Here is a 56164-nt window from a genome sequence, read left to right as displayed (position 1 = left end):
GATTTCGGCGAGGATATCGCCCTTGCGCACCGTGTCCCCGAGGCGCGCGCGGTAGACCACCAGCCCCTCCGCAGGCGCGCGCAGCTGCTGCATCGCCCGGAGCGGTGTCGCCTCGCAGAGCAGGCGCGGCAGGCTGCCCGCTTCGCCCTTGATGAGCCCCCGACGCATCAGGAAGCGGGTGAGGGCGCGCATGTCCCGATCGCTGTCCTCGTGGGTGACGTGATTGTTGGAACGCAGCTCCACCGTCGCCGAAAGGCAGCCCTGCGGGATTGGGACATCGGGGAAGGCCTTCTGCAGCTTGACCCAGGCATAGCCGCAGGCCTCATCAAAGGGCTCGCCGCCGGACTCGTCACTCAGGAGCACCGCACGGGCATCGAGCTCCGCCGCCAGGTCTTCCGCATCCGGCCAATTGGCGAGACCGGTGTAGAGGTGCAGCAAGGCCTCGTTGTCGGCATGGACGTCGAGAACGATGTCGGCATCACAGGCTTCATGGATCAGGAGCTGCTGCATCGTGCCGAAAGCACCGTCGGGTTCAAGCTTCGCAGTCTTCTTCCGCATCGCGTGCCGGATCGTGTCGACATTGGCCACTGGGTCGTCGCCGAGCTTTCCTTCGACCTTCTCTTTGACGAGAGCGCAAAGGTCCGGGAAGCCGCGATTGAAGTTCCTGTCGGTCTCTTGCTCCACGCGCCCGACAAGATAGCCGCCCTTCACCTGGGACAGCCCGATCGGGTTGCACACCGGGATGAGGACGATCTCCCCGAGGATCTCGCCGCGGCCAGCATGGTCCGCCAGCGTCTCGCGCAGCTTCCGCAGGACCAGCATGCCGGGGAGTTCGTCGGCGTGGAGTCCGGCCTGCAAATACGCTTTGGGCCGTGCGCCGGGGGTCCCGAAGCGAAAGATCTCGATCGGCGCGTAAGTCCTGCTCCCAGCTGGCGGAAGCTTGACCAGCTCCCTCGTGACACAGTCCGAAAGCTGTTCCCTTTCAACAATCTCAATCATTTACTCGCTCCGGGCGCTGTTTTTGAGCAGACGTTTCGGCAATGATACGCAGCGGGTGCACAAAATCTGACACAAACGCAATTGACCTCGTCAGTTAGATAGAGAAGCATTTTCTCGCGCAGCAAGGCGCGTGTTTGGATGCCCCTGCGTCGCTTCTTTGCGCCTGAGAACACCGGCACGAGATAGGGACCGTCCCATGAAGATTCTTCGAACCCGCGTTTATGTCGGCCCGAACATCTATGACCACGAGCCATTGATCCGGCTGGCGGTCGATTTCAGCGCACATCGCGACCTCACCCTGCGGGCCTACGGCAGGGACGTAGCGGAGAGGCTGCTGGAGGTGCTTCCGGGTCTTGAGACGCGGCCCCATACCGACGGCCGGATGCTGGGCGATGTGCTGCGGGAAGGGGACTGCCACCTCGGAGAGGTCCTCGCCTGGATAGCGCTCGGCCTTCAGCGCCAAGCTGGCGCCCGGTGCGAACTGGCTCGGTTTGAGCCGAAGGGAGATGGCCAGACGGGCGATGTCCTGTTCGGGTACCTCTCCCGCTCGACGGGGCTCGAAGCCGGGGACCTTGCGCGACTGATCCTCCTTGAGCTGATTGACCCCATACCGGGCAAGCCGTTCCCGATCCGCGAGGAGATTGCCGACTATGTCTCCTTCGCCAGCCGCCGGGTGCTTGGTCCCTCGGCGCAGGCACTGGTCGAGGCTGCGGACCGGCGCGATATACCCTGGCTGCGGCTCAACGAAGCGAGCCTGATCCAGCTCGGCCAGGGCAAGTACCAGAAGCGTATCGAGGCTGCGCTGACCAGCGAGACGAGTTGCATCGCTGTCGACATCGCCAAGGACAAGGAGGCCTGCACCCAGCTCTTGAGCGATCTCGGCCTTCCGGTGCCGGAGCAGATCTACGCCCGCGATGCCGAAAGTGCCGCGCGGGCCGCCGAAACGATCGGCTTTCCGGTCGTCGTGAAGCCGTCGGACGGCAATCACGGCCGAGGCGTTTCGGTGAATCTCAAGAATGCGGACGATGTGCGCGAGGCGTTCCCGATTGCCGCGTCGAACGGCAGCGGCGTGCTCGTGGAATCGATGATCCAGGGCGACGACCACCGCATCCTCGTCGTCGATGGCAAGCTCGTCGCCGCAGCCCGCCGCATGCCAGCGCATGTGACGGGCGATGGCCACTCGACAATCCGTGAACTGATCGAAATCGAGAACCGCGACCCCCGCCGCGGGGTCGGGCATGAAAACATGCTGACCCGGCTCGAGCTGGGCGACCGGGAGCTCGAAGTGCTCGCGGAGAAGGGATACCGTCCTGACTCGGTGCCTGCCGAAGGCGAGGTGGTCTTGCTGCGGAAAACGGCCAATCTCTCTACCGGCGGCACGGCGATCGACTGCACCGATACCATCCACCCGGACAACCAGCGCATGGCCGAACGCGCCATCAAGGCCGTGGGCCTCGACATCGGCGGCGTCGATTTCCTGACCACGGACATCACCCGCAGCTATCGCGAGACCGGCGGCGCGATCTGCGAGATCAATGCAGGGCCAGGCATCAGGATGCACATAGCGCCTTCCGAAGGCGAGCCGCGGGATGTCGGTGGCGCGGTCATGGACATGCTGTTCCCGGCGGGCACGCCGAGCCGGATCCCGATCGCTGCGCTGACGGGCACTAACGGCAAGACCACGACGGCCCGCATGTTGGCGCATATCCTGAAGATGGCAGGCTTCACGGTTGGCCAGACCAGCACCGACGCGGTGATGATCGATGGCAATGTGTCGGTGAAGGGTGACATGACCGGGCCGACCTCGGCCCGCATGGTTCTGCGGGACCCCGACGTGGATGTCGCGGTGATGGAAACCGCCCGCGGCGGCATCGTCCGGGCCGGACTGGGCTATCGCTACTGCGATGTGGGGGCCGTGCTGAATATCAGTTCCGACCATCTCGGCCTAGGCGAGGTGGAAACCCTGGACGAGCTGGCGCGGGTCAAGCGCCTCGTCGTCGAGGTTGCCCGCGACACCGCCGTTCTGAATGCGGATAATATCTACACGCTCAAGATGGCGGCGCACACCAAGGCGGAAAACCTCTGCTACATTACCCGCAACCCTGACAACAAGATCGTCCGTGAACACATCAAGAAGGGCAAGCGTGCCCTCGTTCTCGAACAGGGCGTCAACGGCGAGCAGATCATGCTCTATGACCGCGAGGGCCAGACACCGTTGATGTGGACACACCTGATCCCGGCGACCCTTGAAGGCAAGGCGCGGCACAATGTCGAGAACGCGATGTTTGCCGCCGCCATGGCGTATTCGATGGGCCTCAGCCTCGACCAGATCCGCAGCGGGCTGCGGACCTTCAACAATTCGTTCTACCAGTCACCGGGCCGGATGAACGTCTTTGACGAGCACGGCTTCCGCGTCATCCTCGATTACGGCCATAACGAAGCGGCCATCCAGTCGATGGTGAACCTGGTCAACCAGCTCGATACCAAGGGCAAGCGGATCGTCTGCGCGACCTGTCCGGGCGACAGGCGGGACGAGGACATCCGCGCCATCGCCCGCGCCATCGCGAACCAGTTCGACCTCTATCTCTGCCACACCGATGACGATCTCCGCGGCCGTGCCGAGGGCGAGGTGCAGCAGATCATGGTCGACGAGCTGAAGAAGCAGGGCGTCGATCCCACCAGGATCGAGGTCATGAAGAGCGAGGCTGAATCGGTGGACGAGGCGCTCCGGCGCGCAGGACCCGACGATCTCGTCCTCATGTTCTGCGCAGGCGTCACCCGGGCATGGAAGCAGATCGTCCGGTTCGAGCCGGAACACCGCCCGCCGGCGGATCCTGCCGAGGCTGAGCAAAAAAACCTCGAGGCGGAAATTGATGTTCCAGAGGGATATACCATAGTTTCGGATGACCGCGGCGTCTGGCTGGCACCGCGCTCCTGACATGAGGTTCCCGCTCCATGGCTTCCAAACGCACCTCGAGGCGAGGTCGTCCCAACCTTGATTTGAAATTCGCCATCATCGGCGGACGTCTCGAGGATGATAACCGGAGGGTCTACCGCGAGATGCGGCGGCTTTGCGGTGGCCGCATCCTGATCTTCCCGACCGCTTCGTCGGAACCGATGGAAGTGGGTGAGGAGACCCTCGCTGCCTTCGAGATGCACGGCTTCAAGGCCGAAGTGGCTCACGTCACCGAGGACAACGCCCCGATGACAGCGCACGACGCGGGCCTGATCGAAAAGGTGCGCGAGTTCGGAAGCGTCTATTTCACGGGCGGTGACCAGTCGAAGCTTCTCAACGCGCTCAAGCCCGGCGGTGTCGAGACGCCGCTCCTGCAGGCGATCCGGGATGCGCACAGGAATGGCGGGCTCCTCGCCGGCTCGAGCGCAGGTGCGGCGATGATGTCCGATCCGATGATCGTCGGCGGAACGTCCTATGAAGCGATGTTTTACGGGCTTACCGACGACCCTGACGAGCCCGGTCTGCTGCTCGGGGATGGCCTCGGCTTTTTTGGTCATGGCCTCGTCGATCAGCACGCGATCAAGCGCGGTCGCCTGGCACGGATGATCGTCGCGATGAGCCATGCAGGGGTCAAGCGGTCGTTCGGTGTCGACGAGAACACGGCGATGATCATCGACGGCAAGGAAGGCCAGGTTGTCGGCGAGTATGGCGTCTTTTTCGTTGATACGCGCGACGCGACGCTCGAACCCGAGGCCAGCCGTTACGAGAATGTCAGGCTGAGCTATGTCGATGACGGCGACAGTTTTTCCCTGCCGGGGTTCGTGGTCCAGCCATCCGAGAGCAAGCGGCACGTTCGCAAGCGGGAGATCGCTTACCGCGCGCCTGCCAGGTCCCAGCGAAATGCTTTCGGCGCCTACGCCATCTATGACCTGATCGCCCGTCTCGTCCTTGGTGACCAGAAGACCTATTCCTCCGACGCCCTCTCGGTGGTCGATCCGCGAACGAACACCATGGCGATCACCACTGTGACCCGCCGCAAGGGCGTCTCGCGCTGCCTGATCTCCACGCCGGGGGACGGCCTGCGCATCACCGCGCTGAACCTGCGCGTTTCGCTGAACCTTGAAAGGGTCACCCGCGAGCTCGTCGAAAGACGCGAGAAGCGCGGCGTCCGGACTTTCGGTATGGACCTCAACGAACGTTCGAGCATCGTGCTTCTCGGTTCGTCGCCCATCTACGCCGAACCCCGCGAGCAGCAGGAATTCATCAGCCTGATCGGCCAGGGTCCCGTCGGGATCTTCGCCGCGGCCTCGTCAGAGGCGCGGCGCACGGCGCGGGAGCATGTCGATTTCTTCCGCGACCACGGTGTTGAGGCTGTCGATCTCGGCGTGACCATCGACAATGTCGACTACGCCGAAAAAGACCCGGACCTCCTCCACCGCATCGAGGACATGAAGGCGATCTTCCTTTGTGGCGGGAACCAGATCCGGCTTGTCGAAACCCTGCTGCACCGGGGCGAGGAGAGTGCCGTCCTTCGCGCCATCGCGAAGGCCTACGCCCACGGAGCGACCATCGTCGCCGCCAGCGGTGCCGTCTCCGCGCTCTCACGCCTGATGATTGCAGGCGGCTCGTCTTATGAAGCGATGCGCTACGGTGTGGCTTCGGACCTCGGCCACCAGGGCCTCGTGATCCATGAAGGCATTGGCCTGCTGGCGGCGGGCGTTGCCGACCAGAACCTGATCTCGGGCCGCAGGCTCGGTCGCCTGATCATTGCGTGTGCTGAAGAGAACGAGGATTTCGGCATTGGCGTCTGCGATGAAAGCGCTGTCATCGCCACCAAGTCCGGCCTCGAGCTGACCGCTGCAGGCCGTCACGGCTTCGTCCTCGTGGACACGCGGGACAGCGATACCCGCAATGGCCAGGATGGCTTCGTCGCGCGACATGTCCGTATCAGGATGTTCGGCCCCGGTGACAGGGTCAACCTGAACACAGGGCATATCGACAGGCTTTCGTCAGATCGGGCTGCAGCCGAATCGTTCGACCGGATGATCGCCGACCTGCTGCGTGAAGGCGTCGATCTCGAGCGCATGGAGGAACACGCAGCGGTGCCCACGGCACGCCATGCAATCCGTGTCCGGCTGAAGCGAGACGATCCGGTGACGGCGACCCTTGACCTCGAATGCTCGCGCGAGGAGTTCGACGACTGACCTCAGGCCTTCTCTGATCGGCTGTCGTGCTTTCCGACGACCTTGGCATAAAAGGCCTGGATCTCACCGAGGTCTTTCTCGTAGTCGCCGGTCGTGTGGAAAACCCCGCCGATGCCGCCGACCTTGCGCTGATAATCGAGGAAGCCGAGCGCGATCGGAACGCCCGCGCCATGGGCAATGTTATAGAAGCCGGTCTTCCATACACGGACATTCGCGCGGGTGCCCTCGGGAGGGATCGCCACGGCGAGAATGTCCGCATCGCGATAGATCTCGACCATCTGGGTGACGACGTTGTTCGCCTTCGATCGGTCGATCGGAATGCCGCCCATGGCCTTCATCAGCCAGCCGAAGGGCGGCTTGAAGAGGCTGTCCTTGCCCATCCAGCGCAGCTTGATGCGGAACTTGAACGCAACCGCCAGCATGTAGGGCAGGTCCCAGTTCGATGTGTGTGGCGCCGCGATGACGACGAACCTGTCCTCTTCCGGCGCCGTGCCTTCCACCTTCCACCCGGCCAACCCGAAGAGCCACAGGGCAACTGCGCGCCGTGCTTCGTAGAGCGGGCCCTTGGGTGGCCTTATCCCGGTCGGTTCTGACATGGCCGCGCTTTAGGCGAGCCAGCAAAGGCTGGGAAGCGCCGCGCCACCGCGACCCTCCGTAGCAGTCTCAGCCGCGCCGCCTTTGCCATGCGTCGTGACCGAGAACACCGCCGAGGAGACCGACAAGGAACACCGCCGCTGGTCCTGGCGCGAGCGGGATCACGGCAAGCGCCGGCCCTGGGCACAGTCCGGCCAAGCCCCAGCCGATGCCGAACAGCACCGATCCGATCACGAGGCTTGGCGTCAATTCTTTCGTTCCCGGAAGCTCGAACCTGTCGGCATCCAGCGGTGCTGGCCTGCGCAGGACCAACCGGAAGCCGATCAGGGTCACCGCCAGCGCGCCGCCCATCACGAAGGCGAGGCTGGGGTCCCACTGGCCGAAGAGGTCGAGGAAGTTCTGGACCTTCGCCGGGTTCGTCATGCCTGAAATGATGAGCCCGCCACCGAACAGGCTGCCGATAAGGAATGCAGCGAGGAGCTTGCGCATCAGAAGCCTCCTGCCACGTGGCGGAGAATGCCGACGGTGACGAACCCAGCCGCCATGAACGACACCACGGCGACAAGCGATCGCGGAGAGAGTCGAGCGAGTCCGCAGACGCCATGCCCGCTGGTGCAGCCGGAACCGAGCCGTGTGCCAAAGCCGACAAGCAGTCCGGCAAGGATGAGGAGCTGTGTGCCCGCGACAAAACTGACCGGGGGCGCCTTGCCTATCGCCGCGAGCACCAGGCCGGGCGCGAGCAATCCCGCCAGGAAGGCGATGCGCCAGCCTCGGTCGGTACCTGCGGGTGTTATTGCGCCGGCGAGAATTCCGCTGATCCCGGCGATCCTGCCAAGCGACAGCATCAGCAAGGTGGCCGCGAGGCCGATCATGCCGCCGCCAATCAGGGCGGAAAGGGGTGTGAAAGACGTTTCGGGTGCCATCGAGAACTCCGTCGGATCGTCGCATTGGGTCTACAGGCCGAACGGCTGCCAGTAGTTGACAATTACATATACCGGATAATATGAGGGCGCAAGATATCCAGGGAAAAAGCCTCATGTCCGACGACGCACCCAAAATACCTGTCGCCCGGCTCGATGAGCCTGCTCCTCTGTTCGAGGCCCGTTCCACCAAGGGAACCGTTCGCTTGTCCGATTTTGCAGGGCGCTGGGTTCTTCTGTTCGCCCACCCGGCTGATTTCACGCCGGTTTGCACGTCCGAATTTGTCGCTTTGGCCCGAGCATCGGAGCGCTTCGAGGCACTCGATTGCGCGCTGATCGGTCTCTCGGCCGACAGCGTCTATTCCCATATTGCCTGGTTCGACCGGATCGAGGCCGATTTCGGTATCCGTCCTCAGTTTCCGCTTCTGGAAGACCCATCGCTGGCAATTGCGACAAGCTACGGCATGATCCATCCCGGCGCGAGTTCGACGGCGACGGTGCGCTCGGTCTTCGTGATCGACCCTCAGGGTATCCTGAAAGCCATGGTGCACTATCCGATGGAAGTCGGCCGCTCCGTAGACGAACTCTTGCGCCTCGTTTCGGCGCTACGGGATACCGCCGGGAACGACGGCGTCGCCCCGGCGGACTGGCGCGAGGGGGAGCCGCTTCTCGCCTCCGCTCCGGGCACGGATGAAGAATCCGTTGCGGCTGGCCCTGCCTGGTACGCGGGAGGTGTTCGATGAGCACGGATGTCCTCGTTCATCCCGAAGAGATGGAGAGGCGCGCGGAGGGCGCGGCGTTTCTCCTTCGCGCGCTGGCCCACCCCCAGCGCCTGCGGCTCGTCTGTGAGCTGATGGCAGGCGAACGCGGTGTCGGAGAGCTCGAAGAGCTGACCGGTATCCGCCAGCCCGCCCTTTCCAAGGAGCTCGGCAAGCTCCGCGAAGCAGGCGTGATCGAAGGCCGCCGGGAGTCGAAAGCAGTCTTCTACCGGCTCGTCGAGCCCCGCGCGGCCAACATCGTCGCCGTCCTCTGCGGCCAGTACCCGATGAGCGCTGCCGCGGCTCCTGCAGGGAAACCCCGCGGCGGCGGAAGTGTATTCGCCCGTATTATTCCGTCTTCAGACCAATAGAAGGAGTCCATCATGTCTGAACAGGGCATTCCCCCGCTGCCCAAGGCCGTCGAGAATCACCGCTACGACGCCCCTGTCGTGAGAGCGTTCTTCGACGAGCCCACCAACACCGTTTCATATGTCGTCTATGATGATGAGGCGAAGGTCGGCGTGGTCATCGACAGCCTTCTCGACTTCGATCACAAGTCGGGCCGGACCGCGACGCATAGCGCTGACCGCCTCATCGCTTTCATCGAGGAGAAGGGCCTGACCATCGATCTCATCCTAGAGACGCACGTTCATGCCGATCACCTTTCGGCGGCGCCTTATCTCAAGGAGAAGCTCGGCGGCAGGCTCGCGATCGGCGCCCGGATCACGACCGTGCAGGATGTCTTCGGAAAGATCTTCAACAAAGGCAGTGCTTTCCAGCGTGACGGTTCGCAGTTCGACATCCTTTTCGAGGATGGTGATACGTTCGCGTTCGGACGGTTCGAAGGTATCGCGGTTCACACCCCTGGCCACACGCCAGCCTGCATGAGCTACCTGATCGGCGATGCGCTCTTCGTCGGCGACACCCTGTTCATGCCTGACTACGGCACGGCGCGCTGCGATTTCCCCGGCGGCGACGCGGCGACACTTTATCGGTCCATTCACCGCCTTTTCCAGTTCCCGGACGAAACCCGGATGTTCCTGTGCCACGACTACAAGTCGCCGGTTCGGGACCATTTCGCGTGGGAGACGACAGTCGGGACCCAGCGGAAGGAGAACGTCCATATCCACGAGGGCGTCTCCGAGGAGGCGTTCGTCAAGATGCGGACGGAGCGCGACGCGACGCTCGACATGCCCACACTGATCATTCCTTCGGTTCAGGTGAACATGAATGCCGGCAACCTTCCAGAGCCGGAGGATAACGGCGTGCAATACCTCAAGATCCCGCTGAACGTCTTGTGAAGGGGCTTTTGGCATGACCATCAGGCAGTCACGGCGGCGCGAGTGGCTGCCGATCCTTTCCTGGGCCAGGACCTATCGCGGCGAGACGTTCGTGAGCGATGCTCTCGCGGCATTGATCGTGACAATCATGCTGATCCCGCAGTCATTGGCCTACGCGATGCTGGCGGGGCTTCCGCCTGAGGTCGGTCTTTATGCCTCGATCCTGCCGCTCGTCGCCTACGCCGTATTCGGAACATCGCGCACGCTCGCTGTCGGCCCCGTGGCCGTCGTTTCGCTGCTGACCGCTGCAGCGGTCGGTCAAGTGGCGGAGCAGGGGACGGCCGAGTATCTCTCCGCGGCAGTGTTGCTCGCGGTTCTCTCGGGGGGCATTCTCCTCCTGATGGGCCTCTTCCGGCTGGGCTTCCTCGCCAACTTCCTCAGCCATCCCGTCATTTCGGGCTTCATCACCGCGTCAGGACTCATCATCGCGGCAAGCCAGCTCAAGCACATTTTCGGAATTGATGCGCATGGGGAGAATCTCTTCCTCCTTGTCTCCTCGCTTGTCCGTCATATCGGTGACCTCAACGTCCCGACGCTCATCATAGGCGCTTGCGCCACCCTTTTCCTCTTCTGGGTCCGGAAGGGACTCGCGCCCCTCCTGACCGCCATAGGCTTGCCCGCAAAGCCGGCGAGTATGATCGCGAAGGCCGGTCCGGTCCTCGCCATCGCCGTGACCGTCGCGGTAACCTCGCTCCTGCGTCTCGATCAGCAGGGCGTCGCGATTGTCGGTGAGGTGGATGGCAGCCTGCCACCGCTCAGCATACCGAGCTTCGACCTCGGGCTAATAGAGGCGCTGTTCGTCCCGGCCCTCCTGATCTCGATCATTGGCTTCGTGGAGTCGATCTCCGTCGCCCAGACGCTCGCGGCGAAACGCCGCCAGCGCATTGACCCCGACCAGGAGCTGATCGCCCTCGGCGCCTCCAACCTCGCCGCAGGGTTCTCGAGCGGCTTTCCGGTGACTGGCGGCTTCGCCCGGTCCGCCGTCAATTTCGACGCCGGGGCCGAGACCCCCGCGGCGGGTGCATTCACCGCCATCGGCATTGCCATCGCTGCGCTGTTCCTGACGCCGCTCCTCACCTACCTGCCCAAGGCCACGCTGGCCGCGACGATCATCGTCGCCGTGCTTTCGCTCGTGAATTTCAGGTCCGTGGTCGAGACCGTGCGCTATTCGAAGTCTGACGGCCTGGCGATGATCGCCACAATTCTCGTGACGCTCGGTTTCGGTGTCGAGGCAGGCGTCGTGACGGGTGTTGCCCTGTCGCTACTCCTTTTCCTCCTGAAAACCTCACGGCCACACATGGCTGTCGTCGGGCTGGTTCCGGGAACGGAGCATTTCCGCAACATCGACCGACATCAGGTCCTCACGGGTGATAAAGTGATCACACTCAGGGTCGACGAGAGTCTCTATTTTGCCAATGCCCGTGGCCTCGAGGATACAGTGTATGATCTCGTTGCAGCCAATCCGAAAGCGGAGCACTTCGTCCTCATGTGCCCGGCTGTGAACACGATCGACGCCAGTGCGCTCGAGAGTCTCGAGGCGATCAATGCCCGCCTGAAGGACGCGGGCGTGACCTTCCACCTGTCCGAAGTGAAGGGTCCTGTGATGGACCGTCTCAAGCGGTCACATTTCCTCGATGACCTCACTGGCAAGGTGTTCCTCAGTCAATATGACGCTTTGCGTGCGCTGGACCCGGAGATTATCTCACAGTCAGCAGTCGACGCACTCTGCGACCGCGTGGAGCAACAAAGAGAGAAAGAGGTCACGACGCATGTTCGCTAGTTTCGATCCCGTGATCCTTGCCAGGATCCAGTTCGCGTTCACCGTTGCGTTTCACTTCATCTTCCCGGCCTTTTCGATCGGTCTTGCGAGCTACCTTGCGGTCCTCAACGGGCTGTACCTGAAGACCCGCAACGAGAAGTATCTCCGGCTCTTCAAGTTCTGGATCAAGATTTTCGCCATCGCCTTCGCCATGGGCGTCGTCTCCGGCATCACCATGAGCTACCAGTTCGGCACGAACTGGTCCGTGTTCAGCGATATCGCCGGACCGGTCATCGGTCCGCTGATGGCTTACGAGGTTCTCACTGCCTTCTTCCTCGAAGCAGGCTTCCTCGGCATCATGCTCTTCGGCCGCGAGCGTGTAGGCGACAGGCTGCATATGGTCGCCTGTCTCGCCGTGGCTTTCGGCACGGCCCTGTCAGCCACATGGATTCTGTCCGTGAACAGCTGGATGCATACGCCAGCGGGCTACACGGTCAATGAAGCCGGCCAGTTCATCCCGACCAACTGGCTCGAAGTGATCTTCAACCCCAGCTTTCCGTTCCGCCTCGCGCATACGCTGACGGCGGCCTACCTGACGACCGCTTTTATCGTTGGCGGCGTCGGTGCGTGGCACCTGTTGAAGGGGCGCGGCGACAATCCTGGCGTCAGGACGATGTTCTCCATGGCCATGTGGATGGCCGCGATCGTCGCGCCGCTGCAGATCGTGCTCGGTGACATGCACGGCCTTAACACGCTGGAGCACCAGCCGGCCAAAGTCATGGCGATGGAGGGGCACTATGAGAGCCATCCCGACGGCGCGCCACTCTATCTCTTCGGCATCCCCGATGACGAGGAGCAGGAGCTCAAATACGCTGTCGGCATCCCGAAGCTGAGCTCCCTGATCCTCAAGCACGACCCGAACGCGCCTCTCGCTGGTCTCGATACCATTCCCGATGAAGAGCAGCCGCCGGTGGGGATCGTCTTCTGGTCGTTCCGCATCATGGTCGGCCTCGGCTTTGCCATGCTCGGCGTCGGCCTCTTCTCGCTCTGGGCGCGCTACCGGAAGACGCTGTATACGAACAAATGGCTGCACCGGGCGGCCCTCGTGATGAGCCCGGCAGGCCTTGTCGCCGTGATCGCGGGATGGATCACGACGGAGGTCGGCCGTCAGCCCTACACCGTCTATGGCGCCCTTCGCACGGTCGACAGCGTCAGCCCGCTTGATGCGCCTGCCGTCGGCGCGTCGCTCCTTGCGTTCATCATTGTCTATTTCTTCGTCTTCGGCGCAGGCGTCTTCTACATTCTCCGCCTCATGAAACACGCCCCGGAGGAAGGGGAGAAGGGGCTCCGCAAGTCCGGGGAACCGCCGATCAGGACCGCGGGCATCACGCCCGCGGACCAGCTCCGTCCCGATACCTTCCTGAAGCCTGCGGAGTAAGTCATGGAAGTCTCGATCTGGCTCGCCAATTCCTGGGCCATCCTCCTCGCCGTCGCGGTCTTCATCTACGTCGTCCTCGACGGCTTCGACCTCGGCATCGGGATCCTCTATCCCTTCTTCCCGGAGAAGCGTGACCGTGATCTCCTGATGAACTCCGTCGCCCCGGTCTGGGACGGCAACGAGACATGGCTGGTCCTGGGCGGGGGCGGGCTCTTTGCAGCCTTCCCGATGGCCTACGGCATCATCATGTCGGCGCTCTACGCTCCGATCATCGCGATGCTCCTTGCCCTGATCTTCCGCGGCGTGGCCTTCGAATACCGTTGGCGGACCAAGCGCTGGATGAAGTACTGGGACCGTGCCTTCATCGGCGGCTCCACCGTGGCCGCGTTCTCGCAGGGTGTTGCTCTCGGGGCGCTTCTTCAGGGTATCGAGGTCGACGGCCGCGTCTATGGCGGCGGCTGGTGGGACTGGCTGTCGCCGTTCTCCGTCCTGTGCGGCCTCGCCGTGGTGACCGGCTACGGGCTTCTGGGTGCAACCTGGCTGGTGATGAAGCTTGAGGGCGACATCCAGGAGCGCGCCCGGCGCCTTGCATGGGGTTTTGGCCTCGGGACCCTGGCCTTCATCGTGATCGTTTCGATGTTTACCCCCTATCTCGAGACAGCCTATTACGAGCGCTGGTTCACGATGCCGGGCCTTCTGTTCGCCGCGCCTGTTCCCCTGGCGGTGGCAGCCATCGCATTCGCGATGTTCCGATCGCTGAACGTTCACAGGCACGAGTATCGGCCGTTCCTGCTGGCCCTCGCTCTCTTCGCGCTCTGTTTCGTCGGGCTGGGTATTTCGATGTATCCCTACATCATCCCGACAGAGGTCACGATCATCGAGGCGGCGACGCCGTTCTACAGCCAGATCTTCATGTTCGTCGGCGCCTGCATCCTGATCCCTATCATCCTGGCCTATACGGGCTACGCCTACTGGGTGTTCCGTGGGAAGATGGATCCGAACGAGGGCTACCACTGATGGCCCGGTTCTGGTCTTCGCTCCCCCAGCTATTGCGCCAGTTGCTGTGGTTTGTCGGCCTGTGGGCGGCGGGGGTCGCGACAGTCGCGGTCGTCGCCTACGGAATAAGGGCGATGATCCTGTGAAGGGGCTTGTTTTCAAACGCGCGGCACAGGGTGGCCGGAAGGCTTTCTGGGCGTGGATCGCCTATCAGAGTATCAAGGGTACGCTGACGCTTTCTCTGGTGTGGGTTCCGTTGCTGATCGCATGGTGGAAAGCATGACCTCTGGTGAGCGCCATTTGTCATCCGAGGCGCAGCGCTGGGACGGCGAGACCGGTGAGAAATGGGTCCGCAATGCCGACCTTCTGGACGGCATGCTTGCGCCGTTCAGCGATGCCTTGCTTGAAGCCATCGGGGCCTCGTCCTTCGAATGTCCGCTCGATATCGGCTCCGGTGCTGGTTCCTTGACACTTAAGCTCGCCCGAAGATCGCCCGGTACGACCGGCCTTGATGTTTCTTCTCCGTTGATCACGCTGGCCCGGCGGCGTGCTGAGGATGCGCGTTCCCCGGCGCGCTTCGTTCTGGCCGATGCTGCGGAATATGCGCCGGACACAAAACACGACCTGCTGGTGTCTCGTTTCGGCGTGATGTTCTTCGAGGACAGTGTGACAGCCTTCTCCCAGCTACGCCGGGCAGCGTTGTCCGGCGCGCCCATGCATTTCGTTTGCTGGCGGGAGCCTAAACGCAATCCGTGGGCATCGCTCCCAGCAAGGATTGCAAGGGAGGATCTGGGTCTCGAACTTCGGACGCCTGACCCTGAGGCTCCCGGTCCCTTTGCCTTCGCGATGGAAGACCGTCTGCGCGGAATTCTTTCCGACGCGGGCTGGAGGTCAGTCGCCATTGAGCCGCTCGTCAAGATGATTGCCATTCCTGGCAACAATGCCCGCGAGGCAGCTGGCTTTTTGGTGGAATTGGGACCGCTTGCGCGTCCACTGGAAGAGGCAGGCGTTCCGCGCGAAGCCTTGATCGACAAGCTTTGCGAGGCCCTACCAGAAGGCCAGAATGGCAAAATCAGTCTTCTGGGCGAAGCCTGGTTCGTGTCGGCCAAAGCATAGCCGCCATGCTGGGTAGGTCCCAGTGGATTGGTTGACAGTTGTAGGAAGCGAAGAGTATAAGGGGGCAAACGAAAGAGGCCTGGAGGTTTTCCGTGGATTTACGTTTCGTCGCCCCTGATCTCAGTGTCTCCCCGCAAATCACGCCGAGCGATGTCGGCGTTGCCGCTTCACAAGGCTTCAAATCGATCATCATCAACCGCCCCGATGGCGAGGGCAACGACCAGCCGACATCCGCTCAGCTCATGGAAGCCGCAAAGCGCCACGGTATCGAGGCTCGTTTCATTCCGGTCGAAAGCGGCAAGGTCACCGATGCCGACGTCGCGGCCTTCAAGGCGGCGATGCTCGAACTGCCTGCGCCGGTCCTCGCATTCTGCCGCACAGGGACAAGGTCGGTGACGCTGTGGGCCCTGAGCCAAGCTGGTCACCTATCGGTCGACGCAATCCTGAAAACTGCGTCCGATGCTGGTTACGACCTCGAAGGCCTGCGGCCGCGGCTCGAGGCGAAGGCCAAGGGCGCGGACGAGGGGCTTGCCCCGGCCAAAGCGCGGGATGTGGTGATCATCGGCGGCGGGGCGGCAGGTATCGCGACGGCCTCAAGTCTTCTGAAGCGACGCCCCGGTCTCGGCATCGTCATCGTAGAACCGCGCAACCACCACTACTACCAGCCCGGATGGACGCTGGTCGGGGGCGGTGTCTTCAAACGCGAGGAGACCGAACGCTCGATGGCTTCGGTCATACCGAAAGGCGTCGAGTGGGTGCGGACGGCCTGCGCAGGTTTCGCTCCAGAACGAAGCGAAGTCATCCTCGAGGATGGCACGCGTCTTCACTACAAGACCCTGGTCGTTGCGCCGGGGCTCAAGCTCGATTGGGACGCGATCGATGGCCTTCAGGAAACGCTCGGGCGAAACGGGGTCACGTCGAATTACAAGTTCGATCTCGCTCCTTACACATGGGAACTGGCGTCAACCATGCGTGGGGGCAGGGCGCTTTTCACCCAGCCCCCGATGCCGATCAAGTGCGCTGGCGCCCCCCAGAAAGCGATGTATCTTTCATGTGATGAGTGGAAGCGGCGCGGTGTCCTGAGCGACATGGAAGTCTATTTCCACAACGCGGGCGGAGTCCTGTTCGGTGTTGCCGACTACGTTCCAGCACTCATGAAATATGTCGATCAGTATGGGATCAATCTCAAGTTCAACGAGAACCTCATTGCAGTCGATGGTGCCTCCCGCAAAGCGACTTTCCGCGTGGCGGATGGCGATGAGACACGGGAGGAGGTTCGCGATTTCGACATGTTGCACGTCTGTCCGCCTCAAACGGGGCATGACTTCATGAAGAAAAGTCCTCTAACAAACGAAGCCGGCTGGGTCAAAGTCGATGATCAGACCCTTCAGCATAAGGACTACGGCAACGTTTTCGGTCTGGGCGACGGCTGTTCGACACCGAACGCGAAGACGGCCGCGGCTGTCCGCAAACAAGCACCTGTTGTTGCTCATAATGTGCTTGAGGTCCTCGACGGTAGAGCGCCGAACGCCGTGTATGACGGATACGGATCGTGTCCGCTGACTGTGGAGCGGGGGAAGGTCGTCCTCGCGGAGTTCCTCTATGGCGGCAAAGTGGCTCCCAGCTTCCCGGCATGGATGATCGATGGCAAGAAGCCGACCCGGGCAGCTTGGCTTCTCAAGGAGAAACTGCTGCCCGCCATCTATTTCGACGGCATGCTGAAAGGTCACGAATGGCTCGCGGGGCCGAAGGTGCTACCCCACCGGCCAACCGCCCATGATGCGCAAGCAGCCTGCGTGGATCCATCGTCAAAGAAAGTCGCCTGAGGCACCAGGCTACGCTCACCCTCGCCGTGATACAATTGGCATGCTTTTCCTGATGCTGATTGCTCGGCATCCGGATCAGGCAAGTCAGTAATCAAGCATCGGCCGAGACAGGCCGCCCCGTTTTTTGGCTACGTGACGCCGGATAACGATTGACGATACTGGCAGAAGAGCAGCTCAATTCTACGTCCAATCAGACGAGATGTTCCGTGGCTTGCTGCCCTATCGATCAAACACGCAGTATCTCGTCATGGCTCCAGCTCGCGGACCTCAAGAATCTGGCATTGGGGTGCGCTTCATTCCCGTCGTCTCGCCCAACACAATCGAAGAAGCCGATATCGAAACGTTCGCAAAGGCTCTGCGGGAGTTGCTTCGGTTGACGCTGGTGTTTTGCCGGTCAGGCATGCGGTCCATCACTCTCCGGACCCTCGCAAGGGCGGGGAATTGTCCGTGGACGATATTTCGGAGATTGCCGCGAACGCAGGCTTCGACCTGGCGCTACTGCACCCCCGGCTTGAACGAAGCGCGCAGCTTACCGCCTGATCTGGCGCACCTTGCGTGACGCCCTTTCACAGCACCCGAAGTCAGCACGATCGGAATCGGCAAAGGTGACGCTCACCGGCCTAAGCGACCCCTCAGCGCTTAGGATAAAGGATCTGGCGGAGACGAAGGGATTCGAACCCTCGAGACGGCTACAAACCGCCTACTCCCTTAGCAGGGGAGCGCCTTCGACCACTCGGCCACGTCTCCGTCGGCGGGTTTGCAGGAGTGTCCCCGGCATTTCAAGCCAGAGAATGTCCCCAAAGCGCGGGAATTACGCAACAACCGCAAAAACCGGGTCGGCATTGCGGTCCTGGTCGGCGGCATAGGCGGCGAGGACGCTGCCGAACTGGCTCTCGGGGGCCTCGCCCCGGCGCTCTGCCGCCTTCTGTTGGGAGATTTCGGCCTGCGCTTCGAGCAGCTTGGCCTGCGCGGCTGCCGCAACGGCTCGGTCCGCTGCCGAGGGTTCGGCAGGGGCGAGAGCCGCCCTGATGACAATTCGCATCTTCGCCGCGGTTTCCTCGGGGCTGCCCTCTTTTGACACGTCGATCGGGACCGAGCCGCCAATGGCATAATCCTGTCCGTCCGGGCCGCGTTGCAGGTCGTAGCTGATGGCCCCGGCATATTGCCCGCCAACCAGCTTGTGCGCCTGCTCATGGGCGCGGACCTCGCGATCCCGCGCCTTGAGCTTCTGGACCACGCGCTGTTCCTCGTCGGTCAGTTCGCCAGCCTGGCGCTCGTTCCGGCGGTCGCCGATCCTTTCGGACCGTGTGGTCTGCTGGATGGCGTCCGCCGTCTCAGTGCGGGAGCCATCGACGGCACCCTGTGGCGCCGCAGCGAAGCGTCCGGTGTCGAAGACCGGCTGCTGGCGGGCATTCGCGGGATTGATCGCTGACAGGTCCATGCGGCCGATCTTATCGCGCGCGCGTTACCCCCACCCCAAGGGCGGATGGACAATTTGTTCCGAGTTTAGTCCAAGCCCCTGGTGCCAGGAGGGATCGGACAGGTGCTCGCTGCGACGAGGCGGTAGCCTCCGGCAGTGTAGAAATAGAGCGTGCCGCCCTTGTCCGTCACTGTATAACAGGCGGGCTGCTGGTTCGGGTATTGGAAGCAGAGATAGTCATTCTGGACCTTGTATTTGGCGAGTAGACGGCCGGTTCCCGGCTCCACCACATCGCCGTTCTCGGTCAGGCGCTCGGCAAAGCTTTCGCCGCTTGGATAGCAGCCGGTGAGCTCGGTCCCCACGAGCCGGGCGGTGATGGCATTGCCGCTCAACGGCACGCCCTCCACGCGGCGCGCAATGTTCTCCTCCTTGCCCCAGTCCTCCCAGTCTTTCGTCTCTTCGACCGGGGGCAGGGTCGAGGGGTCGTCCAGCACCGGCGTTCCGCCGCAGGCGGCGAGGGCGAGAGCTCCGAACGCGATAGGAAGATGCTTCATGGGAACCTCCGACGTTGCTCGTCCCATCAACAGACCGAAGCCCAGCTTCGTGACAGCCTTGTCGCAGAATTGATGATGCCGACCATCGAGTAGGTTTGGGGAAAGTTGCCCCAGAGTTCGCCCGTCTCCGGCACCATGTCTTCAGACAGGAGGCCGAGCTTGGTCCGGTTGGCTAGAACGAATTCGAACAGCTCTTTCGCTTCTTCACGGCGGCCGGTCATGGCCAGTGCATCGATGTGCCAGAACGTGCAGGCGGTGAAGGCTGTCTCCGGTTTGCCGAAATCATCCGCATGCCGATAGCGGTAGACGGCGTTGCCGACGCGCAGCTCCCGGTCGATGGCGTCAACCGTCTTGCGGAAGCGCTCGTCGCTGCCATCGACGAATCCGACTTCGATCATGAGAAGGACCGAAGCGTCGAGGTCATCGCCGCCGAAGGCGCCGGCATAGGCTTGCTTCTTCTCGCTCCAAGCCTCTTTCTCGATCTTTTCACGGATGATCCTTGCGCGCTTGGCCCAGTGCTCGCCGCGTTCCGCATGACCGAGGTGGTCAGCGATCTTGGAAAGCCGGTCACAGGCAGCCCAGCACATGAGTGCACTCGAGGTGTGCACGCTGGCTATTGTTCGGTATTCCCATATCCCTGCATCGGGCTTGTCATGCATCTCGAAGGCGCGTTCCCCGATCTTTTCCAGGTCGCGGAAGTCCTGCTCGCCCGCCGGAGCGCGGAGGCGGTGGTCAAAGAACGCCTGCGCCGCGCCGAGGATGACCTGTCCGTAGACGTCATGCTGGACATGCTCGGAGGCCTGGTTGCCCCGGCGGACCGGTTTGTGTCCCCTGTAGCCGGGGAGTTCTTCGATGATGTCCTCGACAAGCTGGGCTTCGAGCCCTACGCCATAGACCGGCTGGATGTGGCCACCATCCGTGTGCGCAGCAACGTTTCTCAAATAACGCAAGTAGTATTCGAGGGTCGAGACAGACGACAGGCGGTTGAGCGCCGTGACGGTGAAATAGGCATCCCTGATCCAGCAAAACCGGTAGTCCCAGTTCCTCTGCGAGCCTTCGTGCTCGGGGATCGACGTCGTCAGTGCCGCGACGATCCCGCCGGTTTCCTCGAAAACGCAGAGCTTTAGCGTGATCGCCGCGCGGATCACGGCGTCCTGGTAATCGAAGGGAACGGCGAGCCGACGCGACCATTCCTGCCAGTAGTCGACGGTCCGCTCTTCCCAGTCCCGCGCAAGCTGCTCCGGCGCATCCGATAGGCTTTCGTCAGGCGTACAGATGATGTTGATCGGGCGGTCGAGGGTGAAGGCGGTCTGCGTCATGACGTAGGAGATCGGCGCGTCCGTGGTCATGCGGAAGCTATTCTCCTCCGAGCGGAAACGGATATGGCTCGTGCCGCGCTCGGTGCTCATCGGCTTGTTGGTCCAGCCTTCACTCGGCGTGATCTTGAGAACGATCCGCGCATTGCCGCAGCGGGGAATGATCCTGCGCACGAAGCTCATGGGTCGGAATGTCCGCCCCTTGGCCGTGAAGCGCGGGCAGAAGTCGATGATGTCGACCTCGCAGTCATCATGCGTGGTCAGTGTCGTCTTCAGGACCGCCGTGTTGCGAATGTACTCTTGGTGGCTGGACTTGAGGCCAACCAGCTCGCACCGGAACTCGCCAAGTCCGCCGAGGAGTTCGTTGAAGACCGGCTGGCCGTCGAAGCGTGGCAGGCACATCCATTGATACGCACCCTGATCGTCGATCAGGCCAGCGATGGAGCCGTTGCCGATAATGCCGAGTTCAAGAGAGGTCATCGAGGGCCTCCTTCAAAAAGCGCCAGACGTCATGGTGGTCCGCAAGGCGGTGCGGGGCAAGGGTTTCGCCGTCACCGACCTTGATCGCCGAGCCGCCGCGATCGAGGCAGACGCGAAATCCGTCTTCATCCGTCGTATCGTCGCCCAGAAACAGGGGCTTGCGTCCTCGAAAGGCATCCTCGTCGAGGAGCCGTTCGATGGCGATCCCCTTGTGCACGCCTGCGGGTTTCAGTTCGGCCACGTCCTTGCCCCGTTGCAGCTTGTACCCGTCGATCCCGGCGACAAGCTCTTCGAGCGCCTTCGCGACGCTGGCCTCGTGCTGCCGGCATTGGCGGGTGTGCAGGGTCAGGACGCGCGCTTTTTCCTCGAGGACAACACCCTCATGGGTCGCTGCGATCTGCCGTGCGCGCTCGAGAAGCTCCGCTGTCGGACCTTCCACATGCGATGGCTTGGTGGAGCCTGGGGGCAGGAGCATGTCACCGTGATTACCGGCACGCCAGACGCTGGTCGGCACGCGCTTCGAGAGGTCGCGGCCATCCCGCCCCGACACCATCGCAAGGGCACCGGACAAGCGCTCGGCAAGACTCTCTATGATAGCCGCGCCTCCGTCAGGCAGGTGCACCGCATCCGGGTCGTCCTGGATCGGAACGAGTGTTCCGTCAAAATCGAGAAACAGCGCCGTTTCTCTGTTCAGTATACCGCGCATACGCAACCGCCCCGCCGGTGTTCAGCCGCGAAGGGAGACAACGGAACCCGAGCCGTTTCCCGACGGGTCGAGATCGGCGAGAAAGGCCTCGCGCCACCAGGCGATATCCTGCCCGAACACGACTTCCGCCAGTGCTTCGTGCCGCCGTTTGCGTTCGGCCAGGGGCATCGTCAGCGCTTCGTGGATGGCATCCGCCGTGCCTGCCGTATCGTGGGGATTGACGAGCAACGCGCCGTCCTTGAGCTGCTCCGCCGCGCCCGCGAACTGGGAGAGAACGAGGACGCCCGGGTCCTCCGGGTCCTGCGCAGCGACATATTCCTTGGCGACAAGGTTCATCCCGTCATGGAGAGGCGTCACCAGCCCCACCCTCGCAATGCGGTAAAGCCCCGCGAGCTGGTCCCGGTTGTAGCTTCGCGCAAGATAGCGGATCGGAATCCAGTCGAGGTCCCCATAGTCCCCGTTGATTCGGCCCGCGAGGCTGTCGAGCTGCTCACGAAGCTCCGCATACTCCTCGACCTTGGTGCGTGAGGGCGGCGCGATCTGGGTATAGGCAATCTTGCCGTGCAGCTCCGGCGCATTGTCGAGAAGCCGACCCACGGCCTGGAAGCGGTTGGGGATGCCCTTGGAATAGTCCATTCGGTCGACGCCCAGGATCAGTGCGCGACTATCGCCAAGGAACGGTTCGATCCGCTCGATCGCAGCCTTGGCCTCTTCACTGTGGGAGAGCTTCTGGAACTCCACCGCGTCGATACCGATCGGGTAAGCGCGAATGGCGATTCTACGCCCATCGAGCGACAGCGCCTCATCATCGAGCTGCTTGGCGCCCAGTTCAGCGACGGAGTATTTCGCAAAATTGTCCCGGTCGCTGACGGTCTGGAACCCGATTACATCATTCGCACACACACCTTTGGCCAGCGCGCGGTGGTCAGGCACCGACTTGAAGATTTCCGGCGGCGGGAAGGGCACGTGGAGGAAGAACCCCGTCCGGCCTGTCCAGCCGAGATCGCGCAAGTCCTGCGCCATGGGGAAGAAGTGGTAGTCATGGATCCAGACGAGGTCGTCCTCACGCAGCCTCGGATAAAGCAGCTTCGCGAAACGCCGGTTCACGTCCCTGTAGCAGTCGTACTGCTCCTCGTCGAAATTGGCGAGGTCCACCCGGTAATGAAGCACCGGCCAGAGGGCGCGGTTGGCATAGCCAAGGTAATAGCCTTCATGCTCGGCTTCGGTGAGGTCCGTGACGGCGAACTCGACGCCTTCTTCCTCGAAGAGTTCGACCCCGCGGCGGGCGGTCCCGGCAACTTCGCCAGACCATCCGAACCAGAGGCCCTTGCGCTGCACTAGGGCATCCCACAGCGCGACGGCGAGGCCCCCGGCCTTGGGCCCGCCTGCGGCTGTCCTGTTGCTGACGCCGACCAGTCGTTTCATCGTCCGTCCTGTCTGCTCCGCGAGAGGAGCGTGTCCTGCATCAGGAGTCTGAACCGCCACGTCCCCAATAGGCAAGCTGCCTTATCATACCGCGGAAGAGGCGGATTTCCGCCTCGGTGAACCGCGCATGGGTGAACATGGTGCGCAGATTCCTCTCCATCGTGATTCGCTTGTCTTCAGGATAGAAGTAGCCCGCCTCTTCGAGCACGCCATTCAAATGCGCGAGCATTCCATCGAGTTCCTGCCTCGGCGCGGGCGTGTCGTCATAGGGGCTGTCAAAGGGCAGCGAGGCGTCCACGGACCTGCGCCATTCATAGGCGGTCAGGAGCACGGCCTGGGCGAGGTTCAGCGAAGAAAATTCGGGGTTCACCGGCAGGGTCAGGATGGCATTGGCACGGGCGACATCCTCCGTGGCCAGCCCGGATTTCTCGCCGCCGAAAAGGATCGCGCAGCGCTCGCCCCCGGCCTGCCGTGTACGGATCTCCTTCACGGCACCCTCCGCGTCATGCACAGGCAGGAACAGTCCGCGCTGCCGCGCCGTGGTTGCCACGACGTAGCTGCAGTCCGCGACGGCCTCCTCCACGGTGTCGAAAAGACGCGCGTCATCGAGCACGCGGCCTGCGCCGGCTGCCATCGCCACCGCCTTCGGGTTGGGCCAGCCATCGCGCGGCGCGACGATACGCATCCCGGTGAGGCCGAAATTGAGCATGGCGCGCGCCGCGGCGCCGATATTCTCTCCCATTTGCGGGCGCACGAGGACGATCAGTGGCTGCAGGGGTTGCGTCTCTTCTCGGGTGGTGTCGTTCATAGCCGGCGCCGCTAGCACAGCTGTGGCGTGGCGGCACCCCGGCGATCAATGCGCGCGGTGCGGCGCGATCGCCTTGGCCAGAAGCCCTTTCGGCCCCCGGATCATGCTTGCCATCAGGCGCTGCCCGGTTTCCAGCTCGGCAAAGCCCCCGGCGCGGACGGTCTCCATATGGACGAAGATGTCTTCATTGCTGCCGTCTTCCTGCAGGAAGCCATAGCCCTTGGCGCGGCTGAACCACTTGACCGTGACCATGCGCAAGGGGCCAGCCAGTTCCTGGTCTGGCGATGGCTCACGAGAAGGTGCGCGGGGCGGGCCACCAGCGATCTTGATCACGCGAACGGCCTGGAGCCCCTTGGCCCGTTCGACCGCTTCGCAGGTGATCTCGGCCCCTTCGACGGGGGCGGAGACACCGCTGAGGCGAAGGCACGACGAATGGAGCATCACATCCGACGAGCCGTCATCCGGCGTGATGAAACCGTAGCCCTTTGTCTGATCAAACCACTTTACAACCCCGTGGACTTCACGCGTCGGAGTCTCAGGCTCTACATTCGACGACTGGCGGGGGTCCGCACTGTCGGTCATGGTCACAACTCCCAAGCCATAGACCAAGTGTAGATCGTGACCTGCAGTTTGTCATCAACCATACGGTTCTTTGCGCAGTGCCGTTACAACTCTCTTTCACTGAGTTTTGAGCTAAAAAGACCTATACAGAGTTGATTTCGCGCAAATATCGAAGCCTCTTCGCGCAGGACCCCGAGGAGTGCTAAGGGCTGATTCGGCAAGGAGAAGCCCGCCGCCATGCGCATTGCACCGCATTTTTCGCAAGCCCCGAAACCCCGCTATGAAAAGCGCGAGGTCCTGGTCGATGGAGAGACGCTGTCCGTCTCCGTCCCGGAACATTTTTCTCAGCTAGCCGCCGATATCCTTGCGAGGAAGTATTTCCGCAAGCGCGGCGTGCCAGATGCCGTAGACGTGAGGCTGGAAGAGGGGATTCCGGAAAGCCTCTGCCCGCGGGTCCCGGCGGCGGATGCCAGCTTCGGTGGAGAGACCGACGCCCGCCAGGCTTTTGGCAGGATTGCCTCCGCATGGGCCTATCACGGCCTGAAACAGGGGCTTTTCGCCGATGGTTCGCAGGCGGAGCTTTTTCGCGACGAGGTCGTCGCGCTCCTCGAGCAGCAGGTCGCCGCGCCGAACTCCCCGCAATGGTTTTCGACAGGCCTTCACTGGGCTTATGGACTCTCGGCGGACGGCAAGGGCCACTTCCGCTTCGATCCCGAACAGGGTGAGGTGGTCGAGGTTGCCGACGTCTACGCCAATCCCCAGCCCCACGCCTGTTTCATCCAGTCCGTGGAAGACACTCTCGTGGGCGAGAACGGCGTCTTCGACCTGATCGCGCGCGAAGCAAAGCTCTTCAAATACGGCTCGGGCTCAGGCTCGAACTTCTCCGCTCTGCGCTCGGCAGGAGAACCCCTGTCCGGCGGCGGTTCGAGTTCTGGCCTCATCAGTTTCCTCAAGGTCGCGGACAGCGCCGCCGGGGCCATCAAGTCCGGCGGCACCACCCGCCGTGCTGCCAAGATGGTGGTCCTCAACGCCGACCACCCGGATATCGAGGACTTCATCGCTTGGAAGCGCCAGGAGGAGGAAAAAGTCGCCTGCCTCGCTGCGGGTTCGGTTGTCATCGAACGTCACCTCCGCCGCATCGCGAAGGCCACGGAAGATGCCCCGGAAAGCTCCCGCTTCGACGTCAAGGCCAATGAGCGTTTGAAACGCGCTGTCGCCGCCGCGCGGCGTGATGGCGTCCCGTCCGGGCTGATCGACCGGGCGCTGCGCATGTTGGTCGAGAGCGGCGCGGCGCTGACCATCCCGCGCTTCTCGGTGGACTGGGATTCAGAAGCCTACCGCACCGTGAGCGGCCAGAATGCCAACCTTTCCGTCCGCGTCACCGATGCTTTCCTCGACGCGGTGGAAGCAGGCGACGAATGGGCTCTCTACCGCCGGGTCGATGGCAAGAAGGTCCGTACCGTGCCGGCGCGCGCGCTCTGGCAGCAGATCGGTGAGGCCGCCTGGGCATCGGCGGATCCGGGACTCCAGTTCCACGACACGATCAATGACTGGCACACCTGTCCTGAGGACGGGACGATCAATGCGTCCAATCCGTGCTCGGAATACATGTTCCTTGACGATACGGCGTGCAACCTGGCTTCGGTCAACCTCTTGAAGTTCCTGAAGGATGATGGCTCTTTCGACACCGATGGCCTTGCTGCGGCGTCGCGCATCATGACCATCGCGCTCGAGATTTCTGTCGGCATGGCCAGCTATCCCTCGCGGGCAGTGGCCGAGCGCAGCCATCTCTACCGCACTCTTGGCCTCGGTTTCGCCAATCTCGGCGGCCTCCTCATGTCCTCCGGCATTCCGTACGACAGTGACGAGGGCCGCGCCGCCGCTGGCGCGATCACCGCGCTGATGCAGGGCGTTGCGTGGCAGACCTCGGCCGAGATGGCCGCGAAGGTCGGACCGTTCCCGCGCTTCGAAGCCAACCGCGAGCACGTCCTGCGGGTCCTGCGCAACCACCGCGCAGGTCTGGGGGGCGCACCCTTCGAGAAGCTCCGTGTGCAGCCTGTGGTCCTTGATCAGTCAGCAGTGCCGTTCCCAGGCCTTGGCGACGCAGCCTCCGCTGCGTTGACTGATGCGGTGAAGGAGGCCGAAGACCACGGCGTCCGCAACGCGCAGGTTTCGGCCATCGCTCCCACCGGGACCATCGGCCTGCTGATGGATTGCGACACAACGGGGATCGAGCCCGACTACGCACTCGTCAAGTTCAAGCAGCTCGTCGGTGGCGGCACGGTCAAGATCATCAACCAGTCCGTCCCCAGAGCATTGAAGAAGCTCGGCTATTCCGACGCCGAGATCGCAGACATCAAGACCTACGCCCTTGGTCGCGGCACCCTTGAGGGCGCACCCGTGATCTCCTTCGACGACCTCCGCGACGAAGGGTTTGGCGAGCGCCAGATCGAGGCCATCGAAAACGCGCTCAAGACCGCCTTCGACGTCACATACGTCTTCACCAAGGATGTCCTGGGCGAAAGCTTCCTGCGCGGCACCCTGGGCTTCAGCGACGAGCAGCTCGGTCAATCCGGGTACAGGACGCTCCGCGATCTCGGCTTCTCGGACGAAGACGTTCACCGCGCCAATCTTTACTGCTGCGGCACCATGACCGTCGAAGGCGCACCGCACCTGAAGCGCGAGCATCTCGCCGTTTTCGACTGCGCCGCACCCTGCGGCCGCGTTGGCAGCCGTGCGCTTTCCGTGCCGGCCCATATCGACATGATGGCTGCCGTCCAGCCATTCGTGTCCGGAGCGATCTCCAAGACCGTCAACCTGCCCGCCGCCGCAACGGTCCACGATTGCCTGACCGCCTACGCCTCCGCCCATGCGCAGGGGCTCAAGGCCGTGGCGCTCTACCGAGATGGCTCGAAGCTCAGCCAGCCGCTGACCAGCGCGCTCACCGCCGCGGACGAGCTGGAAACGGACGATCTGGCCGACCTGCCGCAGGGCGAACGCGGCCGCGTCTTTGCCGAGCGTGTCATCGAGAAAATCGTCGAGCGCGCGCCCGGTCGCCGCAAGCTGCCTGACCGTCGCAAGGGCTATATCCAGAAAGCCGCCGTTGGCGGCCACAAGGTCTACCTTCACACAGGCGAGTTCGACGATGGTGAGCTTGGCGAGATCTTCATCGACATGCACAAGGAGGGAGCAGCCTTCCGTTCGCTGATGAACAACTTCGCGATCGCGATCTCCCTCGGGCTCCAGTACGGCGTGCCGCTCGAGGAATTCGTCGATGCCTATCTCTTCACGCGCTTCGAACCGGCAGGGCCTGTGACCGGCAATGACCGAATCAAGAACGCCACCTCAATCCTCGATTACATCTTCCGTGAGCTGGCGATCTCCTATCTGGGTCGCTCGGACCTTGGCCATGTGCCCCAGAACGAAGACACCTTCGGCGTCGGGCAAGGCGGTGAGAAAGAAGGCGTCGAAAAGGAAGCCCAGCGCTTCATCTCAAAGGGCCTGACCCGGTCGCAGAAGATCGACAACCTCGTGGTCTTGCGCGGCGGCGACTTCGACCGCTTCCGCAAGAAGGACGAAGAACCCGAAGCCGAGGCACGCGATGACACCGATCCCGAACCTCATCCTCCAGCCGAAGAAAAGCCAGTGCCCTTGCGCGCCGTCGGCGACGAAGACGGCCGCGAGGAGGCGCGCCTCAAAGGATATGAAGGCGACGCTTGCACGGAGTGCGGACAGTTCACATTGGTAAGGAATGGAACCTGCCTGCGCTGCGAGAGCTGCGGCGCGACGACAGGCTGTAGCTGACGGGACCGCAAAGGCGCTCCCGCAAAAGGGAGTGCACCATGATCGCCTACGTCACTATCGGAACCAACGACCTCGCCAAGGCCAAGGCGTTCTACACGGATCTCCTCGGGATCATCGACGCCAAGCCGCTGATGGATAGCGAGCGCACCTGCGGCTTCGGCAGGAACTTCGACCAGCCGCTCCTCGTCGTGGGTAAGCCCTTCGACGGCAAGCCCGCGACGGTGGGCAATGGGGTGATGGTCGCCCTTGCCGCAGGATCGAAGGAGAATGTTGAAAGGCTTCACGCCAAGGCGCTGGAACTCGGCGGCAAGGACGAGGGCGCGCCAGGCTTGCGTGGCGAGCAGTTCTACATGGCTTATGCCCGCGATCTTGACGGCAACAAGCTGGCTTTCTTCGCCATGGCCTGATCGGTCCTGCTTGCCCCGGCCAGTCGGCGTCGTCAGCCGTTGGCACAAAGAAAAACCCCGCCGATCGCTCGGCGGGGTTTCTTGGTTCTGGCTGTCGCCGGAAGCTTAGAAGCGCTTCCGGACGGTGAGGCCGTAGGTCCGCGGGATGTTCGGATAAGCCGAGATCGAACCCGCCTGCAGCGTGGTCGGGAAGCCGGAGGTGAAGAACTCGTCTTCATTCAGGTTCCGGCCCCAGATCATCGCTTCGAGACCATTGTCGAAGTTGATGCCGAGCGAGGCGTTCAACATGCCGATTTCACGCGACAGGATGTCTTCCGGCACGTTTTGAACGACCTGGACATCGCTCTCGTATTGGTAGTCCGCACGGATGAACCACTCGCCTACGTCACCGAACGCATTGCGGTAGTCGAAACCGAACGAGCCAGAGAACTCCGGAACACCGGCCGGACGCTCACCATCGAGGTTGCCGATGCCGTCGACCGTACCGTCAGCCAGGTCAGCGTCACTGCCGCGAAGCACCGAAGCGTTCGGGAAGTCGTTGAACTGCGCGTCGAGATACATACCGGCAAGATTGATGGTCAGGCCCGGAATCGCCGGCGGCTGGATGACCGCGTCAAACTCGAGACCATTCACTTCCTGCTCGCCAGCGTTCGAAACGACGAAGCCGGTGCCTTGGAAGATCGAGGTCTGGAGGTCCTCGACGATCTGGTTGAAGACCGCTGCGTTGAGCGAACCCCAGCCGAAGCGGGTCTTGAGACCGAACTCGAGAACCTTGTTCGTCTCTGGACCGGCGAAGCGGGTGCCCGAATACTGGTTCGGAATGCCTGCCAGCTCGAGAGCAAGGCCGGTCGGCACCACGTTGCCAGCACCGAAGGCGCCGTCTGCTGCGAGATCGCCTGCGGCCAGAAGGGCCTGGATGTCACCGGCGACCGGACGGGTATCCGGCGTCAGGTTCCACGAGGTGGCTTTGAAGCCCGTCGCGTAGCTGAGGTAGATGTTGGTCCGGTCGGTGAGATCGTAAGCGGCGCGGAGCGTGAACGGCGTATCGCTGTCCGAGCTCTTGCCGTCTTCGACCGCGTTCGGGAACGGGGTCAGCGGGCCAAGCGGCTGCAGGTCCGGGAAGAGGCCGAGCAGCGGGTTGGCGATCGGGAGACCCGTATTCGGATCGACGACAACGCCATTCACGAGAACCCCGCCACTGGCCAGGGCGTCTTCGTTACGCGTGATCGAAGCGGACTGAAGAGCCTGGACGATCGCAGCGTTTGTCGGGCTGGAGCCTGCAAAGGTCGCGATGTTGGTCGGCGTCGGTGCGAGGCTCGTCACGCCTTGGAACAGCGAGCCGAAGCCGATCTCGACAAAGTTGAGGTCCGAGAACGGGTTTGTCCGCGTGACGTCGGTGAAGTCGACTTCCTTGTCAGCGTTGAAATACGCAAGACCGGCGGTCAGCGTCAGGCGGTCGGTGACTTCGAAGTCGAACTGACCGAAGAGCTGCCATTGCTGGTCTTTTTGCGTGGCATTGAACGACGTGCCGCCGCCTTCCTGCCAGAACACCGTGCCGACGCTCGCCGGGCCGAACAGAGCGGCTTCGAGACCGCTGATCGGGCTCTGCGACGTATCCGGAACGAAGACGCCCGGAGCGACCTGGACGAAGGCACCGGCTGCGGCAGCCGACAGGTTGTCCACATAGGCGCGGGCATCCGAGCCGTAGAGGCGGCTGTCCTTGATGTCGACGTCTTCGTAGAAATAGTAGCCGCCAAGCAGGTAGCTGAAGCGATCTTTCGAACCGACCAGGCGGAGTTCCTGGGTGATCGTGTCGCTGTCGACGCCGCGGACGTTTTCGCCGAGGAGCGCGAGCGTGGTGAAGTCGCCTTCGTAATCGACAAAGTCGTCATAGCGGCGGACGGCACCGATATAGGTCAGCGTGCTGTCAGCAGTGAGGTCCCAGTCAGCCTGCAGCGACAGGCCGGTGTTGGTGATCTCGTTGTTGTTCTCGAAATCGTTGGCGATCACGTAGTCGAACGCGCCCGGGTTCGGGGTTTCGCCGCCCAGAATGTCGCGGATGATCGGACCGGTCGAGCCATCGGTGACGCGGGCCGTGCCGCAGCAACGCTCTTCGATCTCGGAGTAATCAGCGATCAGGCGCAGCTCGAGCGTGTCGGTCGGCTGGGCGAGAAGCTGGCCGCGGAGCGAGTAGCGGTCGCGGTTGTTGTAGTCTTCGGTGAAGCCCTGGTTGTCGAAATAGCCGTCGCGCTTGTTGTAGGCGCCCGAGAGCGAGAAGGCGAAGACGTCGTTGATCGGGCCGGTGACGACACCGCGAAGGATCCGCGAGTCGTAGTTGCCGACGGTCGCTTCGAGCGTGCCGCCCCAGGTGTATTCCGGCTTTTTGGTGACGAGCGAGACGACGCCTGCGGCGGCGTTCTTGCCAAAGAGGGTCGACTGCGGACCCTTCAGGACTTCGACGCGCTCGAGGTCGAGCAGGTCATCGAGGGCCGAACCCGCACGGGTCCGGAACACGCCGTCGATGAACACGGCGACCGAGGGCTCGATGCCCGGGTTGTTCGCGCCCGAGCCGAAGCCACGGATAGAGAAGGTGGTGTTCGAGGTGCGCTCGAGCTGGCTGACGCGCAGCGAGGGCACGATCGATTGCAGGTCGAGGGCGTCGACGATTTGTGCGTCTTCGATCGTCTCTTCCTGGACGACGGAGACGGCGATCGGCACTTCCTGCAGGGTTTGCTCACGCTTGGTCGCGGTGACGACGATTTCGTCGACCTGCGCGGCCGCCGGAAGAGCCACGGACGTACCGACAAGCGCGGTCGTGGCAAAGAGTAGAGTTCGCTTCACTAGATCCTCCCTAGTCCCGTTTGGGGACAGATTACGTACGCCCGGCCCATTAAGGGCTCTTAACAAGCAGGACGCTTCGTGGTTGCGCCACCAGTCTCAATGCGCCTTAGAAAGCCCCGCACGGACTGCTGCCATTGTCCGAAGGCTTAGCCTAAACCGAACTTGTTGAAAGGGTTTTGTAATGAACAGGATCACACAGGACGCCATCCTGTCGCAGATCGGCAACAGTCCGCTGGTTTCGGATTGGGTCACGATCGACCAGGACCGGATCAACGCCTTCGCCGACGTGACCGAGGACCACCAGTTCATCCATGTCGATGAAGAAGCAGCGAAAAAGACGCCCTTCGGCGGCACGATCGCGCATGGATTCCTGACGCTCTCGATGCTGTCCAAGCTCGGTGCGGAGACGGTCTACGTGCTCGAAGGCATCACCGCGGGGGTCAACTACGGATTCAACAAGGTCCGGTTCATTAACCCTGTCCGTGCCGGCAAGCGCATCCGCGGCAAGTTTGTCCTCGCCGACTACAAGCAGCCTCGCGAGGGCACCCATGTCCTCACCTACAATGTCGAGGTCGAGATCGAGGGCGAAGAAAAGGCCGCTCTCGTCGCCGAATGGGTCACGATGCAGATGACTTCATAGGCGGTCTCGCGAACCGAGGAGAAAAAGTCCGGGGGACCCTGTCTAGCCGGAGAAGGCGACGGCAGTGGCAGCAGGCGGTTTCGCGCCGCCCGCTTTCCGTCAGGAGAACCGTCCATAATCGATTGGCTGCGTCCGGTCGACGGACCCGACCTCAGCCGTCATCGGGTACTTAAGCCCCGTGGCGCAGTTGAAGAGCACCGCCCGGTCGTCCTTGCCGATCCGGCCATCGCTCAGCGCCTTCTTGTAGGCGGCATAGGTCGCCGCACCCTCGGGGCAGAGCAGGAAGCCTTCCTCCTTTGCGAACTCCGCCCAGCTGTCGAAGATATCCTGCTCCTCGACGGCGATGGCGAAGCCATCCGATTCCCTCACCGCACGGAGGATCATGAAATCGCCCACAGCCACAGGCACACGGATGCCCGCCGCCGCCGTATGCGCGTTCTCCCAGAGCGGCGCGTGCTCTTCACCTTCTTCGAAGGCCTTGACGATCGGGGCGCAGCCCGTGGCCTGCACGGCGACCATCCGTGGACGGTGCGAGCCGATGAAGCCCATCTGCTCGAGCTCGTCGAACGCCTTCCACATGCCGATCAGGCCGGTGCCGCCACCGGTCGGGTAGAAGATGACGTCCGGCAGCTCCCAGCCAAGCTGCTCGGCCAGCTCGAGGCCCATCGTCTTCTTTCCTTCGATGCGGTAGGGCTCCTTCAGCGTGCTCACATCGAACCAGCCGACAGCCTCCTTGCCGTCGCCGACGATCTTGCCGCAATCATTGATAAGGCCGTTGACGACGTAGACATCGGCCCCCTGGAAGGCGATTTCGTCAATGTTCACTTGAGGCGTGTCGTCGGGACAGAAGACCGTCGTCTTGATCCCGGCGGCGGTGGCATAAGCCGCCAGAGCCGCGCCGGCATTGCCATTGGTGGGCATCGCCATGTGCCCGATCCCGAACTCCTTCGCCATGGACACAGCGAGGGCCAGGCCCCGCGCCTTGAAAGACCCAGTGGGCAGGCGGCCTTCGTCCTTCACCATCAGCGTCCCCGTGGCGCCAAGCTTCTTCTCCGTGCGCTGGAAGCGGAGAAGGGGCGTCACCACCTCGCCGAGGGAGATGCGGTTCTCGGCTTCCTGCACCGGAAGAAGCTCGCGGTAGCGCCAGAACCCTTCCGTCCGCTCCCGGAGCTTCTCCTTGGTCAGCGCATCCTTTACCCGGTCGAGGTCATACCGGACGACGATCGGCCGTCCGACCCGGGACAGGCCGTGCGGCTCACCGGCGGCGTAGTGCTCGCCGGTCATCGCGCATTCGAGGTGGGTGACAAAGCCCATCAGGCGACCTTCAGCACGATCTTGCCCAGCGCCTCGCGGTTCTCGAGCATCTCGAGGGCTTTCGCGCCTTCTTCGAGCGGGAAGGTCGCGGTGATCCGCGGGTTGAGCGCGCCTTCCTTCATCATGCGCGCGATATCGGCCATGTTCGACGCGTGGCCCTTCGGATCGCGCATCACGGCTGCGCCCCAGAAGACACCCATGATCTGGCTGCTCTTGAGCAGTGTCAGGTTGAGCGGCGGTTTCGGGATTCCTGCCGGGAAGCCCACCACGAGATAGCGGCCTTCCCAGGCCATGGCGCGCAGGGACGGCTCGCAATAGGGGCCACCGACCGGATCGTAGAGGACATCCGCGCCGCCGCCGGTTTTTTCCTTGATCGCGCCCGCCAGCGCTTTCGACGCATCCCGGTCGAGCTCGCGCGGATAGACGACGGTCTCGTCGGCACCGAGGTTCTTGCAGAACTGCGCCTTATCCTCGGAACTCACGCACGCGGTAACATGGGCACCCATCGCCTTGCCGAGTTCCACTGCTGCAGAACCGACACCGCCCGCCGCGCCCAGAACGACGAGCTTCTCGCCGCTCTTGAGATCCGCCCGGTCCTTCAGCGCGTAGTAGCTCGTGCCGTAGGTCATGATGAACCCGGCAGCGACCTCGAAGCTCATCTCGTCGGGGATCGGCATGGCCGCGTTGGCATCGCAGACGGCGTGGCTCGCATAGCCGCCGAACGCACCGACGGCAGCGGCCACCCGCTGGCCGATCCGGGCTTCATCGACGCCTTCCCCGACGGCTTCGATCACCCCCGCAACCTCTCCGCCCGGCGCAAACGGACGCTCGGGCTTGAACTGGTAGAGGTCCTTGATGATCAGCGTATCGGGAAAGTTGCAGCCCGCCGCATGGATCGCGATCAGCACTTCTCCACGTCCCGGCTTGGGCGTTTCCTTCTCGACCATCTCAAGGGTCTCGGGTCCGCCCGGTGTCACTGACATCAAGGCTCTCATGGCGCATCTCCCGCTTGTCTGTTGGCGCGAGACTAGGCACGGTCGCGGGAATTACAACGATAACCACGGGGAAGAGCGCGCGTGAAGAAGCTTGAGAACAGGGGGGCGATCCTTGGCCTCCTGACCCTGGTCTATGTGTTCAACTTCATCGACCGGCAGATCGTCGGCGTCCTCGCGCCCTTCATCAAGGCCGACCTTGGCCTCTCCGGGACGGAGATCGGTCTTCTGACGGGGTTCGTCTTCGCGCTCTTCTACACGATCATCGGCATTCCCATCGCGTCCATGGTGGACAACACCAAGACCGTCGGTGGGCTGAAGTTCGACCGCGTCACCATCATCGCGCTTAGCCTCGCGACATGGAGTTTCTTCACGCTTCTCACCGGTTTCGCCGGCGGCTTCATCGCGCTGGCGATACTCAGGATCGGCGTCGCCGTGGGCGAAGCGGGCTGCTCGCCGCCCAGCCATTCGCTGCTGTCCGACCTCTACGCGCCGAACGAGCGGGCGAGGGCGCTCGCGACCTATGCGCTTGGCATCCCCTTCGGGATCATGATCGCCTATTTCGCCGCAGCGTTCTTCGCTGGTGGAGGCACGGTCGACTGGCGCCTCGCTTTCGTTGTTATCGGCGCGCTCGGTATCCCTGTCGCTATCCTCGTGAAGATGGTCGTGCCGGAGCCGGAGCGCGGCCGGATGGACGGTTCGAAGGTCGCGCCGCTGCCTTTCAAGCAGGCGCTGGGCGAGCTCGCCACCATCCCCAGCTATTGGACCATGGCCCTCGGCATCGCTTTCGCAAGCTTCGGCTCCTATGCCGTGAATGCGTTCCTCACCCTCTACATCTACGGCGAACCCACGGCAGAAGTCGGCGCATGGACGGGGGCCTTTGTCACCCTTCCGCTGCAGCCGCTCCTGATCGGTCTCGGGATCGGCAACGCGATCTTCTATGCCACAGGCACCTATCTTGGCGGCGTGGTCGCGGATCACTTCGGCAAGAAGAACGTGGCGGCTTACGCCCTGGTCCCGGCCGTGACCGTCGCCATCGCAGCGGTCGCCATTGCCTTCTCATGGCTGACGACATCGCCGGTCATCTTCTTTGCCGGGCTGTCGGTCTACATTTTTTTCCTCGGCTTTTATCTCGGGCCGAGCTTCTCCGTGGCGCAGAACCTCGCCAAGGTTTCGGTCCGGGCGACCTCGACGGCTGTCTTCTTCTTTGTCCTCAACCTCATCGCCCTCGGCGGCGGGCCTTCGGTGACGGGCTACCTCTATGACCGTTTCGCGTTGTCCACGGGCAGCCAGCTTGAGGGACTGAGGATCGCACTCCTCGCCCTCTCCATCGCCTATGCCCTGTCGGTGGTGATGTTCTTGATCTCGGCCAAGCTGCTGCCAAGGGACTGGGCACGGGCCAAATCCGAGACGGCGCAGCCATCACCCCTTGCAGGGGAGGGCGCTCAGGCCTAGTTGGTCTTGCGAGTCATTCGCAAAAAGGAAGCCCATGCGCACCGCCGCCAAGACGACCACCTACGCCGTGGTGCATTTCGCGGTCGCTTTCACCGTTGCCTACGCGCTAACGGGAAGCTGGACGGCGGCGGCGGCGATTGGACTCGTCGAGCCGTTCATCCAGACGGGTGCCTACGCGCTGCATGAGCGGATCTGGGAAGGAAGCCCTAAGCTTGGTGGAGAACTCGCTTCTTTCCGCGTTCAGAATCCGCCGATCGTGTGACCGTTCGTTCACGGGAACTGAGTTAAACCAGAGCTTGTAACGTAGGGTGTGGCTCCCGAAATAATTGGAGCTATCGCGTAGTTAGTTTTCCGAGCGCGATTGTGGCGGAGCCGCGCTGCCGGATGCGGGCGGTGCCGCCGGAAACTGCCGAGAGGAGTTCCTATGAGTGAAGAGATCAGGACCTATCCGGTCCTCCCACTCCGAGATATTGTCGTCTTCCCGCACATGGTCGTGCCGCTGTTCGTCGGTCGCGACAAATCCGTGCGCGCCCTCGAAACCGTGATGGAAGCGGATCGCGAGATCCTTCTGGTTGCCCAGAAAGACGCGGGTAATGACGACCCGACCCCCGATGACATCTACCGCGTAGGCGTCGTCGCCAAGGTCCTGCAGCTCCTGAAGCTGCCTGATGGCACCGTGAAGGTGCTGGTCGAAGGTGTCCGCCGTGCCGAGATCACGCAGTACACTGATGAAGAGAATTACTTCGAAGCCGAGGCCGTCGAACTCGATGAAGCCGAAGGTGACGAGGCCGAGGTCGAGGCATTGGCCCGTTCGGTCAACGCCCAGTTCGAAAGCTATGTGAAGCTCAACAAGCGCGTGAGCCCGGAAGTCATCGTATCGATCGGCCAGATCGACGATGCGTCGAAGCTCGCCGACACGGTCGCTTCGCACCTCAACCTGAAGATCTCCGAGAAGCAGGAGCTGCTCGAGATCACCTCGATCCCGCAGCGCCTCGAGGCCGTCTACGGCTTCATGGAAGGCGAGATGTCGGTCCTTCAGGTGGAGAAAAAGATCCGTGGACGTGTCAAGCGTCAGATGGAGAAGACCCAGCGCGAGTACTACCTGAATGAGCAGATGAAGGCCATTCAGAAGGAGCTCGGCGAGGGTGACGATGGCAAGGACGAACTGTCCGAGCTCGAGGAGCGCATTGCCAAGACCAAGCTTTCGAAGGAAGCGAGGGCAAAGGCCGAGGCCGAGCTCAAGAAGCTTCGCCAGATGTCACCGATGTCGGCTGAGAGCACCGTTGTTCGCAACTATCTCGACTGGCTGCTGTCGATCCCTTGGGGTTCGAAGAACAAGCTGAAGGCCGACCTCGACAAGGCTCAGGAAGTGCTCGACCGGGACCACTACGGCCTCGAAAAGGTCAAGGAACGGATCATCGAGTATCTCGCCGTGCAGAAGCGGACGGGCAAGCTCAAGGGACCCATCCTGTGCCTCGTCGGTCCTCCGGGTGTCGGTAAGACGTCGCTCGGCAAGTCGGTCGCGGAAGCCACCGGACGCGAATTCGTCCGTGTGTCGCTTGGCGGCGTGCGCGACGAAAGCGAGATCCGCGGTCACCGCCGGACCTATATCGGCTCGATGCCCGGCAAGATCATCCAGTCGATGAAGAAGGTGAAGAAGTCGAACCCGCTGTTCCTGCTCGACGAGATCGACAAGATGGGCCAGGACTTCCGCGGTGATCCGTCTTCGGCGCTTCTCGAGGTGCTCGACCCGGCGCAGAACGATACGTTCTCGGATCACTACCTCGAAGTCGACTACGACCTGTCCGATGTGATGTTCGTCACCACGGCGAACTCGCTGAACATGCCGCAACCGCTTCTCGACCGGATGGAGATCATCCGTATTCCGGGCTACACGGAGGAAGAGAAGGTCGAGATCGCGACCCGCCATATCCTGCCGCGCCTCCGCAAGGAGCACGGCCTGAAAGAGGACGAGTGGGTGATCGAGGACGATGCGCTGCTCCAGCTCATCCGTCTTTACACTCGCGAAGCCGGTGTGCGGAGCCTCGAACGGGAGCTTGCCAACCTGGCCCGGAAGGCTGTGACCCAGCTTGAGAAGGGCGAGGCCGAAGGCAAGGTCACGGTCACGGTCGACAACCTGTCCGATTTTGCCGGCGTTTCGAAATATCGCTATGGCGAGGTGGAAGGCGATGACGCTGTCGGTGTCGTCACCGGTCTCGCCTGGACCTCCGTGGGCGGAGATATCCTCAAGATCGAGGGTGTCACCATGCCTGGTAAGGGCCGCATGACCCCGACCGGGAACCTGAAGGACGTGATGAAGGAGTCGGTCTCGGCCGCCGCCTCTTATGTGCGCAGCCGCGCCGTGGAGTTCGGCATCAAGCCGACGGTCTTCGAGACCACCGACATCCACATCCACGTACCAGAGGGTGCGACCCCCAAGGACGGACCGTCAGCGGGCGTTGCGATGGCCACGGCCATTGTTTCTGCCCTGACCGGTATCCCAGTGCGGAAGGATATCGCCATGACCGGCGAGATCTCGCTCCGCGGCAGGGTGCTGGCGATCGGCGGCCTGAAAGAGAAGCTTCTCGCCGCCCTGCGGGCAGGGACCAAGACGGTCCTCATTCCCGAGGAGAACGAGAAGGATCTCGCGGACGTCCCGGACAGCGTGAAGGAGCATCTCGAGATCATCCCTGTCGGGCATGTCGACGAAGTCTTGAAGCTTGCGCTGACCGGGCCGCTGACGCCGATCGAATGGGACCCCGAAGAGGAGGCTCTGAAGAAGCAGTCTCCGGCCGGGGAAACCCCGTCCGACGGCGGCACGCTGGTCACGCATTGAGGTCTTCCGGGACCACGAAACAAGAAGGCGGGCTTCGGCCCGCCTTTTTCATGCGCAGCAAAAGAGCGCAGCGTCTTCCCAAACCGGTTCCCACGTCCTAGCTCGCCATCATGAAAGCGAAACTGCCAGCCGCCTGCTCGACCATGGAAGAGGTCCGCGAAGGGGTCGATGAACTCGACCGCGAACTCGTCCATCTCCTCGCCATCAGGCAGGGCTACATGGAGGCCGCGGCGCGGATCAAGCCGCGTGCAGAAGATGTCCGGGTGCCTTGGCGCATCGAGGACGTGGTGCAAAAAGTCCTGCAAACCGCGGAGACAAAAGGGCTCAGCCCCCGAATCGCGGAGCCGGTCTGGCGGGAACTCATCGAGCGTTGCATCGATCACGAGGGCGAAATCTGGAAAAAGCTGCGCTCGGAATGAGGGCGAAAAACGCATTAAAAACAGATAGATAAGAGAAACCCTAGGTTTTATGCGGGTTTCAGAGCGAAATTCTCCTTTGACGCATGTCGAGAAACCTCATTAGCCTCCCGCGTGTGGCCTGGAGGCCGCATAATCAAAGGGGTTTTTCACGCCATGAACAAAAACGAATTCATCGACGAAGTCGCGCGCAAGGCTGATATGAGCAAGGCTCAAGCCGGTAAAGCCGTCGACGCCGTCTTCGACGCGATCACCGAAGCGCTGCAGAAGGGCGACGACGTCCGCCTCGTCGGTTTCGGCACCTTCTCGTCGGCGAAGCGCGAAGCCCGTGAGGGCCGCAACCCGCGCACCGGTGAAACCATCCAGATCAAAGCCTCGATCCAGCCGAAATTCTCGGCCGGCAAAGGCCTGAAAGACGCGCTCAACTAAGAGCGGCTTCGCCGGGCGTGCGCAGCGCCTGGCAGGTGTCGGACCCCCGGCTGGCCCTCTCGGGCAGGGCGGGGGTTTTTCTTTTCCGAAACATGGGACGCGGCGCTTTACGCCGCCGATGATTCGGGCCTAAGGCGGCCTCCCATGACGCGGTACATTTTCATCACCGGCGGCGTGGTTTCCTCTCTCGGAAAAGGGGTGGCTTCCGCAGCGCTTGGCGCGCTTTTGCAAGCACGCGGCTATTCCGTCCGTCTTCGGAAACTCGACCCCTATATCAACGTCGATCCGGGGACGATGAGCCCTTATCAGCACGGCGAGGTGTTCGTTACCGACGACGGGGCGGAGACGGATCTCGACCTTGGCCACTATGAGCGCTTCACCGGCGTCTCGGCCACCAAGGGTGACAACATCACCACCGGACAGATCTACCAGAGCGTCATCGAGAAGGAGCGTCGCGGCGACTATCTCGGCGCCACGGTGCAGGTCATCCCGCACATCACGGACGCCATCAAGGACTTCATCAAGTCTGATGCTCTCGATGCTGACGGAAACCCGGTCGACTTCCTTCTGTGCGAGATCGGCGGCACGGTGGGTGACATCGAGGGCCTGCCGTTCTTCGAGGCGATCCGCCAGTTCGGTAACGAAATGCCGCGCGGTCAGGTGATCTTCGTCCACCTGACGTTGATGCCCTACATCTCCGTAGCCGGAGAAATGAAAACCAAGCCGACCCAGCACTCCGTCAAGGAACTGCGCTCGATCGGCATCCAGCCTGATATCCTGCTCATCCGTGCGGACCGGCCAATCCCGGAAGGGGAGAAGCGCAAGATCGCGCTCTTCTGCAACGTCCGTCCTTCGGCTGTCGTCCAAGCGATGAACTCGCGCACGATCTACGAAGTGCCGCTCGACTACCACAATGAGGGCTTCGATACGGAGGTACTCGCGGCCTTCGGCATCGATGATGCTCCGAGCCCGGACCTTTCGCGCTGGCGTGAAGTGACGCGCCGGATCATCGCGCCCGATGGCGAGGTGAAGATCGCCGTCGTCGGCAAGTACACCGTCCTGAAGGATGCCTACAAGTCGCTGATCGAGGCGCTGGCCCATGGCGGCATCGCGAACAACGTGAAGGTCAGCATTGATTGGATCGACAGCGCGATCTTCGAGAATGACGAGCTGGCGATGGACAGGCTTTCCGACGTGCACGGTATTCTCGTGCCCGGCGGGTTCGGCGAGCGTGGGGCAGAGGGCAAGATCCAGGCTGCGCGGTTCGCCCGTGAGAAGAATATTCCCTATTTCGGCATCTGCTTCGGAATGCAGATGGCTGTCATCGAAGCGGCCCGGAACCTGCTCGGGATGGATGCGGCGACGTCCTCGGAATTCACCGACAACGGTGAGCATGTCGTCGGCCTGATGACCGAGTGGGAGAAGGACGGCAGGAAAGAGACCCGCGACGAGGGCGCAGACCTTGGCGGCACCATGCGCCTCGGTGCCTATGAAGCGAAGCTCGAACCGGGTTCGAAGGTCCACCAGATCTACGGCAAGGACGTGATTGAGGAGCGTCACCGCCACCGCTTCGAAGTGCAGATGGACCTTGAAGATCAGTTCAAGGAGCATGGTATCCGCTTCTCGGGCAAGTCTCCCGACGGCCGCCTGCCGGAGATCATGGAGATCGATGACCACCCCTGGTTCATCGCTGTCCAGTACCACCCAGAGCTCAAGAGCCGCCCGTTCGAGCCGCATCCGCTCTTCGCGAGCTTCATCGAAGCCGCGCTGAAGCGGTCGCGGTTGGTGTGATCTCTCGGCTGTCGTTCCGCGGCACTCGCAGAGCGAGCCCGGAATCCATGCCGGGTAATTTTTGGGTCCGGGGCTCAGGCTTTGGCTGCCGCGGCATGACAGCCCCTAGAGCTTGAAGCCCACGGAGAACGCGCCGAATTGGTCCCCGCCATTGTCCTGCGTGGCGTAGCGCTTGGTGCGGGCGATGTAGGTCCAGGAGAGCTGAGCCTTGCCGACTTCGGCGACGATGCCGCCTTGGAAGTCGGCGACGAAGGTTTCGGCTTCGACGGTGGCGCTGTCCTGGAAGAAGCTGCCTTCGAGGAAGAGGTCGTGAGCGACGGCGCGGCCCTGGACGCCTGCGAAGACGAACCAGCTGCCGCCCTTCGAGAAGTGGCCTGAGCCAGTGAGGGACGGGCGGATGCGGGCCGGACCAAAGTTCGGGACCAGCTCCGGGCCGATGCGGACCATGCCACCTGCACGGGCATTGATGGCGACAGTGCCGGCGGAGAAGCCTGCGACCGGGGTGAACTCGGCATCGAGGCTGCCGATCTTGCCCTCAGCCCAGGGACGACCCTTCCAGTCATAGGAGACGTTCACCGTGGCTTCAGTGTCCATCTGGGTGTCCCAGCCCTCGGCTTCCCAGAAATCGAAGGTGCGGTGGAACCAATTCTGTGTCTCTTCGCCAAGGGCGCCTTCACCGACCACGCCGACCTCCAGCGTATAGAGGTCCCAGCGGCCATCCCGCTCGGTCAGGACGGAGGCCTCACCGAAGAGGTAGCCATTGTAAGGGTGGTCATCGGGGTCGGGAGTATCCGTGAAGAGATCTTCCGGCGTGTAGATCTGCTGGCTGAGCGAGAAGCTGCGGCGGACGGTGTCGCCATCCTTGGAGAGCATGCGCTCAAGAGCATTGGGCGTCACCGGGGCGGTCACATAAGCGATGCGGAGGCCATTGGTATAGTGGCGGTCCTGTCCCGAGACGACGTCGTTCTCGACCGTGAAGGTGAGGGTGCCGGGTTCCTTGGTTTCTTCTGCGAACGCGGCGGAAAGCAGTGCTGCACAGGCGATTCCTGCCAACACGCTGGCGATACGGATATGGACACGACGCAACATGTGTCGATCGTTTCAAGATTCGCGCCAGATTCCCCTGTCTCGCGAAGGGACGCCTGCTTTTTCCCTTTGGAAGGGTGGCCGGAAACAGCGACGGGGCCGGCCCTGTCCCCAAGGCCGACCCCGTCATCTTCCCCCGATCCGAGGTGTTCTAGGCTTCGACGCCGCGGACCCTGCGGCGCGGTTCGAAGCCAAGGCGATCCATGGCTTGCTCGCGCAGGGCACCTTTCCGGCGCTCGCCCAGAGCATCGTAAGAGATCGCGCGGTTGTCCCGCTCGGTCTCCCAGATGTCGGCAGCGACGAGGTCGATCATCTGGCGCTGGTCAGGCGTCAGTGATGCCCATGCTGCGGACATGCTCACATAGTGCCGCTCGCCAGCGCCTGCGCCCGCCGTTGTTGCTACCAGAAAGGCGACAGCAGCCGCCTTGATCAAAGTCGTCATACCAACACCCCCGTGTTTTGTTGTTCTGGTATAACGGTGAGGGGTTCAGGATCGCTCAGCGCATTTGATTGCAATCGAGCGGTGTGAATTAACTCTGAGGGCCATGAATTTAAGGCCTGAAGGCGGTGGACAGGGCCGGGAAGTTCGGCTATCCGCCGCGCCTTACGAACATTGGAGTGAGCTCAAGTGGCCGTCCCTAAGAGAAAAGTCACGCCCGCGAAGCGAGGCATGCGCCGCGCCCACGACCGGCTCGAGGCTGCGTCCTATATCGAGGACAGCAAGACCGGTAACCTGCGCCGCAATCACCATATCGACCTCAAGTCGGGCACCTATAACGGTCGCCAGGTCCTTCCTCCGCAGGAAGACTGAGGTCTCGGCATCGGAAGCCTTTTACGGTTTCCGGCGCAGCAAGGTTAAAGGCCGCGCCCTCGGGTGCGGCTTTTTTCGTGCGCGCTATCAGCAGAGCATGGCTTTGCGTCGGCGGAGAAAGATGGCATGGGGCGCCCAGTTACGGAGATGCACCCATGTTCATGATCGCTGACATTATCGCGCGCGAGATCCTCGACAGCCGCGGGTTCCCGACGGTGGAAGTGGACGTGATCACCGACGACGGCTCGATGGGCCGTGCGTCCGTGCCTTCTGGGGCCTCGACAGGCGTGCACGAAGCCCATGAGCGCCGCGACGGCGAGAAGCGCTATGGCGGGAAAGGCGTGAAGGACGCGGTCCACGCCGTGCAGACGGAGATCTCGGAGATCCTGCTCGGCGTCGATGTCGAGGAGCAGATCTTCATCGACCGCGCCATGATCGACCTCGATGGCACACCGAACAAAGGCCGCATCGGCGCCAACGCCATCCTCGGCGTCAGCCTCGCCGTGGCCAAGGCTGCTGCCGCGAGCCACGAGCTGCCGCTGTTCCGGTATCTGGGTGGACCGAGCGCGAATACGCTGCCGGTGCCGATGATGAATATCCTCAATGGTGGTGCGCACGCGGACAATCCGATCGACATCCAGGAATTCATGATCATGCCGGTCGGCGCGGACAGCTTTGCCGCGGCGCTGCGCATGGGGGCGGAGACCTTCCACGCCCTGAAGAAGAAGTTGAAGGCCGAAGGCATGGGCACGAATGTCGGCGACGAGGGCGGTTTCGCACCGAACATCTCGTCGAGCCGTGCCGCGCTGGACCTCATCATGGCAGCGATCGAGGACACCGGCCTCAAGGCTGGCGAGGACATGGTCCTCGCTCTCGATGTGGCGTCCACGGAGTTCTTCGAGGACGGCCAGTACAACCTCGCTGGCGAAGGCACCAAGCTCGATGCCGGCGGCATGGCGGAGTATCTTGCCAAACTCGCCAATGACTACCCGATCAAGTCGATCGAAGACGGCATGGCCGAAGACGACTGGGACGGCTGGGTCGAGCTGACCAAGCGGGTAGGCGACAAGGTGCAACTGGTGGGCGACGACCTGTTCGTGACCAATCCGAAGCGCCTGAAGGAAGGCATCGAGAAAGGCGCTGGCAACGCGATCCTCGTCAAGGTCAACCAGATCGGCACGCTGACGGAGACCCTGGAAGCCGTCGACATGGCCCACAAGGCCGGGTTCAAGGCCGTGATGTCCCACCGTTCCGGCGAGACCGAGGACGTGACGATCGCCGACCTCGCGGTCGCGACGGGCTGCGGCCAGATCAAGACCGGCTCGCTGGCCCGCTCGGACCGGACGGCGAAGTACAACCAGCTCCTGCGTATCGAAGAGCTGCTCGGGCCGTCGGCGAAATATCCGGGTGCTGATGTTTTGAAAGGCTGAAGGGCTTACCTGCGGAGCGATGGGAGCGCCCTGCGGGGCGCTCTTTTTTTGAGCGGCGCTGCGTTCTCTGAGGCGTCTTCGAAGGCGTAGGCGCGCTGCTCGCGCTTTCCTGTCATTCCGGGGCAGGCCAAGCCTCGCGCCCGGAATGAGAGAGGGGAGGACCTAAGTCCTCCGCGTAGACTCTATTTGTTCCTGTGGATATTAACCTCTGGGCGAAGAATCTTTCCGCTGTGCTGAAGAATCCCAGAATTGATTCACCGCGCGGTAACTCTGTTTCGCAAAAGCTTGCGGGGTCCTTCAGAGTTTCTTTCCTTATGCAGATGATCCGTTCGATCCTTGTCACTTCGGTTGTGCCCGCCGCGCTTCTCGTTGCTGCCGCTTACCAGGCGCTCATGGGTCTTAACGGTCCTGACGGCCTGAAACGTGCCGAGCAGCTGGCAGAGGTGCGGGCAGAGCAGGCGATGGTGGTGGCGGGGCTGATGGTCGAGCAGGCACGTCTCGAAGAGCGGGCCGACCGGCTGGAGCTGGAGTCGCTCGACGAAGACCTGCTGGAAGAGAGCGTCCGCGCGAACCTCGGGCACATGCGTCCGGGCGAGTACCGGATCGCCGTCGGCGAGCTTGATGCAGTCGCCGCGATCGAGGTCAGCCACGAAGCGGAGCTCACCAACCTCATCGCCGTGGCGCTTCTTGAGAACCAGGGCGCCTGATTATTCGGTCGCACGGCCTGAACTCTTGTTGAGCCTTGGGCTTTCGGCCATTAGATGCCGGCTATGGCCACGCTAATCGACATCGAAAACCGCCCTGCGCTCCGCCACCCGGAGAAGCAGAAGCGCCCTGACAGCCCCATCCAGCGCAAGCCGGAGTGGATCCGCGTCAAGGCGCCGGTGTCGAAAGGCTATGCCGAGACCCGTGAGATCGTGAAATCCAAGGGGCTGGTCACCGTCTGCGAAGAGGCGGCCTGTCCGAATATCGGCGAGTGCTGGGACAAGAAGCACGCGACGATGATGATCTTGGGAGAGATCTGCACCCGCGCCTGCGCCTTCTGCAATGTGCGGACGGGCCTGCCGGGAGCGGTCGATACCGACGAGCCGCGCCGGGTGGCCGAGGCCGTGGCCGAGATGGGCCTCAACCACGTGGTCATCACGTCGGTGGACCGTGACGATCTCGAAGATGGCGGTGCGCAGCATTTTGTCGATGTGATCGAAGCGATCCGTGCGGCCTCGCCGGGGACGACGATCGAGATCCTGACGCCGGACTTCTTGCGGAAGCCTGCCTGGGCCCTCGACAAGGTGATCGACGCGGGGCCTGACGTCTTCAACCACAACCTCGAGACCGTGCCGCGGCTTTACCTCTCGATCCGCCCCGGCGCGCGGTACTACCACTCCATGCGCCTGCTCGAGCGGGTAAAGGAGCGCGCACCTCATCAGTTCACCAAGTCCGGCCTGATGGTCGGCCTCGGCGAGAGCAAGGAAGAGGTGATGCAGGTCATGGACGACATGCGTTCGGCCGGCATCGATTTCCTGACGATCGGTCAGTATCTCCAGCCGACCCGCAAGCACGCCCCGGTCGAACGTTTCGTCACGCCCGAGGAGTTCAAGAGCTATGAGGTCCTCGCGCGCGCGAAGGGCTTCCTGATGGTCTCCGCCAGCCCGCTCACCCGCTCCAGCTATCACGCCGACGCCGACTTCGCCGAGATGAAGGCCGCGCGCGAGGCGAAGCGGGGCTGAGAAATTGTTTATGCGGATCAAGCGCGGCTCGTCCGCCAGCCATTTCATGCTTTCCGAGACAGTGATGCTGACCGGAGCGGACCAGATGATCGCTCAGACGGCACCCTCGGTTCAGGTGACCCTTCCGGCTGGCATGGATAAAGTGTCGTTTATAACGTTCGAGGGCCGGTCGGAGAGCGTAAAGCTCCCCCCGGGAGAACAAACCGTCAAACTGGCGGGCCGCCTCAATTCTCCGAGGGGGTTGAGTCTTATCGCTGAGCTCCATCCTGTAATTGCTATCGCCATTGGCATGGTCGTTTTCTTCTTGGGTGGCTTCCCGCTTGGTTTCTTAGCGATGCCCCTGGTCATGGCGTATGCCGCGGTGAGGCTGGGTACCCCGACGATTTCCGCAAAGGTGCTCGAAGAATGAACCAGCACCACGAGCGTGTCGTTGTTCCGTTCCGGCCTGAGCAGATGTTCGACCTGGTCATGCGGGTGGAGGACTATCCGAAGTTCATCCCCTGGGTGGAGGCGCTGCGGGTGCGGGAGGACCACACGACCGATGGTTCGGGCGTGCTGGTCGCGGATATGGCGGTGAAATATGCGGTGTTTCGCGAAACGTTCCGCTCGCGGGTGACGGCGGACCGGGCGGCGAAGACGATCGATGTCCGCTACATCAAGGGCCCGCTCCAAGACCTGACCAACAATTGGAAGTTCGAGGAGCACCCGAAGGGCTGCGTGGTCGATTTCAAGCTGACATTCGCCTTCAGGAACAGGCTGATGCAGGCTGCGGCGTCGCGCTTCGTGGACCATGGGTTCAAGAAGCTGTCAGGTGCCTTCATCGACGAGGCGCACGAGCGCTACGAGCCTGTCTCTTAACACGCTTTCCGGGAATTTTGTCGAAAAACGACGAACGTTCCCTTGCCGTTCCTCGATAACGTACCCATCTGTTAATGGCTGAGGCGAATGGGCCTCACCAGACGAGGAGGCGACTTTGACTGACCGAACGACAACTGCGGACAAGATGTTCGACGAGAAGACTTTCCAGCACCAGCTGCGTCCTGCGTGGACGCCAGTTAATATTGGTCTGATGATCCTTTTCTTTGCGGTCGGTCTTTGGCCGCTTGGTCTCGCTGCCATTGTATACATGATGTACGGCCGTGAGATGGGCCTCGACTTCTCTAACTGGGGCAAGGCGAAATCGAGTGTCCGCCGCGCCAGCCATGGCTGCAAGTGGCGTTCGAGCCGGACGTCGAGCTCCGGCAACATGGCCTTTGACGAGTGGCGTGACGCGGAACTCGAACGTCTCCGGGAAGAGAAACGCAAGCTGGACGAAGCGCGCGATGCCTTCGAGCAGCACATGAGGGACCTGCGCATGGCGAAAGACCGCGAGGAGTTCGACAACTTCAAGCGCGCCTGGGAGACCAGCAGGGCGGCGGCGACCACGACGGGCGACAACCCGGGCACCATGAGCTCGTAACAATTATCCCAAGAGCTTAGCGCGCGGCGGAGCGGAGGAACGAACCCTCTCGCCCCGCCGTTTCTTTTCCAGGTGTCGCAGAAGGAGTGCGATCATGGGAAAGCTCTTTGGAAGCCTGTTGTTCTTCGGTGTCCTTGGTTTCGTGGGATGGCTCATACTCAACTCGGTGAGCGGCCGCGACGTGTTCGTGGACAGCGGCGTACCGGACGGCCTGGCAGGCAGTGCGAAGGTGGCGGACACAGGTGCCGATGCCGTCCGAAATCTTGATGCAGTGCTTGATGACGCGCTGAGAAATGCCAAGAGGGCCGAAGAGTTGGCTGCCGAACTCGAACGGGCATCAGACCGGGCCTACAAAGCTGCCGGGACTGTTTCTACCCTCGTCGCCACGAACTCTGCCGCCGCCGCCTCCCGCGCGACCACGGTGATCGCCGCGCAGAATGCCGAGCGCACCGCGGCCCTGATGCGGAGCTACGCCGCGGAGCTGAAGGCGCGGCTGCGTGAAGCCGAGCGCCTTGCCGAAGAAGCCGAGGAAGCGGCGATGATGGTTGCGAGCGTCGAGAAGTCGAAACTCGAGGCGCGCCGTGCCGCCGAGCGTGCCAGTGAAGCCGAGCGGGAGCTGCTAGAAGCTGCGCGCAAAGCGAAGATGACCGAGGAGGCAGGCTCGCTCGTGCAGCAGAACGCTGTTCCGGCCGTGGACGAGGTGATCGTGGTCGAAGAGCCGGACGCTGACGACGGACCGGAGGCGATCATTGTCGTGCCGATCGATGACCTCGATGAAGCCGAGGAGCCGACGGCGCCTTATTGAGGTCCTTGGCCTGGGGTCCCAGGGCCACCCTGCTGTCCGGGCACGCCAACCTGCCCGACGCCGCCGAGGAGCTGTTCGAAGAAGTTCAGCTCCTTGCCGCGGGTCGCGGTCACGCGGTCGACAATGTCAATATCGGTCCCGTCTGCAAGGTTGAAGCTCTCGACCTCGGAAACCATGCCGTCCTCATCGAACTTGAACGCCACGATGTTCCGTTCGTAGACCTGCGTCCGGAAAAAGGCGCGGGCATTGGTCTTGTGGCTGATGTAGTACCAAGTGTCGTCGTTCAGCGGAGGCCGGACGGACGGTTCGCCGAAGCGCGCCAGGACCGACTCCTTGCTGTCGATACCGGGAATCGCATCCAGACCGCTTTCACCGAGTTCCACGATGTAGCCGTGCTGGGAGCGGGTCGAGACGCAGCCGGACAAGACCATGGCAGCGATGAGAGCTGGGACAATGACACGTTTCATGGCCTTCTTGATTGCCAGAACCCTGCCAGCGGTCAATCTCCCAAATGGATCTGCCTGATGAGAAGCTTGAAAACCTCGCCGGGAACCTTTCCCGCGCCCCGGGCTTCGCCTATGGGCCAAGGCCCTTCGGAACTGGCGGTTTTCTATGTTTGAACGCGCAAAAGAGCTGGCGAGCCGGTTTTTCGGGCAGGATACCCCGCGACGCAGGGCGCACGAACTCTATGTCGCGGTCGCGGAGGCTGCGCGACGGCCCGAATTCTACGCGGATCTCGATGTCCCAGATACACCGGAAGGCCGCTATGACCTTCTCAGCCTGCACGTCATCATGGTGCTGCGCCGCCTGAAGACCGAAAAACAGGGGACGGCGAAGTTTGCGCAGCTCCTGTTCGATGTCATGTTCCGCGATGTGGATGACACGCTGCGCGAGATGGGCGTTGGCGACCTCAAGGTCGGCAAGAAGGTCCGGGAGTATGCCGAAGCGTTCTTCGGTCGCGCTTTGGCCTATGAAAAGGCGCTCGATGGCGAGGAGCCGCTGGAGACGGCGCTGGGACGCAACGTCTATGGCGATCCTGAAGCGCCGGCGGCGCCGAGACTGGCCGATTATGTGCGCCGAGCTGATGCCGCGCTGGACGCGCAGCCGATCAGCGACATCATGTCGGGACAGGTGCATTTCCCGCCCGTCCAGAACACGGAAGAATGAAATGACCACGGACGAACTCGAAAGCATCCACCACCCCATCGCGCTCTCGGATCTCGACAGTGACGCGAAGCATGTCTCGATCACGGCCAGTGAGGCTGACCGCAGGCTGCTGGCCGAGCGCTACGACGTCACCGATGTCATCGCCTTGAAGGGCGATATGGATGTGACGCGCCATGGCTCGCTGGTGCGCGTGGCGGGGAGCATCGAAGCGGAGCTTGGGCGGACCTGCGTCGTCAGCCTCGAGCCGATGCGCGAAACCATCGCCGAGAACTTCGCGGTCGATTTCACCACCGAGTTCTCGGAAACCGAAGAAGAGGAGGTCGAGGCCGATCTCGACGCGCCGGAGCCTTTGAAGGGCGATCACATCGACCTTGGCGATGTGCTGCTCGAACAGCTCGTGTTGGCCATGGACCCGCACCCGAGGAAGGAAGGCGCCGAGGCGCCGAAGGATCCGGGAGCAGGCAAGGAAAGCTCACCCTTCGACGTGCTCAAGGGGCTGAAGGAATAGGGCTGAAGAAGGATTTCGCCGCGCGGCGAGAAAATGGTCGGAGTGGCCGGATTCGAACCGACGACCCCTTCACCCCCAGTAAAGTGCGCTACCAGGCTGCGCTACACTCCGACCGTCCGCCTAGGCGGGAGCAGGGCAATAACACCCTGTTCCCGAGGCGGCAAGGTCGTTCTCGCTACTTCGGAATGCTGGCCGATTTGTAGAGCCTGACCGGGCGGGCGTTGCCGCAGGCAGGGCCTGCGAGGCTGGTGGACACGGAGAAGATCCGCGCGCCATCAGGGCGCTCTTCCATGCAGGCCGTGCCGAGGTCTTCATAGGCCGCATCCTTGGGCAGGCTTGTCCGGTAATGGACGGTCGAGCCAGCCGGGACCGTTCCCAAGGGCTGTTCGAGTTGGCCCGTGCCGCTGACCAAGCGGTAGCTGCCGCCGGTCGTGACCGTCGGCGCGCGGTAGTCATCCTGACGGATCGTATGCGGAGCATTGGTGTCGACGGTGATGACGGCCGTACCCTGCGCGCTGGCAGGGGCGGGATTGCTGTTGATATAGATGACTACAGGCGCGCTGGCCGGGGGCGTGGCACGGGTGACGACATTCGTCGCCGTCGTGATTGGCGGTGTGTCGATCAGCCGGTCGGTGGTCGGGGCCACAGCCGGACTGGCGTAAGTCTCAACCCTCGGTGTGACGGAAGCCACACGGGCAGGGGCGGGGGAGAAGCGCTGGCCTTCATAGACAGAGCCGCGAATATTCGGAATACGGAGGGTCTGGCCGACACGAAGGGCATGCGGGTTGGACAGCGACGGATTCGCTGCCATGATCGCGGCGACGGTGGTGTCGCAATATTCCGCAATGTCGCTGACCGTGTCGCCATAGGCCACCGTCACGACGGGCTCGCAATCGCCGTCGAAACGCTCGGCGGTCACATCGTCGAAAACGGTGTGGGCATACCGCGCTCCCGCAATGCCGCGATAATCGTCCCGGACGTTCGCCACTTCATACGGGCTCACATCGTCGTAGCGGCTGTAGCGGTCATAGGTCTGGACCGATGCCGCACGCGTCACGGGGATTTCTGCGCCGTAGCGCCCGTACGGGTCGTAGTCGCTTGCGCAGGCGCTGAGCGCGGTGCTGCTGAGGATGGAAAGCGTCAGTAATCGTCCGTTCTTCATTTGTCAGGCTCCTTCCATGAGGAACAACGTCTGACAGGAAAACGAACAGGGCACCGCGCGCGTTCCGGAATGGAACACACGAAACGGTGCGCTTTAGCGCTCGTGAACAAAAAGCGAGGGCGCTCAGCCGGACGTGATCAGACCAGCTTGCTGATGACGTTCCGGGCGCTCTTCACGTCGGCAAGGAGACCTTCGAGTTCCTTCAGGAGCTCGGACGTGTTGGCGTCTGCGGTCCCGGCGGAGGAGGGCGCGACGTCACCCCTGCCGATTGCCGCCACGTGGTCGGCGCCGTCGGACTTCAGGATCTTCTGGACGCCCTTGGTGGTGTAGCCCTCTTCGTGGAGCAGGCGCTTGATGCCCCGCAGCAGCTCGATGTCCTGCACCCGGTAGAGCCTGCGTCCGCCCGCGCGGCGCATCGGCCTGACCGGGGAGAAAACGTCCTCCCAGTGCCGGAGCACGTGCTGGGCAACGCCGAGCTCCTCGGAAGCCTCCGAGATGGTCCGGAAGGCCGTAGGTTCCTTCGTGATCTTTGTCATTCACCGCCCCGTTCGCGCATGCACTCGTTGATCTTGTCCTTGAGAACATGACTCGCTCGGAAGGTCAGTACCCTCCGGGGGGTAATGGGGACTTCTTCGCCGGTCTTCGGGTTCCGGCCCATCCGCTCGTTCTTCGAGCGGATCTGGAAGGTGCCGAAGCTCGAAAGCTTGACGGTCTCGCCACTCTCGAGACGTTCGGTGATGTGTCCGAGAAGGCTCTCCACGAACGAAGCCGACTCCGATCGGGAGAGGCCCACGTGGCGGTGGACGGCGTCAGTCAGGTCGGCACGGGTTCGCGTACGGGACATGGTGTTCATCCACTCGGTATCAGGGCGGGGGATCGCCCTTTTCACCGACTCGGTAGCACGTCATATCATATGTTCAAAATTTAGGTACGGAGCAGGACTGCGCCCCAAGTGAGGCCGCCGCCCATTCCTTCGAGCATACAGAGCTCGCCGCGGCCGATCCGGCCATCGCGCCAGGCCCGGTCGAAGGCGAGAGGGATGGAAGCCGCTGAAGTGTTTGCGTGTTCCGCAACGGTCGAGATGACCCGGCTCTCGTCGAGTTTCAGCTTTTTCGCGACGCCCACGAGAATTCGCTGGTTGGCCTGGTGGGGGACGAACCAGTCAATGTCGGGAATCGCCACCCCTGCACCCTCTGCGCATTCGACAATCGCGCCGCTGATTCGGCTGACGGCCTCCTTGAACACCTTCGGGCCATCCATGCGGAGGTAGCCCGTCGTCTGGGTCGAGGAGGGACCGCCATCGACATAGAGGATGTCGGAGAGGCTGCCGTCGCAGCGCATGACCGATGCGAGGACGCCGCGATCATCGGTTTCCTGCGCCTCGAGGACAAAGGCGCCTGCGCCGTCGCCGAAGAGGACGCAGGTGCGGCGGTCTTCCCAGTCGAGAATGCGGGAGAAGGTCTCCGCACCAATCACGAGCGCGCGCTTGTGCTGCCCGGTTTCGAGGAGGCTCGCGGTCAGGGACAGGGCGTAGAGAAAGCCCGAGCAGACGGCCTGCACGTCGAAAGCGGCACCGTTCCGGATACCAAGCTCCCTCTGGATCAGCGCTGCACTGGCGGGGAAGGTGTTGTTGGGTGTCGCCGTTGCGAGGACGATGAGGTCGATGTCGCCCGCGTCGAGGCCCGCATCATCGAGAGCCTTGCGCGCGGCTTCGGTGCCAAGGCTGACGGTGGTCTCGCTTTCATCAGCGATGTAGCGCTGGCGAATACCGGTCCGTTCACGGATCCATTCATCCGACGTGTCGATCTTCTCGGCGAGTTCGTCGTTGCTGACGACGCGGGCGGGGAGGGCGCTGCCGACCCCGAGGAGGACAGCGCGCGTCATTCCGCAGCGGCCGCGATGTCTTCGACGTCGACCGACTTGGCGCGGTCGTTCACGCTGGCCACGGTTTTGGCGATGGCGTCGAGGAAGGGGTGCGCCGCGAGTTCTTCCGTGGTCATCAGGGCCGAGCAGATACCCTCCGCCTCGGCACCGCCATGGCTCTTCACGACGAGCCCGCCAAGGCCAAGGAGCGGCGCTCCGTTCACGGAGGCAGGGTCCATGCGCGTCTTGAGCTTCTTGAGCGACGGCATCATCAATGCCGCCCCGGCCTTGGCCATCAGGTTCGAGGTCAACGCTTCCTTGACCCATGCCCCGACAAGCCGGGCGGTCCCCTCGGCTGTTTTCAGTGCGATGTTGCCGGTGAAGCCATCGGTGACGACGACATCAACCTCACCCGAGGAGATGTCGTTGCCTTCGACGAAGCCGCAGAAGGCCATCTCCGGGTCCGCTTCGCGCAGGATCTTGGCGGCGTTGCGGATCAGCGTATTGCCCTTGAGGTCTTCCTCGCCGACGTTCAGCAGGCCGACGACCGGACGCTCCTTTTCCGTCAGTGCACGGTAGTAAGCCTCGCCCATGATCGCGAACTGGACGAGCTGCTCTGCGGTGACTTCGACATTAGCGCCGACATCGAGCACCACGGCCTTGCCCGAGCGGCTGGGCCAGAGCGCGGAAGCAGCAGGGCGATCGATGCCCTCGATCATGCGCAGCTGGAGGCGCGAGATCGCCATCAGCGCGCCCGTGTTGCCGCAGGAAATGACACCGTCCGCGCGCCCTTCCTTCACTGACGCGACGGCGCCCCACATGGAGCTGTCCTTGCTGCGGCGCAGGGCGCGGGCTGGCTTGTCGTCCATGGCGACGACGCCATCGGCGTGCTGGATCTCGACAGGATGGTCACCGATCGGGTGCTCCGCCAGCGCTTCCTCGATGATGTTTTCGCGACCGACGAGAAGGAGCTTGGCCTGCAGGCCGCGGTTCACCGCGATCTGGGCGCCATGGATCACTTCTTTCGGCCCTTTGTCGCCGCCCATCACGTCGACGGCGAGCGTCAGCGCGGTGCGGTCCATCTGCATTGCCATGTCAGGCCCTTTATCCTCTTGCGCCCGCATTTCCGAACAGGCGCAGCCCCAGTCTTGTTTCGTGTCCGCCTCAGGGCAGGATCGCGTCATCAGCCATCTTGGCCGAGCGCAGCCACCATTCCTTGTCAAAGCCCGGTATCTCGAGATTGGCGATGAACTGCTTGGCGCCTTCCTCCCAGGAGAACTTCATGGCGTGCGCACGGCATGCCTCGGGGTCTCTTTTCTCGAGCGCGGTTTCGATGGCGACCTTGAGGTCTTCATGCATGCAGCCGCAGCCCTCCGGAGCATCGCCAAGGATCTCGAGCGGCCCACGGACGGGATAGGCGGCCACCGGTACGCCGCATGCCAAGGCCTCGACATTGACGAGGCCGAAGGTGTCGGTGCGCGAGGGGAACACGAAGACGTCCGAGCCCGCGAAGTGTTTCACCAGGTCCTCATCGTAATGGGTGCCGGCCCAGTGGACGTTCTTGTCCTTGTACTTGGCCTTGAGCTCTTCTTCCTGGGGGCCATGGCCCACCATCACCTTGGTGCCGGGGAGGTCGAGGTCGAGGAAATCCTCGAGCGACTTTTCGACGGCGAAGCGGCCGACATAGGTCATGATCGGGCGAGGAAGGCCGTCATAGACATTCGTTTCCATCGGCCGGAACTTCTTCGTGTCCACGCCGCGGGCCCAAAGCTTCATGTTCTTGAAGCCCTTGGCTTCGAGTTCCTCCATCAGGCCCGGCGTGGCCACCATCAAGGTCTCCGCGTCATTGTGGAAGTCACGCAGCAGCGCGTAGCCCCAGTCGATCGGAAACCGGATCCGGTCATAGGCGTATTCGGGGAAGCGGGTGTGAAAGCTCGTGGTGAACGGGAATTTCCGCCGCTTGCAGAAGCGCCGCGTGGCACGGCCGATCGGGCCTTCCGTCGCGATGTGGATCGCGTCCGGCTGGAAAGCGTTGATCATCGAGGCGACCTTCCGGTTCGGGAAGAGCGACAGGCGGATTTCCGGGTAGCTCGGCATCGGGACCGAGTGGAAATCCTGCGGGGTGATGTAGAGAACTTCGTTGCCGAAACTCTTGAGGATGTTGCCCAGCGTATCGAGCGTGGTGACAACCCCGTTGAGCTGCGGTTTCCACGCATCGGTGGCGATCACGATCTTCAGGCCGCTCTGGGAATTCGGCATTTCGAATTTCCGCTTCGGCTTGGAGATATTGCGGACCTTGCGGCCGAGGTTCTGGAGGCGTCCGCTCGGGTCGGCGGACGCGGTGCTGGTGGGCTCAGTGCTCATGCTGGCGCATTAAACTGACTGCGGTCCCGTGTCACCACACGGCTGAAGCAGGCCCGGCTGAAAGCCCCGAGGGGGTGAGGTGTTTTGGCCGATTTGTTGTGCACTGCAAAAAAGAGCTTGCACAAAGAAAGGGCCGATGCCATTTTATGGCTGTCGGCCCTTGGTCGACGTGCCCTTCCGGGCGTTTCCTCCCTAAGACTGGTCGCGACTTCGGTCGCGGCCTTTTTTTTTTTGAGCTTTTGTCAGTTTTTGAATCGCCGGGCAAGCGATTTCGAAACCGTAAGGCAACCCCTTGCGATTCTTTAGAGTTTTCTACTCCGCAGCCACGGCGGCGGGAGCATTTAACATCAAAACCCGGTCGATGACGTTCTCGATTCTCGCAGCGAAGGCAGCGAAGTCACGTCCTCGCGCGACACGGCGCTCGTCCATGTACAATGAGCGGTTGATTTCGATTTGGAGGACGCCAACCCGATCGGCCGGGCGCCCGTAGTGCGCCGCAACATAGCCGCCGGCATAGGGCGCGTTGCGCGTCACCGTGAAATCCTCAGCCCTGAAGGCGTCCTCCCAAAGGCTCGCCTGCTCCTCGGTGCAGGAGGCGCCGTGGAGGTCGCCGAGAACAATGTCGGGCAACCTGCCTGACGACCCCGCCGATGACGGCATCGAGTGCCAGTCGACGACCAG

Annotated in this window: 53 protein-coding genes and 2 tRNA genes (2 of these 55 only partly in view); 29 read left to right on the top strand and 26 right to left on the bottom strand. The window is 62.7% G+C overall.

Translation table 11 applies throughout. The features are described 5' to 3' along the window. On the bottom strand, positions 1–999 hold the 5' portion of the coding sequence (locus IE053_RS08765) for a succinylglutamate desuccinylase/aspartoacylase family protein (RefSeq protein WP_189575041.1). The gene continues 162 nt to the left of window position 1, outside the view; the window shows 999 of its 1161 coding nt (coding positions 1–999); the start codon lies at positions 997–999; the stop codon falls past the left edge of the window. A 196-nt stretch (positions 1000–1195) separates the two neighbouring features. Between IE053_RS08765 and cphA the strand changes: the two genes are divergently transcribed. Beyond that, on the top strand, positions 1196–3937 hold the full coding sequence (gene cphA / locus IE053_RS08760; protein WP_189575040.1) for a cyanophycin synthetase: 2742 nt from the start codon (positions 1196–1198) through the stop codon (positions 3935–3937). 17 nt (positions 3938–3954) lie between these two features. Continuing rightward, complete coding sequence (locus IE053_RS08755; RefSeq protein ID WP_189575038.1) at positions 3955–6159, top strand: cyanophycinase; 2205 nt, start codon at positions 3955–3957, stop codon at positions 6157–6159. 2 nt (positions 6160–6161) lie between these two features. Here the strand turns inward: IE053_RS08755 and IE053_RS08750 are convergent, their stop codons facing one another. From IE053_RS08750 to IE053_RS08740, 3 genes are all read right to left on the bottom strand, one after another. After that, complete coding sequence (locus IE053_RS08750) at positions 6162–6755, bottom strand: lysophospholipid acyltransferase family protein (RefSeq protein WP_189575036.1); 594 nt, start codon at positions 6753–6755, stop codon at positions 6162–6164. Positions 6756–6822: 67 nt separating this feature from the next. Further along, positions 6823–7242 carry a YeeE/YedE family protein gene (locus tag IE053_RS08745; protein WP_189575033.1) on the bottom strand — a complete coding sequence of 140 codons (420 nt, stop codon included), beginning with the start codon at positions 7240–7242 and terminating at the stop codon, positions 6823–6825. Further along, the gene (locus IE053_RS08740) at positions 7242–7676 is read right to left on the bottom strand and encodes a YeeE/YedE family protein (protein ID WP_189575032.1); all 435 of its coding nucleotides are present in this window, start codon (positions 7674–7676) and stop codon (positions 7242–7244) included. The genes IE053_RS08745 and IE053_RS08740 overlap by 1 nt, the downstream gene beginning before the upstream one ends. Positions 7677–7789: 113 nt before the next feature. On the opposite strand from IE053_RS08740, the gene IE053_RS08735 reads away from it, so the two are divergent. The 8 genes from IE053_RS08735 to IE053_RS08700 all read left to right on the top strand — a co-directional run bounded on the left by IE053_RS08735 (position 7790) and on the right by IE053_RS08700 (position 16906). Beyond that, positions 7790–8416, top strand: a complete 627-nt coding sequence (locus tag IE053_RS08735) for a peroxiredoxin (protein WP_189575030.1) — start codon at positions 7790–7792, stop codon at positions 8414–8416. Then, on the top strand, positions 8413–8802 hold the full coding sequence (locus IE053_RS08730; RefSeq protein ID WP_189575028.1) for an ArsR/SmtB family transcription factor: 390 nt from the start codon (positions 8413–8415) through the stop codon (positions 8800–8802). Before IE053_RS08735 ends, IE053_RS08730 begins: the two co-directional genes overlap by 4 nt. Positions 8803–8814: 12 nt before the next feature. Beyond that, a complete protein-coding gene (locus IE053_RS08725; protein ID WP_189575026.1) occupies positions 8815–9732 on the top strand; it encodes an MBL fold metallo-hydrolase in 918 nt (305 codons plus the stop codon). A gap of 13 nt (positions 9733–9745) precedes the next feature. After that, entirely contained in the window at positions 9746–11551 is a 1806-nt protein-coding gene (locus IE053_RS08720; protein ID WP_189575024.1) for a SulP family inorganic anion transporter, read from the top strand. Further along, positions 11541–12968: a cytochrome ubiquinol oxidase subunit I gene (locus IE053_RS08715; protein ID WP_189575022.1), complete on the top strand. Its 1428-nt coding sequence runs from the start codon at positions 11541–11543 to the stop codon at positions 12966–12968. The genes IE053_RS08720 and IE053_RS08715 overlap by 11 nt, the downstream gene beginning before the upstream one ends. 3 nt (positions 12969–12971) lie before the next feature. Next, the gene (gene cydB, locus IE053_RS08710) at positions 12972–13985 is read left to right on the top strand and encodes a cytochrome d ubiquinol oxidase subunit II (protein WP_189575021.1); all 1014 of its coding nucleotides are present in this window, start codon (positions 12972–12974) and stop codon (positions 13983–13985) included. Between the two features lie 258 nt (positions 13986–14243). Further along, entirely contained in the window at positions 14244–15080 is an 837-nt protein-coding gene (locus IE053_RS08705; RefSeq protein ID WP_189575019.1) for a class I SAM-dependent methyltransferase, read from the top strand. Positions 15081–15172: 92 nt separating this feature from the next. Then, a complete protein-coding gene (locus IE053_RS08700; RefSeq protein ID WP_189575017.1) occupies positions 15173–16906 on the top strand; it encodes a bifunctional protein tyrosine phosphatase family protein/NAD(P)/FAD-dependent oxidoreductase in 1734 nt (577 codons plus the stop codon). Positions 16907–17560: 654 nt separating this feature from the next. On the opposite strand, the gene IE053_RS08690 is transcribed toward IE053_RS08700, so the two are convergent. The 8 genes from IE053_RS08690 to IE053_RS08655 all read right to left on the bottom strand — a co-directional run bounded on the left by IE053_RS08690 (position 17561) and on the right by IE053_RS08655 (position 24197). After that, positions 17561–17653: transfer RNA gene (locus tag IE053_RS08690), tRNA-Ser, on the bottom strand. A 64-nt stretch (positions 17654–17717) separates the two neighbouring features. Then, on the bottom strand, positions 17718–18347 hold the full coding sequence (locus IE053_RS08685; protein WP_189575013.1) for a putative metalloprotease CJM1_0395 family protein: 630 nt from the start codon (positions 18345–18347) through the stop codon (positions 17718–17720). 65 nt (positions 18348–18412) lie between these two features. Next, positions 18413–18880 (bottom strand): hypothetical protein, encoded by a 468-nt coding sequence (locus tag IE053_RS08680; protein ID WP_189575011.1) that lies wholly within the window; start codon positions 18878–18880, stop codon positions 18413–18415. A gap of 26 nt (positions 18881–18906) precedes the next feature. After that, complete coding sequence (locus IE053_RS08675) at positions 18907–20676, bottom strand: glycoside hydrolase family 15 protein (protein WP_189575009.1); 1770 nt, start codon at positions 20674–20676, stop codon at positions 18907–18909. Further along, positions 20663–21382, bottom strand: coding sequence for a trehalose-phosphatase (gene otsB / locus IE053_RS08670; RefSeq protein WP_189575007.1), 720 nt, complete (start codon positions 21380–21382; stop codon positions 20663–20665). The genes IE053_RS08675 and otsB overlap by 14 nt, the downstream gene beginning before the upstream one ends. A 21-nt stretch (positions 21383–21403) precedes the next feature. Continuing rightward, entirely contained in the window at positions 21404–22807 is a 1404-nt protein-coding gene (locus tag IE053_RS08665) for an alpha,alpha-trehalose-phosphate synthase (UDP-forming) (protein ID WP_189575000.1), read from the bottom strand. Positions 22808–22847: 40 nt separating this feature from the next. Next, on the bottom strand, positions 22848–23615 hold the full coding sequence (locus tag IE053_RS08660; RefSeq protein WP_189574998.1) for an RNA methyltransferase: 768 nt from the start codon (positions 23613–23615) through the stop codon (positions 22848–22850). Between the two features lie 45 nt (positions 23616–23660). Then, complete coding sequence (locus IE053_RS08655; RefSeq protein ID WP_189574996.1) at positions 23661–24197, bottom strand: cold-shock protein; 537 nt, start codon at positions 24195–24197, stop codon at positions 23661–23663. 216 nt (positions 24198–24413) lie between these two features. Here IE053_RS08655 and IE053_RS08650 point away from each other — a divergent pair, with 216 nt between their 5' ends. Together IE053_RS08650 and IE053_RS08645 are read left to right on the top strand one after the other, a co-directional pair. After that, positions 24414–27980, top strand: a complete 3567-nt coding sequence (locus tag IE053_RS08650; protein WP_189574994.1) for an adenosylcobalamin-dependent ribonucleoside-diphosphate reductase — start codon at positions 24414–24416, stop codon at positions 27978–27980. A gap of 38 nt (positions 27981–28018) precedes the next feature. Beyond that, positions 28019–28387: a VOC family protein gene (locus tag IE053_RS08645; RefSeq protein ID WP_189574986.1), complete on the top strand. Its 369-nt coding sequence runs from the start codon at positions 28019–28021 to the stop codon at positions 28385–28387. A gap of 105 nt (positions 28388–28492) precedes the next feature. Here the strand turns inward: IE053_RS08645 and IE053_RS08640 are convergent, their stop codons facing one another. Beyond that, positions 28493–31228 (bottom strand): TonB-dependent receptor, encoded by a 2736-nt coding sequence (locus tag IE053_RS08640; RefSeq protein WP_189574984.1) that lies wholly within the window; start codon positions 31226–31228, stop codon positions 28493–28495. Positions 31229–31409: 181 nt separating this feature from the next. Between IE053_RS08640 and IE053_RS08635 the strand changes: the two genes are divergently transcribed. Beyond that, positions 31410–31868 carry a MaoC family dehydratase gene (locus IE053_RS08635; protein ID WP_189574983.1) on the top strand — a complete coding sequence of 153 codons (459 nt, stop codon included), beginning with the start codon at positions 31410–31412 and terminating at the stop codon, positions 31866–31868. Positions 31869–31967: 99 nt separating this feature from the next. Here the strand turns inward: IE053_RS08635 and IE053_RS08630 are convergent, their stop codons facing one another. Together IE053_RS08630 and IE053_RS08625 are read right to left on the bottom strand one after the other, a co-directional pair. Continuing rightward, positions 31968–33182, bottom strand: coding sequence for a threonine synthase (locus tag IE053_RS08630; protein ID WP_189574981.1), 1215 nt, complete (start codon positions 33180–33182; stop codon positions 31968–31970). Then, positions 33182–34177: an NADPH:quinone oxidoreductase family protein gene (locus IE053_RS08625; protein ID WP_189574979.1), complete on the bottom strand. Its 996-nt coding sequence runs from the start codon at positions 34175–34177 to the stop codon at positions 33182–33184. Before IE053_RS08625 ends, IE053_RS08630 begins: the two co-directional genes overlap by 1 nt. Positions 34178–34258: 81 nt before the next feature. Here IE053_RS08625 and IE053_RS08620 point away from each other — a divergent pair, with 81 nt between their 5' ends. The 6 genes from IE053_RS08620 (at position 34259) to pyrG (ending at position 41101) form a co-directional block, all read left to right on the top strand. Next, on the top strand, positions 34259–35629 hold the full coding sequence (locus IE053_RS08620; RefSeq protein WP_189574978.1) for a spinster family MFS transporter: 1371 nt from the start codon (positions 34259–34261) through the stop codon (positions 35627–35629). Between the two features lie 34 nt (positions 35630–35663). Beyond that, a complete protein-coding gene (locus tag IE053_RS08615; protein ID WP_189574976.1) occupies positions 35664–35891 on the top strand; it encodes a DUF2061 domain-containing protein in 228 nt (75 codons plus the stop codon). 162 nt (positions 35892–36053) lie between these two features. Next, positions 36054–38465 (top strand): endopeptidase La, encoded by a 2412-nt coding sequence (gene lon, locus IE053_RS08610; RefSeq protein WP_189574974.1) that lies wholly within the window; start codon positions 36054–36056, stop codon positions 38463–38465. Positions 38466–38575: 110 nt separating this feature from the next. Continuing rightward, positions 38576–38884: a chorismate mutase gene (locus tag IE053_RS08605; RefSeq protein WP_189574972.1), complete on the top strand. Its 309-nt coding sequence runs from the start codon at positions 38576–38578 to the stop codon at positions 38882–38884. 153 nt (positions 38885–39037) lie between these two features. Beyond that, on the top strand, positions 39038–39310 hold the full coding sequence (locus IE053_RS08600; RefSeq protein ID WP_189574970.1) for an HU family DNA-binding protein: 273 nt from the start codon (positions 39038–39040) through the stop codon (positions 39308–39310). 144 nt (positions 39311–39454) lie between these two features. Further along, positions 39455–41101: a CTP synthase gene (gene pyrG, locus IE053_RS08595; protein WP_189574968.1), complete on the top strand. Its 1647-nt coding sequence runs from the start codon at positions 39455–39457 to the stop codon at positions 41099–41101. 105 nt (positions 41102–41206) lie between these two features. Here pyrG and IE053_RS08590 read toward each other — a convergent pair whose 3' ends face one another. Both IE053_RS08590 and IE053_RS08585 read right to left on the bottom strand, forming a co-directional pair. Beyond that, positions 41207–42190 carry a lipid A deacylase LpxR family protein gene (locus tag IE053_RS08590; RefSeq protein ID WP_189574966.1) on the bottom strand — a complete coding sequence of 328 codons (984 nt, stop codon included), beginning with the start codon at positions 42188–42190 and terminating at the stop codon, positions 41207–41209. 148 nt (positions 42191–42338) lie between these two features. Beyond that, a complete protein-coding gene (locus IE053_RS08585) occupies positions 42339–42629 on the bottom strand; it encodes a hypothetical protein (protein WP_189574964.1) in 291 nt (96 codons plus the stop codon). Between the two features lie 186 nt (positions 42630–42815). Here IE053_RS08585 and rpmF point away from each other — a divergent pair, with 186 nt between their 5' ends. The 8 genes from rpmF to IE053_RS08545 all read left to right on the top strand — a co-directional run bounded on the left by rpmF (position 42816) and on the right by IE053_RS08545 (position 48419). Continuing rightward, on the top strand, positions 42816–42998 hold the full coding sequence (rpmF, locus tag IE053_RS08580) for a 50S ribosomal protein L32 (protein WP_189574962.1): 183 nt from the start codon (positions 42816–42818) through the stop codon (positions 42996–42998). A gap of 155 nt (positions 42999–43153) precedes the next feature. After that, positions 43154–44428 (top strand): phosphopyruvate hydratase, encoded by a 1275-nt coding sequence (gene eno, locus IE053_RS08575; protein ID WP_189574959.1) that lies wholly within the window; start codon positions 43154–43156, stop codon positions 44426–44428. A 320-nt stretch (positions 44429–44748) separates the two neighbouring features. After that, positions 44749–45135 (top strand): hypothetical protein, encoded by a 387-nt coding sequence (locus IE053_RS08570; protein WP_189574958.1) that lies wholly within the window; start codon positions 44749–44751, stop codon positions 45133–45135. Between the two features lie 63 nt (positions 45136–45198). Further along, positions 45199–46155 (top strand): lipoyl synthase, encoded by a 957-nt coding sequence (lipA, locus tag IE053_RS08565; RefSeq protein ID WP_189574956.1) that lies wholly within the window; start codon positions 45199–45201, stop codon positions 46153–46155. Between the two features lie 10 nt (positions 46156–46165). Further along, positions 46166–46564 carry a hypothetical protein gene (locus tag IE053_RS08560; RefSeq protein ID WP_189574954.1) on the top strand — a complete coding sequence of 133 codons (399 nt, stop codon included), beginning with the start codon at positions 46166–46168 and terminating at the stop codon, positions 46562–46564. Continuing rightward, complete coding sequence (locus tag IE053_RS08555) at positions 46561–47013, top strand: type II toxin-antitoxin system RatA family toxin (RefSeq protein ID WP_189574952.1); 453 nt, start codon at positions 46561–46563, stop codon at positions 47011–47013. Before IE053_RS08560 ends, IE053_RS08555 begins: the two co-directional genes overlap by 4 nt. A gap of 115 nt (positions 47014–47128) precedes the next feature. Next, the gene (locus tag IE053_RS08550; RefSeq protein ID WP_229786152.1) at positions 47129–47614 is read left to right on the top strand and encodes a DUF2852 domain-containing protein; all 486 of its coding nucleotides are present in this window, start codon (positions 47129–47131) and stop codon (positions 47612–47614) included. Between the two features lie 94 nt (positions 47615–47708). Continuing rightward, complete coding sequence (locus IE053_RS08545) at positions 47709–48419, top strand: hypothetical protein (protein WP_189574950.1); 711 nt, start codon at positions 47709–47711, stop codon at positions 48417–48419. Here the strand turns inward: IE053_RS08545 and IE053_RS08540 are convergent. After that, positions 48413–48886: an outer membrane protein assembly factor BamE gene (locus IE053_RS08540; protein ID WP_189574949.1), complete on the bottom strand. Its 474-nt coding sequence runs from the start codon at positions 48884–48886 to the stop codon at positions 48413–48415. The genes IE053_RS08545 and IE053_RS08540 overlap by 7 nt on opposite strands. Before the next feature lie 145 nt (positions 48887–49031). Here IE053_RS08540 and IE053_RS08535 point away from each other — a divergent pair, with 145 nt between their 5' ends. Together IE053_RS08535 and IE053_RS08530 are read left to right on the top strand one after the other, a co-directional pair. Further along, positions 49032–49586, top strand: coding sequence for a ubiquinol-cytochrome C chaperone family protein (locus IE053_RS08535; RefSeq protein WP_189574947.1), 555 nt, complete (start codon positions 49032–49034; stop codon positions 49584–49586). A 1-nt stretch (position 49587) separates the two neighbouring features. Next, positions 49588–50094, top strand: a complete 507-nt coding sequence (locus tag IE053_RS08530; RefSeq protein ID WP_189574945.1) for a YceD family protein — start codon at positions 49588–49590, stop codon at positions 50092–50094. 34 nt (positions 50095–50128) lie between these two features. Here the strand turns inward: IE053_RS08530 and IE053_RS08525 are convergent. From IE053_RS08525 to IE053_RS08490, 8 genes are all read right to left on the bottom strand, one after another. Continuing rightward, positions 50129–50205 (bottom strand) — tRNA-Pro (locus tag IE053_RS08525). Positions 50206–50269: 64 nt separating this feature from the next. Then, positions 50270–51256: a LysM peptidoglycan-binding domain-containing protein gene (locus IE053_RS08520; RefSeq protein ID WP_189574943.1), complete on the bottom strand. Its 987-nt coding sequence runs from the start codon at positions 51254–51256 to the stop codon at positions 50270–50272. A gap of 137 nt (positions 51257–51393) precedes the next feature. Beyond that, positions 51394–51792: a MerR family transcriptional regulator gene (locus IE053_RS08515; protein ID WP_229786151.1), complete on the bottom strand. Its 399-nt coding sequence runs from the start codon at positions 51790–51792 to the stop codon at positions 51394–51396. Then, positions 51789–52100, bottom strand: coding sequence for an integration host factor subunit alpha (locus IE053_RS08510; protein WP_189574940.1), 312 nt, complete (start codon positions 52098–52100; stop codon positions 51789–51791). The genes IE053_RS08515 and IE053_RS08510 overlap by 4 nt, the downstream gene beginning before the upstream one ends. An 80-nt stretch (positions 52101–52180) precedes the next feature. After that, positions 52181–53140, bottom strand: a complete 960-nt coding sequence (locus IE053_RS08505; RefSeq protein WP_189574938.1) for a beta-ketoacyl-ACP synthase III — start codon at positions 53138–53140, stop codon at positions 52181–52183. Next, entirely contained in the window at positions 53137–54213 is a 1077-nt protein-coding gene (gene plsX / locus IE053_RS08500) for a phosphate acyltransferase PlsX (RefSeq protein WP_189574936.1), read from the bottom strand. The genes IE053_RS08505 and plsX overlap by 4 nt, the downstream gene beginning before the upstream one ends. A gap of 70 nt (positions 54214–54283) precedes the next feature. After that, positions 54284–55483: a glycosyltransferase family 4 protein gene (locus tag IE053_RS08495; RefSeq protein ID WP_229786150.1), complete on the bottom strand. Its 1200-nt coding sequence runs from the start codon at positions 55481–55483 to the stop codon at positions 54284–54286. A gap of 312 nt (positions 55484–55795) precedes the next feature. After that, on the bottom strand, positions 55796–56164 hold the 3' portion of the coding sequence (locus IE053_RS08490) for an N-formylglutamate amidohydrolase (RefSeq protein ID WP_189574934.1). Its footprint extends 504 nt past the window's final position; 369 of the gene's 873 nt are visible here — the last part of the coding sequence; its start codon lies beyond the right edge, outside the window; the stop codon is at positions 55796–55798.

The sequence above is a fragment of the Parvularcula lutaonensis genome, from assembly GCF_014651915.1.
Classification (GTDB): domain Bacteria; phylum Pseudomonadota; class Alphaproteobacteria; order Caulobacterales; family Parvularculaceae; genus Parvularcula; species Parvularcula lutaonensis.
The sequence above is the reverse complement of the archived record's forward strand: the minus strand, read 5'-3'. Positions and strand labels throughout refer to the sequence as shown.

What these genes read in the sequence shown, in the direction of transcription:
- cphA (WP_189575040.1), top strand. Translation starts at nt 1,196, where the DNA reads ATGAAGATTCTTCGAACCCGCGTTTATGTCGGCCCGAACATCTATGAC.
- IE053_RS08755 (WP_189575038.1), top strand. Translation starts at nt 3,955, where the DNA reads ATGGCTTCCAAACGCACCTCGAGGCGAGGTCGTCCCAACCTTGATTTG.
- IE053_RS08750 (WP_189575036.1), bottom strand. Translation starts at nt 6,755, where the DNA reads ATGTCAGAACCGACCGGGATAAGGCCACCCAAGGGCCCGCTCTACGAA.
- IE053_RS08745 (WP_189575033.1), bottom strand. Translation starts at nt 7,242, where the DNA reads ATGCGCAAGCTCCTCGCTGCATTCCTTATCGGCAGCCTGTTCGGTGGC.
- IE053_RS08740 (WP_189575032.1), bottom strand. Translation starts at nt 7,676, where the DNA reads ATGGCACCCGAAACGTCTTTCACACCCCTTTCCGCCCTGATTGGCGGC.
- IE053_RS08735 (WP_189575030.1), top strand. Translation starts at nt 7,790, where the DNA reads ATGTCCGACGACGCACCCAAAATACCTGTCGCCCGGCTCGATGAGCCT.
- IE053_RS08730 (WP_189575028.1), top strand. Translation starts at nt 8,413, where the DNA reads ATGAGCACGGATGTCCTCGTTCATCCCGAAGAGATGGAGAGGCGCGCG.
- IE053_RS08725 (WP_189575026.1), top strand. Translation starts at nt 8,815, where the DNA reads ATGTCTGAACAGGGCATTCCCCCGCTGCCCAAGGCCGTCGAGAATCAC.
- IE053_RS08720 (WP_189575024.1), top strand. Translation starts at nt 9,746, where the DNA reads ATGACCATCAGGCAGTCACGGCGGCGCGAGTGGCTGCCGATCCTTTCC.
- IE053_RS08715 (WP_189575022.1), top strand. Translation starts at nt 11,541, where the DNA reads ATGTTCGCTAGTTTCGATCCCGTGATCCTTGCCAGGATCCAGTTCGCG.
- cydB (WP_189575021.1), top strand. Translation starts at nt 12,972, where the DNA reads ATGGAAGTCTCGATCTGGCTCGCCAATTCCTGGGCCATCCTCCTCGCC.
- IE053_RS08705 (WP_189575019.1), top strand. Translation starts at nt 14,244, where the DNA reads ATGACCTCTGGTGAGCGCCATTTGTCATCCGAGGCGCAGCGCTGGGAC.
- IE053_RS08685 (WP_189575013.1), bottom strand. Translation starts at nt 18,347, where the DNA reads ATGGACCTGTCAGCGATCAATCCCGCGAATGCCCGCCAGCAGCCGGTC.
- IE053_RS08680 (WP_189575011.1), bottom strand. Translation starts at nt 18,880, where the DNA reads ATGAAGCATCTTCCTATCGCGTTCGGAGCTCTCGCCCTCGCCGCCTGC.
- IE053_RS08675 (WP_189575009.1), bottom strand. Translation starts at nt 20,676, where the DNA reads ATGACCTCTCTTGAACTCGGCATTATCGGCAACGGCTCCATCGCTGGC.
- otsB (WP_189575007.1), bottom strand. Translation starts at nt 21,382, where the DNA reads ATGCGCGGTATACTGAACAGAGAAACGGCGCTGTTTCTCGATTTTGAC.
- IE053_RS08665 (WP_189575000.1), bottom strand. Translation starts at nt 22,807, where the DNA reads ATGAAACGACTGGTCGGCGTCAGCAACAGGACAGCCGCAGGCGGGCCC.
- IE053_RS08660 (WP_189574998.1), bottom strand. Translation starts at nt 23,615, where the DNA reads ATGAACGACACCACCCGAGAAGAGACGCAACCCCTGCAGCCACTGATC.
- IE053_RS08655 (WP_189574996.1), bottom strand. Translation starts at nt 24,197, where the DNA reads ATGACCGACAGTGCGGACCCCCGCCAGTCGTCGAATGTAGAGCCTGAG.
- IE053_RS08650 (WP_189574994.1), top strand. Translation starts at nt 24,414, where the DNA reads ATGCGCATTGCACCGCATTTTTCGCAAGCCCCGAAACCCCGCTATGAA.
- IE053_RS08645 (WP_189574986.1), top strand. Translation starts at nt 28,019, where the DNA reads ATGATCGCCTACGTCACTATCGGAACCAACGACCTCGCCAAGGCCAAG.
- IE053_RS08635 (WP_189574983.1), top strand. Translation starts at nt 31,410, where the DNA reads ATGAACAGGATCACACAGGACGCCATCCTGTCGCAGATCGGCAACAGT.
- IE053_RS08630 (WP_189574981.1), bottom strand. Translation starts at nt 33,182, where the DNA reads ATGGGCTTTGTCACCCACCTCGAATGCGCGATGACCGGCGAGCACTAC.
- IE053_RS08625 (WP_189574979.1), bottom strand. Translation starts at nt 34,177, where the DNA reads ATGAGAGCCTTGATGTCAGTGACACCGGGCGGACCCGAGACCCTTGAG.
- IE053_RS08615 (WP_189574976.1), top strand. Translation starts at nt 35,664, where the DNA reads ATGCGCACCGCCGCCAAGACGACCACCTACGCCGTGGTGCATTTCGCG.
- lon (WP_189574974.1), top strand. Translation starts at nt 36,054, where the DNA reads ATGAGTGAAGAGATCAGGACCTATCCGGTCCTCCCACTCCGAGATATT.
- IE053_RS08605 (WP_189574972.1), top strand. Translation starts at nt 38,576, where the DNA reads ATGAAAGCGAAACTGCCAGCCGCCTGCTCGACCATGGAAGAGGTCCGC.
- IE053_RS08600 (WP_189574970.1), top strand. Translation starts at nt 39,038, where the DNA reads ATGAACAAAAACGAATTCATCGACGAAGTCGCGCGCAAGGCTGATATG.
- pyrG (WP_189574968.1), top strand. Translation starts at nt 39,455, where the DNA reads ATGACGCGGTACATTTTCATCACCGGCGGCGTGGTTTCCTCTCTCGGA.
- IE053_RS08590 (WP_189574966.1), bottom strand. Translation starts at nt 42,190, where the DNA reads ATGTTGCGTCGTGTCCATATCCGTATCGCCAGCGTGTTGGCAGGAATC.
- IE053_RS08585 (WP_189574964.1), bottom strand. Translation starts at nt 42,629, where the DNA reads ATGACGACTTTGATCAAGGCGGCTGCTGTCGCCTTTCTGGTAGCAACA.
- eno (WP_189574959.1), top strand. Translation starts at nt 43,154, where the DNA reads ATGTTCATGATCGCTGACATTATCGCGCGCGAGATCCTCGACAGCCGC.
- IE053_RS08570 (WP_189574958.1), top strand. Translation starts at nt 44,749, where the DNA reads ATGATCCGTTCGATCCTTGTCACTTCGGTTGTGCCCGCCGCGCTTCTC.
- lipA (WP_189574956.1), top strand. Translation starts at nt 45,199, where the DNA reads ATGGCCACGCTAATCGACATCGAAAACCGCCCTGCGCTCCGCCACCCG.
- IE053_RS08560 (WP_189574954.1), top strand. Translation starts at nt 46,166, where the DNA reads ATGCGGATCAAGCGCGGCTCGTCCGCCAGCCATTTCATGCTTTCCGAG.
- IE053_RS08555 (WP_189574952.1), top strand. Translation starts at nt 46,561, where the DNA reads ATGAACCAGCACCACGAGCGTGTCGTTGTTCCGTTCCGGCCTGAGCAG.
- IE053_RS08545 (WP_189574950.1), top strand. Translation starts at nt 47,709, where the DNA reads ATGGGAAAGCTCTTTGGAAGCCTGTTGTTCTTCGGTGTCCTTGGTTTC.
- IE053_RS08540 (WP_189574949.1), bottom strand. Translation starts at nt 48,886, where the DNA reads ATGAAACGTGTCATTGTCCCAGCTCTCATCGCTGCCATGGTCTTGTCC.
- IE053_RS08535 (WP_189574947.1), top strand. Translation starts at nt 49,032, where the DNA reads ATGTTTGAACGCGCAAAAGAGCTGGCGAGCCGGTTTTTCGGGCAGGAT.
- IE053_RS08530 (WP_189574945.1), top strand. Translation starts at nt 49,588, where the DNA reads ATGACCACGGACGAACTCGAAAGCATCCACCACCCCATCGCGCTCTCG.
- IE053_RS08520 (WP_189574943.1), bottom strand. Translation starts at nt 51,256, where the DNA reads ATGAAGAACGGACGATTACTGACGCTTTCCATCCTCAGCAGCACCGCG.
- IE053_RS08515 (WP_229786151.1), bottom strand. Translation starts at nt 51,792, where the DNA reads ATGACAAAGATCACGAAGGAACCTACGGCCTTCCGGACCATCTCGGAG.
- IE053_RS08510 (WP_189574940.1), bottom strand. Translation starts at nt 52,100, where the DNA reads ATGTCCCGTACGCGAACCCGTGCCGACCTGACTGACGCCGTCCACCGC.
- IE053_RS08505 (WP_189574938.1), bottom strand. Translation starts at nt 53,140, where the DNA reads ATGACGCGCGCTGTCCTCCTCGGGGTCGGCAGCGCCCTCCCCGCCCGC.
- plsX (WP_189574936.1), bottom strand. Translation starts at nt 54,213, where the DNA reads ATGGCAATGCAGATGGACCGCACCGCGCTGACGCTCGCCGTCGACGTG.
- IE053_RS08495 (WP_229786150.1), bottom strand. Translation starts at nt 55,483, where the DNA reads ATGAGCACTGAGCCCACCAGCACCGCGTCCGCCGACCCGAGCGGACGC.